We start from the raw sequence: 56520 nt of genomic DNA on the forward strand, positions 1-56520 counted from the left end.
GCGGGTTTGTTTTCGTTACAGACGACAAAGCAAATGCGTTGACTGCAAACTTGGCACACCCTGGCGACATCGTATTCACTCAGCGTGGAACATTAGGGCAAGTGGGCATCATTCCTGCAACTGCGTCCTTTCAACGATACTTGATATCGCAGAGTCAGATGAAGCTGACGGTCAACGAAGAGATTGCCAATGCTCGATTTGTCTACTACTTTTTTCGGCATCCGAACACTGTGCAAGAAATCAAGAATCGTTCTATTACATCTGGTGTGCCACACATCAATCTCGGAATACTGAAAAACTTCAAGATTCCTCTTCCAGCACTCCATGTTCAGGGTGCGATTGTTGAAATCCTGTCCACCTACGACGACCTGATCGAAAACAACCGCCGCCGCATGGCCCTGCTCGAAGAGTCCGCCCGGCAACTTTACAGCGAATGGTTCGTCCGCCTGCGCTTCCCTGGCTATGAGCACACCCCTATCGTCGATGGCGTGCCGCGGGGGTGGGAGCGCGAGACGCTGGGTGAGTCGATCACGCTAAACTATGGCAAGGCGTTGAAGGCCGAAATTCGTGTCGAAGGCGACTATGCTGTTTACGGTTCCAGCGGCATCGTCGGAACTCACGAAAAGCCCTTGGTCCAAGGCCCTGCCATTATCCTGGGCCGCAAGGGAAACGTCGGTAGCGTCTATTGGTCCAGCAAGAGCTTCTACCCCATCGATACCGTTTATTTTGTGAGTACCGAAAGCAGCAGCCTGTACCTTTTCTATGCGCTGAAGAATATGCACTTCATCAGCACAGATGTCGCAGTTCCCGGTCTCAACCGCGATTTTGCGTACAGCCGACCGCTATTGCAGCCGCCACCACCATTGCTGCGTGCCTTCCATGAAACGGTCGGACTAATTCATGCGCAACTGGATAAGTTAAATGAGGTAAATCAGAAACTCCGCGCCGCACGTGACCTGCTGCTACCGCGCCTGATGAGTGGAGAATTGGCGGTATGAGCCCGCGAATCATCATCATCGCTGGCCCCAACGGCGCGGGTAAAACCACGTTTGCCCGCGAGTTTTTGCCCTTTGAGGCGGACTGCCCCATCTTCGTCAATGCCGACCTGATCGCCGCTGGCATTGCGCCGTTTCAACCTGAAACCGTGGTGTTTCGGGCGGGCAGGCTGATGCTGCAAGAGCTGGCGCACCATAGCGCCGAGGGGTGCAGTTTTGCTTTTGAAACCACGCTCTCGGGCCGCTCCTACGCGCCCATGATCGACACCTGGCGTGCCAACGGATATACCGTCAAGTTGATCTTCCTGTCACTGGCCTCAGCCGACGAGGCTGTCGCCCGCGTCGCCAACCGCGTTCGCCAGGGCGGTCATAACATTCCGACTGAGACCATTCGCCGCCGTTTTGAGTCAGGCCTGATTCATTTCCGGGACACCTATCGACACCGAGTCGATTTCTGGCAGTTGTTTGACAATAGTGGCGATAGCCCACTGCTGATAGAAGAAAGAGCCAATCCATGAGTGCTGCTTTGACACCCCCCAACCGTTCCCAACTCCCCGATGCCGACATGCAGGCGGTACCTGTCGCCCTGGCTCGTGCCGCCCAACGCGCCCGTGAGATTGCCATTCACACAGGCACGCCCTTGGTGGTTACCCGCGACGGCAGATTGATCGAAGTGGTTCAACCCGAACTCGCAAAACCCATGGACGGTGTTTCGCCAAAATATTGAGACGGTAGCGCACAGCATGATTGATTCGGCGCAAAAGCCTGCCGCTCCACTGGTTTCGATCCAAATCTGAGCCCATAGCGAACCTATAGAACCCATGGCCTACACCGACATCAACGGCGAAGACCGACTGGTACAGGCGACCTTCGCCGAGCATTTGGCGTCGGTACTGGGCTGGGACAGCATCTATGCCTGGAACCAGGAAATCTTTGGCCCGACTGGCACCCTGGGCCGCATCAACGAACGTGACGCGGTGCTGGTGCGCGACTTGCGCACGGCGCTGGTCAAGCTCAATCCGCAGTTGCCGCCCCCGGCCATTGAAGAAGCGATCAGCAAGCTCACGCGCCACGACTTTTCGCGCTCGCTGCTGCAACACAATCAGGCGTTTCACAAGCTGATCCGTGACGGCGTTCCGGTGAGCTACCGCAACGCCCGAGGGCAACTGAGTCACGCCCAGGCGGCGGTGATCGACTTTCGCACCGCCGCCAACAACCGCTTTCTGGTGGTTCGCGAACTCAAGCTGACCGGTCTGCGCACGCCCAACTACAACCGCCGGGCCGACCTGGTGTGTTTTGTGAACGGTTTGCCACTGGTTTTCATTGAACTCAAAGCCGTCTACAAAAACATCCGCGCTGGCTTTGACGGCAACCTGCGCGACTACATGGACGAAAACGTGGTAGCCCATGCCTTCCACCACAACGCCTTCCTGATCGTCAGCAACGGGCATAACGCCCGCTTTGGCTCGATCACCAGCACCTGGGAACACTTTGCCGAATGGAAACGCCTGCATGAAAACGAGGTGGGCAATTTGGCTGCCGAGGTGTTGCTCAACGGCATGCTGGCCAAAGACCGCTTGTTGGACATTGTGGAAAACTTCATTCTGTTCGATGCCAGCAAGGCGGGTGGCACGCGCAAGATCATGGCGCGTAACCACCAGATGCTGGGCGTGAACCAGGCGGTCGCTTCGGTGGTACGGCAAGAGACCTTGAAGCGCGAATTTCCGACTGGCCAACGACTGACCCATCGCACTATCGAACTGCCGTATTTCGAGGCTGAAAAGGCGGCCAACGAGGCGCAACGGTGCCACCCGATCGCCGCCGAACCCGCGCCACGGCATCTGCAAATCATCGAACGCGCGCACCCGGACCTTGGCCGCCTGGGTGTGGTGTGGCATACGCAGGGCAGCGGCAAGTCGTATTCGATGGCCTTCTTTGCCGAGAAGGTGCGGCGCACGGTACCGGGCAATTTCACCTTTGTTCTGATGACCGACCGCGACGACCTGGACAGCCAGATTTACAGGACCTTCATCGGCTGCGACGTGGCCGACGAGCAAACACCGCGGGTCAGCTCGGGGCGCGAGCTACAGCGGCTGCTTTCGGAAAACCATCGCTATGTGTTCAGCCTGATCCACAAATTCAACCAGGAAGTCACGCCCGATTCTCCGTATAGCGAGCGCGACGACATCATCGTGGTCTCCGACGAGGCGCACCGTACCCAGTCCGGCAGGTTGGCCCGCAACATGCGCATGGCGCTGCCCAACGCGGCCTTCATTGGTTTCACCGGTACGCCACTGTTCAAGCACGACCAACTGACCAAACGCATTTTCGGCGACTATGTGTCGCGTTACGACTTCAAGCGCAGCGAAGAAGACGGTGCTACCGTCAAGCTGGTCTATGAGAACCGGGGCGAGAAACTGGGCCTGGCCAAGCTTGACCTGAACGACCGGATTGCCGACGCCGTAGACACTGCCGATCTCAACCCCGATCAAACCGCCTTGCTGGAGAAGCTGCTGGGCAAGGACTACGAAGTGATCACCGCCGATGAGCGACTGGACCGAATAGCCACTGATTTTGTCGAGCATTGCAGCACCCGATGGGAAGCCGGCAAAGCCATGCTGGTGTGCATCGACAAGATCACCTGCGCCCGCATGCTCAAGCTGATTGGCCCGAAATGGAAGAGCAAAGCTGTCGCCGTGCGGTCTGAAGCCCATTCCAGGCTGGCGGCGATCGCCGTAGCCGCCGATGACGAAGCCCGCCACGTGCTGCATGCGCAACGCGACCGGCTACTCGCCAAGGCGGCGTGGATGGACGAAACAATCATCGAGCTGATCATCAGCGAAGCGCAAAACGAAGTGGCTGATTTCAAGCGCTGGGGCTTTGACATCATCCCCCACCGCTCGGTCATGAAGCTGGGGTTTGAAACCGCTGACGGCCTGCGCGTCGATGTGGAAACCGCGTTCAAGAACCCCAAGCACCCTTTCCGCATTGCCATGGTGTGCGCCATGTGGCTCACCGGGTTTGACGTGGAATGCCTGGCTACGCTCTACATCGACAAGCCGATGCGCGCGCATACGCTGATGCAGGCCATTGCCCGCGCCAACCGGGTGTACCCCGGCAAGGACTTTGGCCTGATTGTGGACTACAACGGCATGCTCAAGAGCCTGCGTGAAGCACTGGCGCAGTACGCGCTGGGTGACGACGGTGGCGAAGCCGAGATTGTCGCGCCGATCGAAGAACGCGTCGCGGCGCTGGCCGATGCCATTGCCGTCACCGAGTCCCACTTGTGCAGCCTGGGTTTTGACGCCAACAGCCTGCTGGGCAGCAAAGGGTTCACCCGAATCCAGTTTCTGGCCGATGCGGTCGAAGCCGTGTACACCAGCGACGAATCCAGACGCCGCTATGAAATCCTGGCGCGGGTGGTGTTCAATCGATTCAAGGCGTTGCTGGTCGAGCCTTCGGCGCTCCTGTATGCCGAGCGCCATGACAACATCGAGGCTATCTACAAAAAGCTGGGTGAACGGCGCGACACGGCGGATGTGACGGAACTACTCAAGCTACTGCACCGCATCGTCAACCTGGCCATCGCGTCGCACGGTGCGGGTATCGACCAGGCCAGCGGTTTGACGGTGGACTTGTCGCAGATCAACATGGAAAAACTGTGCGACGAGTTTGCCAAGAAAGTGAAGCACAAGGCCACGTTGATCGAGGACATCCGCCAGATTGTGGAAGAAAAGCTGGCCCAAATGCTGGCCCGAAACCCGCTGCGCATGAACTACGAGAAGAAATACCAAGAAATAATCGCCGCCTACAACCAGGACAAAGACCGGGCCACGGTGGAAGACACGTTCGCGAAGTTGATCGACCTGGCCAACAGCCTGAATGACGAGCAGCGCCGCGCATTGGACGAGGGCTTGAGCGAAGACCAACTGGCGCTCTTTGACCTCGTGCAGCGAGATGATTTGAGCAAAGTAGACCGTGAACGCATCAAGCAGGCCAGCAAGGAATTACTGGCGGGCGTGCTGGCCATCATCGCGCCGCTAGACCACTGGACCGAGAAAGAACAAACGCAGGCCGAGGTGGAGACGTTCATTCTGGATCATGTCTACCAGGCGCTGCCGGAGCCGCCCTACACTCCAGACGACAAAGCACAGGTGGCGCAGTTGGTGTATCGGCATATCTGGCAACAGAGTGTGCAGAATCAGTTTTTACACGCTGTCCCGGCTTGACTACCGCTGATGCCCTTGATGCGCAATGGATCCACTTTAGTCATTCGGGCGGATGGAATCGCCGAGATCAATGCCAACGGCCTCACCGGCAACCCGGACACGACGCTGGGCCGCGTTTCGCCAAGCACTCCCTACTCCTACCGCATGCGCGGTACCTTCACACAAGTGAGCGGAAAGGCACCACGCATCGAACTCAGGCCCTGCGAGGCTACCTTCTTCAAGAATTGAACACGTGGCAACTGCACGACGAGCTACCCGTGACAGCCGATCAATTCGACTGCGCGTTCATGATCAGAAGCGTGCTGTCCTTGCGGTATTCAATATCGGCTTTGTTCCAAAGGTCGGCGGCCGGCGTTTTCTTGAAGAATCGGCGAACGAGCGTTTTCCCGTCCCACTCGTAATACGAAATGCCCGCCTTGGGGCCGTCATTCTGTGGCCCGAATCCATCAAGCTGGGCGGGCAGGAAGACTTCTCCGGTTTTGGCGTCAATGATTCCTGCCTGGCCGCAAGCGGTGCCGCAGGACCACCTTGCCAGCATGTAGTGACCGGCAAAACTGACCCCGGCGGCGAAACTCTTTTTCAGACTCGAATTGAACTCTCGCCCGTCGGGGTTGCTGCGCAGGAGTTTGAGTTGATCGGCGCTGAGCTTGACGGCGGTGGCAGTCGCCTGCTCAACGTTGGCGGGGTAGGATGCAAACGTAGGCGCTCCCTGCCCGTGGGCGAGCGTCGCGCAGAACGCGATGAGCGAAAGTGCAATCGATTTCTTCATGCCCGTGGGGCTCCTTATGGCGGCGCGGCAAGCAGCGGAATTTGCTACTGGACAGCCGTTCGATGGTGAGTCTGAACCTTGACTTCATAGACCTCGTAGGGTCACCGGCGCATGTTTCAGAGTAAGGCGAAAGTTACCGAATAAACAATCGCTTGTTCATGAACAATGGCGGGCATTGGTGACCATTGTGAGTGTAGCAGCATTCGTTCTCCCGGGTGACCCATAAAGTCTGTGGCGCGAACGAAGAGTCTGATGGTATGCTCCATCGGTTTTCCATTCTGATTTCATCCGCCACCCATGAACAGGCTTGGCTGGCATCGTCTCTTGTGGTGGCTCGGAATCGGCCTGATGAGCACATCAACGCTTGCGGCAAACCTCAGCGCTCATTTCTTCACTACCCGGGACGGCTTGCGCCTGCACTACCTCGAAGCCGGCAGCGGACCGCAGACCATCGTCTTCATCCCCGGCTGGCTGATGCCGGCGACGGTGTTCCGCTTGCAACTCAAAGCGCTGGGCGATGAATTCCGCGTGCTGGCCTTCGATCCTCGCTCGCAGGGGCAATCCGAAATCTCTCGCGGTTCGCACGATCCCGCACGACGGATGGCGGACATGGAAGACTTCCTGCAGGCAGCCGGCGTCGGCGACTACGTGCTGGCGGGCTGGTCACTCGGCGTGCTGGAAGTGCTGGATTTCATCGAACGTAAGCCGCAATCCGGCCTGCGCGGCCTGATCCTGATCGACAACTCGATTGGTGAGGGCACCCCGCCCGTCGCGCGTGCGCGCAAGTCCCGGGGTGATCGCAGCGACCCGAAGTTCCGTGAGCATTACCTGACGAACTTCTGCCGGAGTATCTTTGCCAACCCGCCGCCAGCGGACATTGCCGATGCCGTGCTGCGCTCAGCTCTGCAGGTGCCTGAGAGTGCCGCGCGCGAGCTGCTCAGCCAGCCCTATCCACGGACTTACTGGCGCGACATCGTGGCCAGGCAGGAGGTTCCAGTGCTGTATGCGATCCGCCCGCGCCTGCGGGAGCAGGGCGAAGCATTGCAGATCCGCAAAGGTTCGCTGGCTCAGGTGGAAATATTCGAACAAGCCGGCCACACCTTGTTTGTGGATGAACCGGCGCGCTTCAACGCAATGACGACCGACTTCGCGCGCCGCGCCTTTATGTCTTCGCCTGACGGCGCACGATCTGCATTGAGCGCGCGTCCGCCCCCTTCAGGTAACTGAAGGCGAAAGGCAATTCGCCCTTGGTTTTCTCGGCCTTGTAGGCCGCAGCGAGCGCGCGCTGGGTGGTGGACTTGAACAGGTGATAGGTCTGCGTGAAGTTGCCGTATAAGCGTACCGGGCCGATTTTGGCCAGTTCCTTGTAGTCCAGACCGGTTTCGTCCTGCACTACCATCGGCGCATTGGCCACCAAGTCATCGCGCAACACTGTGAACGATGGATGCTGCAGCAGGTGAGAAGCCGCCTTGAGGAGGGTCGGCTTGGTCGCCATGCGTCCGATCCAGGCCTGCTGTGGCTCGGCCGCTCGCAGGCCGCTGTCCGATAGATCCAGGCGCAGATAATCCAGAGTTACCTTGCGTCCGTCCTTCTGCAACGACAAACGTACCGACTTCCACTTGCCATCAGAGGGCAGCGTTTCCCAGTCCCCCTTGCTGGCGTTGAAGCTCAGGGGCGCCACCGCCGTCACCTCATAACCCAGGCGTGCGGCAAAGGCCATCAAAATAGTGGACGGGCCTATTCCGCTGGCCAGATCGCGCTGATCGTCATCCAGATCCTCGGTGCGGAAGAAGCCCAGCCGGCCGAATTTCTCCCAAGCGATGCCGAGCTTCTTCTCGAAGGCCTGGCGCTGTACCACACCCATACTCTCGGGACGCGCTGGCTGACGGGCATCCTGGATCGCTACCAGCACGTAGCGCTCCGCATTCGGATACACCAGTGCAACGGTCAGAAAATCCGGACCGGAAAAGGGATAGAAGACCTCGCCGCCACCCGAATAGGCAACCTCGCGTCTGGCCCATGCCGCCAGCGGCCGACCAACTTGTTTGTCATATTTCGCCCAGGCAGCGCCGGCCCGGCTCTGGAAGGTCCTGTGCGCGGCATCGGTAGCCGGAGTATCCATTCCGGCAAAACGTAGCGCATCCTGCTGTGGCGACGTCTCCGCAGCAAGTACCGGCACGATGCACACCGCGAGGGACAAGACACAAGCCAATAGACGACGATTCAGGTAATGCACCATGATGTGATTCCGGAGTCAGATCCAGGCGAAACGGCGGATACCGACGCGCGCCAGAAAGAAGATGCCAATCAGCGTCAGGGCAATGGCCACTTCGTGCGGGCTCTGTAGCGCACCGAGCGCCAGCACCACCGTGGACACGGCGACAAACAAGGGGGCAAAGACATAGCGTGCGAGCATCAGCGGCCGGCCTTCGAGACCACAGGTACGGCGATACAGGCCCAGCACGCAGAGAATTGGAAACAAGCCCAGCAGGAAGCCCATCACGGTCAGGATCTGCACGAAAGAACCCGACAGGACCATGAAGATCGATAGCCCGGCCTGCAGCCAGACCAGGCGCACATTGGGCGCGGGTGATGCGCTCTCGCCGCTGCGCCCCTTGGCGAACCAGTCCAGCATCGTTGCCAGGACCCGCGGACCGAGGAAGGCCGACACTCCCAGTGACGACAGCAGCGCAAACGCAACCAGCCCGGAAAACAGCGCGGCAGCCTGGACCCCGAACAGATGCTTGACCAGCAGCGCGATGACCGGGACCACGCCTTCCAGTTCCTGTGCAGGCAACTGCGCCAGCAGCACCGCATTGATCGCCACATAGAGCAGCATGACGATGGTTGTGCCGATCATCATTGCGCGACGTACATTACGCACGGGATCGTGAATTTCCCCGGCCACATAGATCGCCGCGTTCCAGCCGCTGTAGGCGAACATTACCAGCATCATCGCCAAACCCCAGGGCGCCCCGAACTCTGCGACCTGCCTGACCGGTTCGACCCCGGTCGGCTGGATCATGGCCGTGGGCGCAGCGAGGATAATTCCGCACAACGTCAGCCCGGTCAGCAAGGTGAATTTGGCGGCGGCAAGCAAGGTCTGGATACGCAAACCCAGCGGACCAAGAAGGCCGTGCAGGCCGGTGACCAGGAGCAGCGCCGCACAGGCCACGACATGCGGACGCAAGCCCAGCCCCGGCAAGGCCTCAGCGAGATAGTCGGACAAGGCGAGTGAGGTTGCTGCATTGCCTGCCGCAAACGCGACCACGAAAGACGTCCACCCGGCAATCTCCCCCAGGGCGGGTGAAAACAGCTCACGCAGGATGGTCGCTTCACCTCCGTTACGCGGCATGATGCGTGCCAACTCGCCGTAGCACCACGCGCCGATCCAGGCAAGGATACCGCCGGCGATCCAGACGCCGAGCACTGCGCCTGGCGTCTTGACCAGCGAAACGATGATCCCGGTCGTCGTCAGAATGCCCGTGCCGAGCATGCTGGCGACAATCAGGAAGGTCGCCGAGAAGACGCTTAGATGTTTACGCATGGCCGGGAACCCTTGCTACCACAGGTCGCACAAGCGTGCGAAGGGTATAGAACATGAAGACGCAGAGAAATCGTAGCCCGCGAGAATAGCACCCAGCCCAGTCTCGCCTAGCTCCCGGTCAGCCATTTGGGCGGTGTGATGGCATCCACTGTGGTATTTTTACACGGTATGCCCCGATAGCCGCTGATTCTGATGCCAATTGGAGGAACACGTCGCCATGTCTGCATTCCAGCGACGACCCGGCTGGAGCACCGAGGAACTATTGCGCACTGCTCACATTGAATGTGATGACCCGATTCAGGGGCCAGAGCGCACCCGCTGGTGTTTGGCTGATGGCCGACACGTAGAGCGGCGCCAGCGGGCGATGGCAGTGCGGCCGTGCTTGTGCCATCGCCCGCTGGAGTTTCGACTTACTTTGGCTGCGACACTACGCGCAGATAGGGTTTGAGTGTTTTCCAGCCGTCCGGATACTTGGCCTTGGCGGCTTCATCGGAAACGGAGGTCGGGATGATCACATCCTCGCCCGGACGCCAGTTGACCGGCGTGGCCACGGTGTGCTTTGCGTTGAGCTGGACGGCGTCGAGAGCGCGCAGCACCTCGTCGAAGTTGCGCCCGGCGCTCATCGGATAGGTCATCGTGAGCTTGATTTTCTTGTCCGGGCCGATCAGGAACACCGAGCGCACGGTCGCATTATCGACCGCGCTGCGGCTGGCGGCGTTGCCGCTGGCGTTCGGATGAATCATGTCGTAGAGCTTGGCGACGACGAGGTCGGTATCGCCGATCAGCGGGTAATTGAGTGCCGTCCCCTGCGTTTCAGCGATGTCGCCGGCCCAGCGCTGGTGGTCGTCGACGCTATCGATCGACAGGCCGATGACCTTGGTGTTGCGCTTGTCGAATTCCGGTTTCAGGCGGGCGAGGTAGCCCAGCTCCGTCGTGCAAACGGGGGTGAAGTCCTTGGGGTGTGAGAACAGGATGACCCAACTGTCACCGATCCATTCATGGAAGCGGACGGTGCCTTCGGTCGTTGGAGCGCTGAAATCCGGTGCCTCGTCGCCAATGTGAAGTCCCATGGTTGTCTCCTTCTTGCCTATTGTAGGGGGAACGCCAAATGACAGGCGAAGACCGCGCTACGCTTGTCATCGCCACTGTATCGGCGCAGCAGCGGGTGGTCAAGGCCAATGGCAGCGCTCAACAGCACGCGCGTGGGCGTGCAACAGTTCCCCGTTCCTCCGGATGGCGATGTGCACGCTTCTCGGCAGTGAAACGAAGACCTTTGACGACCTCGTGTACAACCATCGTGGGTCGACGGCGCGGCAATCGGATCACGCTTCGCGTCCCTGCGTGAGCGGATAGCCTGCTTCTCGCCAGCCCTTCATTCCTCCGTCAAGTGCCACGGTGTGCAGGAATCCCATCTCGCGCAAGGTGGACGCTGCCAGCGTTGAGATATAGCCCAGTTCGCAGCAGGCGAGAATCAGTCTCGTCGGGTCGGGCAGCTCCTGGTTGACCCGCAATTCGAGTTGGCCGCGCGGCAGCAGGCGGGCGCCGGGAATATGTCCGCTCTCGTAAGCTTCGCGCTCGCGTACGTCGAGGATGGTCAAGTCCTCGTCGGCGGCCTCGACGCGTGCCTTGAGTTCGTCGAGTGACATGAATGGCACGCGCGCAGCGGCCTCGGTGAGCAGTTGCGCGACGGATTTTCCACCGCTCAGGTTGGTGCGCAAGGCCTCCGTGACATGCGTCGGCATCGAGAGATTGAGGTTCTGCATCATCTCTACGAAGGCAGCGCGATCGCGCTTCTGCAGGCGTGGATTGGTGGCCATCTCCTGCCCGATCGTCGAGCTTTGGTGACCCTTGTAGTCGTGCGCCGGAAAGACTTTGAGGTCCGGGTCCAGTCGCAGAAGGCGATCGAACAGGCTATCGTAGAGTGCCTCCGGGTCGCCGCTCGGCAAGTCGGTACGGCCAGTGGCACCGATCAGCAGGGTATCGCCAGTGAACAGACGGTCCTCGACCAGCAGGCACATCGAGTCGCGCGTGTGGCCAGGCGTGTGGATAGCCTGCAAGCGCAGCTTTCCGACGATGACCATTTCGCCATCGCCGATCCGCATGTCCACAAATAGCGCCGAACTCGCTCGGTGCATCACCACGGGCACACCCATTTGCCGCGCGAGTTGCCTGGTCGCCGAGAAATGGTCAGCGTGCGTATGCGTGTCGATCAGGTAGCGGATACGCAAGCCGTCCCGGGCAGCGAGTGCAATGTAGTGATCAATCTGGCTGATTTCTGGATCGATCAGCGCCGCCACGCGGGTGTCACTGCAGCCGACCAGGTAGGACTGGCAGCCGCCGGTTGCTACTTGTTCGAAGATCATCTCATTCTCCTGGGTACCTATTTGGTCTAACGGCATGAGTTGGGAAAGTCACCTCACCACGGATCAGCTCGGCGGCAGTTTTGCAGAGAATCGGACATCGTTCCATGGCCGTGTTTCATCCTTTCCTGGGCATCGCGCCGGGGCCATGTGTCGAGGCTAGCGCCGGCCGGCTTCGATCAGCGCCGACGCGATCTGGTTCAGCGGCAGAACCCGGTCGGCAGCGCCGAGCTTGATCGCTTCCCTGGGCATGCCGAAAACCACGCATGAGGCTTCGTCCTGGGCGATCGTCGCAGCGCCGGCGTCGTTCATCTCCTTGAGTCCGAGCGCGCCGTCGCCGCCCATGCCGGTCATGATCACCCCGGTCGCGTTGGCGCCGGCAAAGCGGGCCACCGAGCGAAAGAGTACATCGACCGAGGGCTTGTGGCGATTGACCAGAGGGCCGTCGAGCACCTCGACGTGGTACTGCGCGCCAGTGCGCTTCAAGAGCAGGTGTTTGCCGCCGGGGGCGATCAGCGCGCGCCCCGGCAACACGCGATCATTGTTCCTGGCTTCGCGGACCTCGATGGCCGACAGCGAATTCAGGCGCTCAGCGAACATTGCGGTGAACTGCTCGGGCATGTGCTGGACGACGACGAGGCCGGCCACGGTGACCGGCAGGCGCGTCAGCACCGCCTCAAGCGCCTGCGTGCCGCCGGTCGAGGTGCCGATGGCGATCACCTGGTCAGTGGTTTTCAGCGTCGCGCTCGTTCCGGCGGGCAGGATCACGTCAGCGGTGTTGAGCGCGCGGCGCTCCGGCAGCAGCGCTTGCGCGGGGTGAAGCGGTCGGCTGGTGGCGTCCGGGCGCCTCGGCAGTCCGACTTTCGCGCGGGCGGCAGCGCGAATCGCCGCGATGATGTCGTTCGCGGCGTCTTCGAGGAAACCGTTGAGGCCGGACTTCGGCTTGCTGACGATGCTGACCGCGCCGGCGGCAAGAGCCTGCGTCAGCGCGCCGCTGCCGGTCATGGCCAGCGAGGAACAGATGATCACCGGCGTCGGGCGCTCGCTCATCAGCTTGCGCAGGAAAGAGAGTCCGTCCATGCGCGGCATTTCGATGTCCAGGATGACCACGTCCGGCCAGCGCTGGCGCATCCTCTCCATGGCAAAGGCCGTGTTGGAAGCGGTGGCCATGACCTCGATGCCGGCCTCGCCGGCAATCGCCCGCGAGACGACCTGGCGGACCAGCGCCGAGTCGTCGATGATCAACACCTGGATCGGACGGTCGCTCATAATGCGATCAACTCGGTCGACGGCCCCATGCAGCGCATGGGAGGGGTTTTCTTCACCCGGCTGCCCGCGTGTCGGGGTGCCGCGCGGCGATCTCGCTGAACTTCTCGGCGCAGATCAGGAAGCAGTCGACGACCAGCGGGTCGAAATGCGCGCCGCACCCCTGGCGGATGATGTCCACCGCTTGGCCGTGCGGCAGGGCGGCTTTGTAGACGCGCTTGCTGATCAGCGCGTCGTAGACGTCGGCGATCGCCATCAGCCGCGCGGGGAGCGGGATGGCCTCGCCGCAGAGGCCTTGCGGATAGCCCGATCCGTCCCAACGCTCATGATGCGAATAGACGATCTCCGCGGCGATGCGCAGGAATGGGTCGTGCGTATCGACACGCAATTCGGCGGCGCGCAGGGCGTCGCGGCCAAGCGTCGTGTGCTGCTTCATGATTGCGAATTCGCTGGCATCGAGCGGTCCCGGCTTGAGCAGGATCTGGTCGGGAATGCCGACCTTGCCGATATCGTGCAAAGGCGCGCACTTCCAGATCAGCGCCCATTCTTCGGGCGCCAGTCGACGCCGCTGGGCGGGCTGCTGCAACAGGTTTTCGACCAGCAACTCGACGTAGGCGCGCGTCCGGTGGATGTGATTGCCGGTTTCGTTGTCGCGCGTTTCAGCGACTGCGCCGAGCGCCACGATCGTCACTTCCTGGTTGCGCTCCAGCGCGCGCGTACGTTCGGAGACCAGTGATTCGAGATGGAGGTTGCGGTCGGCCAGATGAATCTGCGCCTCGCGCAGTCGCAAGTGGGTACGTACGCGGGCCAGCAGGATCGGCGGCGCGACCGGTTTCGGCACATAGTCAACAGCGCCGAGTTCGAGACCGCGGGTGATGTCGGCGATATCGGAGTGGCTGGAGAGGAAGATGACCGGCATGTCGGCGGTCGTCGCGTCGTTCTTCAGTGCCGAGCAAACCTGGTAGCCGTTCATGTCAGGCAGTTCGAGATCGAGCAGCACCAGGTCGGGTGCCGGCGCCATGCGCGCCAGTTCGAGCCCCCTGCCGCCTCGGGTAGCGATACGCGTCCGGAAGTGCGGGCGCAGGCATTCGTTGATCACTTCCAGCGTGGCTGGGTCGTCATCGATCAGGAGGATGGTTTTCATGGCGTCCCCGGAGGGTAGTTTGTCGTCCGATCATAAGCGAACAGGCGGCATGCCGCTTCGAAATCGAAGCGCCGTACGGCGAGCAGCGCCGCTTGCAGCAGCGCTGACCAGGGCGTGTCGTACAGCTCCGCCAGCGCTGCTTCAATCGCTGCGGCGCTGCCCCCATCGGCCGCCGCGAAGAGGATGAGCAGCGCATCGATCGATGGCGGTCTGGGCCCGTCGGGTCGAGTCACCGCGCCGAGTGGTGGTCTCTGCGGCAGCGCAATTGCTGCCCGTACACTGGCTCCCATGGCTTCTATGGAAGCCGCCAGTCGCTGGCGGAGTCTGCCGCTCGGCTTGCCGGCTTTGATCGCCTTTTCGAGCAACGCAGCCTGGCGCTGTAGTTCACTCATTCCGAGCATGCCGACGCGGCCCTTGAAGGCGTGCGTTGCCTGTCGGGCCGCTTCCCGCGCACCGCTGGCCAGCAGGGCGTCGATGGCAGCGGCGAAGCCGGCCGACTCGCCGACGAATTCTCCCAGCCAGTGTCGGTAGCGCGCGCTGTTGCCGGCGAAGCGCTCCAGCGCCGCCTCGCTGTCGAGGCCGGCGATTGCCGACAGCCCGCCCTCTCCGGCGTCGCCGATGGTGCTTTCGGCGGCTGTCGCGAGCCGTTCGGCCGGGGGGTCGATGTGCGGCGCCAGCCATCGGGCGAGCAGCGCAAGGAAGTTCGGCAGCGAAAACGGCTTGCCGATATGGTCGTTCATCCCGTCTGCCAGGTGTCCCTTTCTTTCGTGCACCATCGTGTGTGCGGTCATGGCGACGATCGGCAACTCGGCAAAGCCCGGTAAGTCGCGGATTCGGCGTACGGCCGTCAAGCCGTCCATGACCGGCATCTGGATATCCATCAGCACCAGGTCGAAAGCCTCGGGGCCGGAGGCGGCGAGAATGTCCACCGCCTGCTGGCCATTCTCGGCCAGGCTGGGGACGATGCCGACCGTGCCGAGCAGTTCGAAGACGACCTCTCGGTTGAGCGGCTGGTCGTCGACCACCAGCACGCGCGCGCCGGGGTAACGCATCGGCAGATCCAGGCTGCCGTCCGGGCCGTCGGCGGGCGGAAGATTGTCGGCACCTGCCAGACCGAGCGACAGCCGGACCCGGAAGCATGTGCCCTGGCCGGGGCGACTGCTGACCTCGATCGCTCCGCCCATTCCCTCGGCCAGTTGTTTGCAGATCGCCAGGCCAAGCCCGGTGCCACCATGCTTGCGCGAAATCGACGCGTCGGCCTGAACGAAAGGTTTGAAGATCTGGGCCATCTCGTCTTCACTCATGCCTATTCCGGAATCCTCGATCTCGATCTGCACGCCGACGCGTTGCTCGTCGCGTTCCTCCATCGCGATGCGCAAGACGATGCGCCCGGCCTCGGTGAACTTGATCGCGTTGTTGAGCAGGTTGAACATGATCTGCTCGATGCGCAGCGAATCGCCGACCAGCGCATCAGGAAGCGTTTCGTCGGTCTCCGCGTGCAGCAGCAGCCCCTTGCTGGCAGCGAGGTGGCCGATCACCGAGAGCACGCGCGCGGTCGTCTGGCGCAAGCTGAACGGCGCCGCTTCGAACTGCAGTTCGCCGACAGCGATCTTGGTCAGATCGAGCAGGTCGTTGATGATCGCCAGCAGCGCCTGGCCGGCGTCATTCACCTGGTCCAGATAGGCGCGCTGGCGGGCATCGGTGCAGCTCCGGCGCGCCAGCGCCGAAAGCCCGATGACGGCGGTCAGCGGGGTCCTCAGTTCATGGCTGACGTTGGCCAGAAAAGCGTCCTTGGCGCGTTCGGCCGCGTGTGCTGCGGCGAGTGCCGCCTGCAGTTCACGATTCTGCCGGTAGAGGCGCAGGAAGACCTGTGTCTTGGCGCGCAGGATCTGGTCGTTGACCGGCTTTGAAAGATAATCAGTGGCGCCGGTCAGGTAACCGCGCAGGCGGTCCTCGTCAGCCTTGTTGGCGGCGCTGACAAAGATCACCGGCGTATCGGCGGTCTGTGGATTGGCGCGCAGCCGTTCGCAGACTTCGAAGCCATCCATCTCGGGCATCTGAACGTCGAGCAGGATCAGCGCGAAATCGCTTTCGAGGGTGATGGCCAGTGCGTCGAAACCGTTGCCGGCTTCGACGATCGTCGCCTCGATGCTCCTGAGCGCGGTGCGCATCGCCAGGCGGTTGGCGGCGATGTCATCGACGACGAGGATTTTCGGCAGACTGTTCATCCTAGAAACCTTTGTTGATGACACGAGAGCCCTTCGACACGCCCGCTACGCGGGCTGCTCAGGGCGAACGGAAGCTCACCCGTTGGGTGAGCCAAAAAAATCCCGTTCGTGCTGAGCCTGTCGAAGCATGAACGGAATTTTCCCTCGCCAACAGAGGTTTTTAGGTTCATCAGTCTAGCCAACCGCTCGCAGTAAAGTGATGATCTCGTCGAGGCCAACGCAGTAATCGACCTCGACGTGCCTGGCGACGGCATCGGCCAGCGTCCTGTGATCGCACGCGTCGGCGGTCAGTGCGATGGTCAGCCCACCGCCTTGCCTGACGCTGGCCATTCCCCTGGCGCCGTCGGAACTGGCGCCGGAGAGGGTCAGCGCAATCAGCCGCTTGCCGAAGGCTTGCGCAGCGCTTTCGAAGAGCACGTCGATGCTTGGCCGAACGAAGTTCACCTGCGGGTCGACCGAAAGCGCGAAGCGCTTGCCGTTTTCGATCAGCAGATGGTAGTCGGCCGGACCCACCCAGGCGTGGCCCGGGACGATCGCCTGCTTGTCGCTGGCGAAGGCGGGCGGCAGCCCGCCGGCGGAGGCGAGCAGCGCTGTGAAACCGGCACCCGTGCCCGCCGGCAGGTGCGCGACCATGGCCAGCGGTAGCGGGTAGTCCGGCCCGAGGGCAGCGAGCAGCGTGCGCATCGGCGCGCTGCCGCCAGCGGAGAAACCGACGACCAGCAGTCCGTTCATGTCGTCCGCGCCATGGTCCGGCGAAACACCCGCAGTTCCGGCTGCACGGCCGCCCAGGTTCCTTCGCCGTCGGGGATGGTCTCGCAGTGGCCGAGCAGCAGGAAGCCGCCGCGTTCGAGGCTGCGCTCGAAGACACCGAGCGCCCGCGCCTGCAGGGCATCGCCGAAATAGATGAGCACGTTGCGGCAGATGACGAACTGCGTTTCGAGGAAGGCGTCATCGGTCACCAGGTTGTGTTCGACGAACTCGATCGCTGGCAGGCGGTCGGCGCGAATCGCGATTTCGCCGCCGTTGCCGCTGGCCTCGAAGTAGTCGTTGAAGAGCGCGCTGCCGCCGGCAGCGAGGTAGTTGGCGCGCCAGGCGTCGAACTCCTGTGCTGGCCAGCGGCCACGCCGCGCACTGGCCAGCAGGTCGGCACTGATGTCGGTGGTGACCATCCTCACCCTGTGCGCGAGACCGCACTCGTGCAGCAGAATGGCGACCGACCAGGTCTCCTGGCCGTGGCCGCAGCCGATCTGCCAGACGTTGATGCGCGGGAAGCTTTCCAGTTCCGGCATCACCCGTTGGCGAACGTACTGCCAGACCGACGGGTCGCGGAAGAACTCGGAAACCGGAACCGAGACGTAGTTGATGACTGCCTGCGCCACGCGCTCGTCGCGCAGCAGGGCCGGCACCAGGTCGGCGAGGCTGTCGACGGCGAAGAAATCGACCAGTTGCCGCAGACGGCGGATCAGCGAGGCGCGGGCGTAACCGCTGAAGTCGTAGCCGTAGCCCTCGCGCAGAGCGAGCAACAGCAGTTCGGTCTCAAGCTGTTCGATGGCGCGGCCGGATTTGCGCTTCAGAGGCATTTGTCGAGCAGCTTCAGTAGCTGGTCGATATCGACCGGCTTGGCGAGATAGTCGGTGGCGCCGGCGGCGAGGCACAGATCGATGTCGGCGGGCATCGCTTTGGCGGTGACGGCGATGATCGGCATGGTCTGGGCAGCGCCGCTGCGCAGACGGCGGATCAGCTCGAAGCCGTCCATTTCCGGCATCATGATGTCGGTCAGTAGGGCATCGAATTGCCCGCCGGCGAGCATCTCCAAGGCCTGCGCTCCGCTGGTCGCGACGCTCACCGCAAAGCCGCGGGAGCGCAACACCTTCGACAGTGCCGACTGGCTGCGCACGTCGTCATCGACGACCAGCAGCGCGCCGCGTCTGGCCGCTGCGGGCGGCGCTGCAAACGGCTCGCGCGCCGGCGCAGCAAGGGCCAGCAAGACCTCCTCGCGCAGCCGCTGGCTGGTCTGGCCGTTGAGCCGCCCCTTGGCAATCACCGCCTGGGCATGCGTGCGCAGGCGCAGCAGTCCGGCGTCGTCGAGGTCGCATGCCGAATAGACGATGACCGGCGGATGCATCGGGGTCTCGGTCGCAACGCGCTCCAGCCACTCGAAGCCGCTCATGTCCGGCAGCGTGAGGTCGAGAATCACGGCATCGAAACGCGTCGCCTGGAGCGCCGCCAGACCGGCGCTACCGTCCTTGACGACGCTGAACTCGATGGCCGTATCCTTGAACAGCACGCGCACCGCCAGGCTGCCCGCTTCGTCGTCTTCGACCAGTAGTACCCGTGGCCTGGCGGTGGCGGGTGCCGAGGGCAGCGGCGGCGCAGCGTCGAGCATGCCGCGGATCGCCCTTTGCACGGCATCGCGGGTGATCGGCTTGCGGATATAGCCAGCGGCGCCAAGCGTTTGCGCCTCGCCGGAATCGGCGGCGCCGGACATTATGGTGACCGGAAGGTCGGTGGTCGCCGGAGCGGACCTGATCCGCCGCAGTACTTCCATTCCGGAGACGCCGGGCAGGCCGAGGTCGAGGAGCACGCCGGCCGGGCGCTCGGCAGCGATAGCCGCGAGCGCTTCTTCGCCGCTGCCCACGGCGCGTACGGGGTAGCCCAACGTTTCGATCAGGCGGACGACGATCGGTAGCAGCCGGTCATCGTCCTCGACGACCAGGATCAGCCCCTGCGGGAGAGCAGTGGTGGCCGGCGGTGCCGCTGGCGCCGGACGCGGCCCGCTGGCACCAGTGGCCGGGGTGACGCGCGGCATGCGCACGGAGAAACGGCTGCCGCTGCCCGGCGTACTGTCGACTTCGATCGCACCGCCCAGCAGCTCGACGAGGTGGCGGCTGATCGCCAGGCCGAGTCCGGAGCCGCCGTACTTGCGCGCGGTGCCACCGTCGATCTGCTGGAAGGCGCCGAAGATGTGCCCGATCTGGTCGCCCGCAATGCCGATCCCGCTGTCAACGACTTCGAAGCAGATGTCATCGTCCACGGGGCGCACGGTGAGGCGGACCGCGCCGTGGTCGGTGAACTTGACCGCGTTCGACAGGAGATTGGTCAGCACCTGGGTCAGCAGACGACGGTCGCTGCGCATCGTTCCCAGGTCGGACGCACCGGCGTCGATGGTAAAGCCTATCGACTTCTTTTCGGCGAGTGGCTCGATCAACCTCCGCAGGTAGTGCAGCAGATCGGCGATGGGGAAGTCCTCGGCGCGCACCTCTAGCTTGCCAGCCTCGATTCTCGACAGGTCGAGGATGTCGTTGATCAGCGACAGCAGTTGGTTGCCGCTCTCGTGGATGACGCTCGCCGACTCGACCTCGTCGCCATCGAGGTGGCCGCCGGTGTTCTCGGCGAGATGTCGGGCGAGGATCAGGATGCTGTTCAATGGCGTGCGCAGTTCGTGCGACATGTTGGCCAGAAACTGCGACTTGTAGCGGTTCGACTGGGCCAGCTCGCGCGCCCGCGCCTCTGCGTCCTGGCGGCTGAAGTCAAGCTGCCGGCCCTGAGCTTCAAGCGTCTGGTTCTGGTGCGCCAGTTCCTCCTGCTGGGCGCGCAATTCCTCCTGGTTGGTACGAAAGGCCTCGTTCTGCGCCTTGAGCTCGATGGACTGAGCGCGCATTTCGTCGGTCAGCGCCTGCATCTCGGTATTCTTTTGGCCGAGTTCGGCCTTCTGCTGTTCCAGGATCGCCGCCTGCGCGCGACTTTCCTCCAACAGAGCGACGTTACGTTCGGCGGCATCGATGTTGGCCAGGTGCAGGCCGAGCGGACCGACCAGTGCGGCGAGAAAGGCGTGCTCGTCGGACGATAGCCGGTGGGTCGAGGCCAGTTCGACGACCGCCAGCGTCTCGTCCTGATGCCTGATCGGGTAGAGCACCAGCTCTTCGGGCGGAAACTCGGCCAGCCCGGTACTGATCAGCGTCAGACCGCCGGGCACCGGCGACAAGACCACCGGCTGGCCGTCGCGAGCGCATTGGCCGACCAGCGATTCACCGGGCGCGAAACGGTCCACGCACTGGCTGCGCCGCGCCAGCCCCTGCGCGCCGGCTCGCCGGTAGTCGCCGCCGGCGTCGCGCAGAAAGAACGAAGCGACGGGAATATCGAGCTGTCGGCGCAAGAGCGCCAGGATAATTTCGGCAACCCCGGCGAGGTGCGTCTCCTGGCTGACCGCGGTGGTCAGCGCGGCGACGTGTTCGCGCAGCCAGCGGTCGCGGGCGACGCCTTCCGACAACTCACGGAATTTCTCTGCCGCCTGCGCCATTTCGCCGATCTCATCGCGGCGATCACCGCCGGGGATGCTCGTCCTTTCGCCGTTGGCCAGGCGCGTCAGCGCGTCTCGCATCGCCAGCACCGGGCCGAACAGGCGCTGCGTGAACACGACGCCGAGAACGATCGCCGCCAGGGCGATTAGCAGACCGCTGGCGAGCATCAGCCATTGCAGCGAATGCAGGCTGGCGAGCGCTTCGTCGCGGCCGATCTTGGCGATCACACCCCAGCGCGGCTGGTCGCCGAGCGCGCCGGCAAAGGGTTGCAAGGGCCGCCAGGCGATGAACGATTGCTGACCGCGATAATCGGCGAGCTGATCGCTGCCTTCATCGCCGGCGAGAACGCGGCGTACGGCCTCGGTTTTGAGCTGTCGGCCGAGGACCGAGGATTCCTTGTCGAAGAAGGTGTTGGTCAGTAGCCAGCCAGCGGTTCCGACGAGGAAGGCTTCGCCGCTCTCGCCGAGCCCGGCCTTGAAATGCGTCAGCTTGTCGAGCGGCTCGAAAGCGATGCGCACGGCCAGCGCACCCAGTGGCTGCCCGCTGCCGGGTTCGAGCAGCGGGATCGCGAGGAACATGCCGGCGCGGTTGCCCGCCGGCGGATAGCGTTCGGCGTCGGAAAAAACCGGCACACCGCTCACGGATTCGTGCAGGGCAATGCTGGCGGCGCGCGCCAGGCCGCTTTGCCGCCACGGGCCGCTGAGCAGATTGGTGGCGAAATCGCTGCCCTTGTCCAGCGAATAGACGACGTTGCCCTGGCGGTCGACAAGCAGCATGTCGTGCCAGCCGTAGGTGACGTGGCGCTGGCGGAAGAAAGCGTCATGCTGGCCGTACGCCCGGGCATAGCCGCTCTGGCAGGCACCGCGGTGGTTGCCGGAAAGCTCGCCGGTGCGCGTGTAGAGCTGCTGTAGTTGGCTGTCGGCGGCGCTGCCGCAGGCCGCAAAAGCGGCCGAGAAGGCGCCGAGTGCCTCGATGACCGCCGGCGCACTGCCCATTGAGACGATGTCTTGCTGCATTCGGTGGAGATAGCTGTGCACTTCTTCGCGGCGTGCTTCGGCGACCGCGGCCAGGCTACGTTCGGCCGCATCCTGCAGCGCGTTGCTGGTCACCAGCGTGACGATGCCGAGCAGCACCGAAACAGCGACCACCGCCGGCAATACCGTTTGCAGAATCAGTTTTGAACCCAGCTTCATGGGGTGATCCTCAGCGTTCCGCTTTCAGAGTGGCTTCTGATAGATCGTTGGCTGCACGGTCTTCAGCTTGGTGGTGATGCCGTTCAGCGATTCCGAATGGCCGACGATGAAATAGCCGCCCGGCTTAAGGCTCGGCAGCATGTTCTCGATCACCTTGCGTTTCGTTTCGGTGTCGAAATAGATCATCACGTTGCGCAGGAAAATGACCTCGAAGTTGCCGACGCCGGTGATCGGCAGGGTCAGGTTCACCTGCGCAAAGCTGACGTGCTGTTTGATCTGGCCATCGATCAGCAGCTTGCCTTCTTCCGGGCGCACGCCCTTCAGGCAATGCTTGTGCAGATAGCCGGGTGGAATGCCATCGATCCGCTCGCGCGTATAGATGCCGGCCCGCGCCCTGGCGAGGACAGTCAGGCTGATATCCGAGCCGAAAACCTCCCACGCGGCGACCGAACGATGCTCGGCAAGTACCATCGCCATTGAGTAGGCCTCTTCGCCAGTCGAGCTGGCGGCGCTCCAGATCCGGAAAGTGCCCGGCCCGCGCCATTTGCCAAGGACGACATCGCGCAGAAAATCGAAGTGCCTTGGCTCGCGGAAGAAGTAGGTCTCGTTGGTCGTCAGGAGATCGACCATCTGCTGAACTTCGTCGGCGTGCTGACCGGAGGAGAGCAAGCGGTAATACTGTGTATAGGTGTCGAAGTGGTGGTGTTTCAGACGGCGGCCTAGCCGGCCGACGAGGAGCACGCGTTTGGCGTCCGACAGGTTGATGCCGGCCAGCTTGTAGATCAGTCGCTGGAAGAGCGCGAACTCCTGGTCGGAGATGGGAGAGGCGGGATCGATCATCGTCTGTCAGTCCGTAGGTCGGGTTGGTGCGGCATCACCCAACAGTTTTGCCACGCGCTGTGTACCGCCAATGTCCTTGATGGCTCAATCATCACCGATCTTGATCGCTTTGGCGAATGATCGGGCGGCAAGCCGGAGCCTGTCATCATGGCTGATCTCGCGCAGCGACGCTGCGAGGAGAGTTGGCTGCGCACCATGAACTATAGGCGCAAAGAGAGCGGCTGCCTATGGCCTGTCGGGCTGCGCTGAGTGTAAGATGCGAAAAGGAGGATGACAAAATGGCTGTTTCGGTTCTGGTCGTCGATGATTCGCCGATGGCACGCAAGATGCTGATTAGGGCCCTGCCGTCGGACTGGGAGGTGACCGTCACGCAAGCCTCGAATGGTCTTGAAGCACTGTCCTGTTACCGGCAGGGCGGGGTCGATGTCATGTTCCTGGATCTGACGATGCCGGGAATGGATGGCTACCAGGTACTCGAAACTCTCCGCCACGAGGATCTCAACTGTCTGGTGATCGTCGTTTCAGCCGATATTCAGGACGCGGCTCAGGCGCGCGTCCGTGAGTTGGGGGCGATCGACTTCATCAAGAAGCCGGTGGACGCCATGCGGATCAAGGCGGTATTGAAAGAGTACGGGTTGCTGGTATGACGACATCTTTCATCAGCGACGACCAGCGTGAGGCCTTGCAGGAAGTGACCAACATCGGTATGGGGCAGGCAGGCGCCTTGCTTGCTCGCGTGCTTGGCGAATTCGTCGAACTGTCGGTGCCGCAGATCCGCACGCTGCAGGCGGCGGAAATTCCCGCCGCACTGGGGGAACTGGTGGGCGGCGGAATCGCTTCAGCCGTGCGGCAGGCTTTTCTTGGCGACTTGCGGGGCGAGGCCATCGTGGTCTTTGCCGAACATTCGGCCCACGACCTGGCCGAGTTGCTTGGTTACGAAGATGCCGTAGACGATTCGGCCGGCGCCGAATTGCTGCTCGACATCAGCAATGTTCTGGTCGGTGCGTGCCTCGGCGGCATTGCCGATCTGCTCGGTGCCGAGATCGGCTTCTCGGCACCATCGCTGCTCGCGCACGGCGTCGCTGCCAGCGAACTGCTTCAGGTGGAAGCGATCGCCGCGCGCTGCGCGCTGGTCGTGGAAGTGCGCTTCGGGCTCAAGGACAGAGTGTTTCGCTGTCATCTGGTGACGCTGATGTCGGAAGAAGCGATCGCCGCTCTGCAGCGGGCGCTTGACCGATTCATCGAGGAGCTCTGAGTGCAAGCATCGCCTGACAGCAGCCAGTCGCTGGCGCTGCTCGAGTTCCTGGTTGACCGCATCGACGTCGGCGTATTTGCCGTCGACCGCAGCGGTGCGGTGGCCCTCTGGAACCGCTTCATGGCGGTGCACAGCGGCAAATCGAGCGCCGACATGCTGGGCCAGAACCTGTTTACGATGTTTCCCGAACTGCCCCGGCGCTGGCTGGAGAAGAAGCTGGAAAGCGTTTTTGTTCTCGGCAACAGCGCGTTTACCCTGTGGGAGCAGAGGCCCTATCTGTTCCGCTTTCCGCACAACCGGCCGATTACCGGCGGTATAGACGCGATGCGCCAGAACGTGACTTTTCTGCCGCTGCGGGTGGCGGGCAGCGAGGTGTCGCTGGTTTGCGGTACCGTCTTCGATTACACGGATACGGCATTGGTCGACGGCCGTCGGCAGGAGGCGATTGCCGCGCTGAGGGGGGAGAAGGATGCGCAAGCCGAACTCATCGTAAAGCTTGAGGAAGCTCAGAACCAGTTGCTGCAATCGGAGAAGATGGCGTCGATCGGCCAGTTGGCGGCGGGCGTGGCGCACGAGATCAACAACCCGGTCGGATTTGTGAGTTCTAATCTGGGGACCTTGAAAACCTATTGCGAGCAGATGCTGCAATTGATCGCCGCCTATCAGGCGGCTGAGACGCAGATCAGCGATCTCCCGATGCGCGCGACGATCACTGACTTGAAGCAGGCGCTCGATCTCGACTTCATCCGGGAAGACCTGCCGCTGCTGATCAGCGAAAGCGCCGAGGGTCTGCTGCGGGTGAAGACGATCGTCCAGAATCTGAAGGATTTCTCGCACGTTGATGAAACGGAATGGCAGTACGCCGACCTGAATGCGGGTCTGGACTCGACGCTCAACGTGGTGTGGAACGAGGTCAAATACAAGGCGACTGTCGAGAAGAACTATGGCCGGCTGCCGCTGGTCGAGTGTCTCGCCTCGCAACTCAACCAGGTGTTCATGAACCTGATCATCAATGCTGTGCAGGCGTTGGACGAGAGCAAGGGAATGGGAACGATCAAGCTGTCCACCGGCTGTCAGGACGAGTGGGTCTGGGTTGAGGTCGAGGACAACGGTCGCGGCATGAGCGAGGAGGTTCAGCGGCGGATCTTCGAGCCTTTCTTCACCACCAAGCCGGTCGGCAAGGGGACCGGACTCGGAATGTCTTTGTCTTACAACATTGTGCGCAAGCACAACGGTCGCATTGAAGTTTGCTCGCTGCCCGGGGAGTGGACGCGACTCAGGGTCTGGGTGACGGTCGATCGCCGGCGCGTTGCCGAGACCTGATCAAGGGAGTCTTGATGAGTTCTCAGTTTGGACTGCTCACGTCCCGCCGCTTCGCTCCCTTCTTCGGGACACAGTTTCTCGGCGCATTCAACGACAATCTGTTCAAGAACGCGCTAGTTGTCCTGCTGACCTTTCAGGCGGCGAACTGGACGCTGCTGACGCCGGAGGTGTTGACCAATCTGGCGGCGGGGATCTTCATTCTGCCGTTCTTCCTGTTTTCGGCGACCGCCGGGCAGTTAGCCGACAAGTACGACAAGGCCAGGCTGGCGAGGCTGGTCAAGCTCCTTGAAATCGTCATCATGGGCGTCGCCTTGCTCGGTTTCTCGATGCACAGCCTGGCCGTTCTGCTCACGGCGCTGTTTCTGCTCGGCCTGCACTCGACGCTGTTCGGGCCGGTGAAGTACGCCATCCTGCCGCAGCATCTGCATGAAAACGAACTGGTCGGCGGCAACGCGCTGGTCGAAGCCGGTACCTTCGTCGCCATCCTGATCGGCACGCTGGCCGGTGGCCTGCTCGCCGGGGCGGCCGGCCATCCGACCTGGGTAGCCTATGCCGGGCTGGTGGTCGCGGTACTGGGTTATCTCACCAGCCGCGGCATCCCGGTGGCGCCAGCGCCGGCGCCGGAGTTGGTCGTCAGCCTCAACCCTTTCTCGGAGACCTGGCGCAACATCGGCTTTGCCCGCCAGAACCGGACCGTTTTTCTGTCGATTCTCGGCATCTCGTGGTTCTGGCTCTACGGAGCCTTGTTCCTGACGCAGTTCCCGGCCTACGCAAAGAACGTTCTTGGCGGCGCCGAGACCTCGGTGACTTTGTTGCTGGCCGTGTTCACCATCGGCATCGGCCTCGGATCGCTGCTCTGTGAGCGCCTGTCGGCGGGGCACGTCGAAGTTGGCCTGGTGCCCTTCGGTTCGATCGGACTGACGATCTTCGGCCTCGATCTGGTTTTCGCCTCGCCTGCGCTGCTGCCTGCGGGGGCGCCTCTTTCGCTGGGTAGTCTGCTCGCCGTGCACGAAACCTGGCGGGTCCTCTTCGACCTGTTCGCACTGGGCCTGTTCGGTGGCTTCTTCATCGTTCCGCTGTATGCCCTGATCCAGATACGCAGCGCGCCTGAACAGCGGGCGCGAATCATCGCCGCCAACAACATCCTCAATGCCTTGTTCATGGTCTGTGGTTCTCTTGCCGCGGCTGGATTGCTCAGCGATGGCCTGTCGATTCCGGCGCTGTTCGGTGTCGCCGCAGTCTGCAATGCCGCGGTGGCGATCTACATCTACAGCCTGGTGCCCGAATTCATGCTGCGCTTCATTGCCTGGCTGCTGATTCACTCGGTGTACCGCCTGCAGCAGAAAGGTGTAGAGAACATCCCGCCAGAAGGGGCTGCGGTGCTGATCTGCAACCACGTCAGCTTTGTCGATCCACTGGTCATCGCGGCGGCGAGCCCGCGGCCGATCCGCTTCGTGATGGATTACCGGATCTATCGCATGCCGGTGATCAGCTTCGTTTTTCGCCACATGCACGCGATCCCGATTGCGCCGGCCAGGGAAGACGCGAAGATGATGGAGGCGGCCTTCGAGGAAGTGGCACGGGCACTCGAGGCGGGAGAACTGGTGGCGATTTTCCCGGAGGGCAAGATCACCGATACCGGCGGGCTTTATCCCTTCCGCCCCGGTGTGCAGCGGATCGTCGGGCGGACGCCGGCGCCGGTCATCCCGATGGCGCTGCAGGGCCTGTGGGGCAGCTTCTTCAGCCGCAAGGACGGTCCGGCGATGACCAAGCCGCTGCGCCGGGGGATTTTTTCGCCGATCGCACTGACCGTGGGCTCGGCCGTGGCGCCCGCTGCGGCGACTCCAGAGCATCTGCAGGCGATCGTCGCCGGCTTGCGGGGTGACTGGCGTTAGAATGACGGTCATGGGGATTTCAGGCGACAAGCTGCGCGAACGGCTCGACCTTTACGAACGGCTGATGCGCCTCGACCGACCGATCGGTATCCTGCTGCTGCTCTGGCCGACGCTGTGGGCGTTGTGGCTCTCGGCGCGGGGCGCGCCGCACGGGCTGGTGGTCTGGATCTTTGTCCTCGGCACGGTCCTGATGCGCTCGGCCGGCTGTGTGATCAACGATGTCGCCGATCGCAAGTTCGATGCGCACGTCGAGCGGACCAGGAACCGTCCGCTGGCCGCCGGCCAGGTCTCGGTCAGGGAAGCCTTGCTGCTCGCCAGCCTGCTCGCCGGATGTGCCTTTGCCCTGGTTCTCCTCCTGCAGAGCTGGTTGCTGATCGGTCTGTCGGTCGCGGCGCTTCTGCTGGCCGCCAGTTATCCTTTCACCAAGCGTTTTCTTGCCGTTCCGCAAGCCTATCTTGGCGTCGCCTTCGGTTTCGGCGTCCCGATGGCCTATGCGGCACAACTCGACACAGTGCCGCCGGAAGCGTGGTGGCTGTTGCTGGCCAACGTCTTCTGGGCGATCGCCTACGACACCGAATACGCCATGGTCGACCGTGCCGATGATCTCAGGATCGGCATCCGGACTTCGGCGATCACTTTCGGCAAGGCCGATGTCGCGGCGGTGATGTTCTGTTATACGCTGGCGCTTGGCTTGATCGGCGCCATCGGTTACCGGATCGGTCTGGGCGGGTGGTTCTGCGCCGGACTGCTGAGCGCGGCGGCGATCGCCGCCTACCACTACACGCTGATCCGAGAGCGTAATCCGGAGCGTTGCTTCAAGGCTTTCCTGCACAATAACTGGCTTGGCGCCAGCGTCTTTGCGGGTATTGCCGTCGATTTTCTGTTTGCGAAGGGTTTTTTGGCATGAAGATCGCTCTTGTTTTCCTGCTCGCGCTGCTCGCCGCCGGCGTGCACGCAGCCGACGATGGTCGCCAACTGGCGCCTATGCCAGCCGCCGCGGAAGCCAGTTTGCGCGCCGAGATGCGTGCCCACCTGCTGGCACTGAACGAAATTCTCGGCCTGGTGGCGGCCGGGAAGCTCACAGAGGCCGGCGAAGTCGCCGAGAAGGAGCTTGGCGTTTCGGCAATGGGCAAGCATCGCAGTCAACCCTTCGACGCCCGTCCCGGGCCGCACATGCCGCCCGCGATGCACGGCATAGGCATGGACGGGCACAAGGCGGCCAGCGAGTTTGCCCGCATTGCCGCCACCGGCGACCGCGACACGACGATCGCCGCGCTGCCCTCGCTGACCGCCGCCTGCGTGGCCTGTCATTATTCCTATCGTTTGCGATGAAATACCACGACCTGCGCGACTTCATCGCGCAACTCGAAAATCTTGGCGAACTCAAGCGTATTGGCGTCGAGGTCGATCCGCGGCTCGAGATGACCGAAATCTGCGATCGGGTGTTGCGTGCCGGCGGGCCGGCCTTGCTCTTCGAAAACCCACGCGGGCACACGATGCCGGTGCTGGCCAATCTCTTCGGCACGCCGCGACGGGTGGCACTGGGAATGGGGCAGGAGTCGGTGCTGGCGCTGCGCGAGGTCGGCAAGCTGCTCGCCTACCTCAAGGAACCCGAGCCGCCGAAAGGACTCAGGGACGCCTGGGACAAGCTGCCGGTATTGAAGCAGGTGCTCAACATGGCGCCCCGGCTGCGCTCGTCGGCACCGTGCCAGGAGATCGTCCGGGAGGGGAGAGACGTCGATCTCTCGCGACTGCCGATCCAGCTCTGCTGGCCGGGTGACGCGGCACCGCTGATCACCTGGGGGTTGACGGTGACCCGCGGGCCGCACAAGACGCGGCAGAATCTGGGCATCTATCGCCAGCAGGTGGTCGGCGCGAACAAGGTGATCATGCGCTGGCTGGCGCATCGCGGCGGCGCGCTCGATTTTCGCGAGCACTGCCTGGCCCACCCTGGCCAGCCTTTTCCGCTGGCGGTCGCGCTCGGCGCCGATCCGGCGACGATTCTTGCCGCCGTGACACCGGTGCCGGACACGCTCTCGGAATATCAGTTTGCCGGCCTGTTGCGCGGCGCCAAAACAGAACTGGTGAAGTGCCTGGGTTCCGATCTGCAGGTGCCGGCATCGGCCGAGATCGTTCTCGAAGGCTTCATCGATCCGGCGGAAAGCGCGCTTGAAGGGCCGTATGGCGACCATACCGGCTACTACAACGAACAGTCCCGTTTCCCGGTGTTCACCATCGAGCGCTTGACCATGCGTGCGCAGCCGATCTATCACAGCACCTACACCGGCAAACCGCCCGACGAACCGGCGATGCTTGGCGTGGCGCTCAACGAAGTCTTCGTCCCGCTGTTGCAGAAGCAGTTTCCCGAGATCGTCGATTTCTACCTGCCGCCGGAAGGCTGCTCGTATCGTCTGGCGACGGTCAGCATCAGGAAGCAGTACCCTGGCCACGCGAAACGCGTGATGTTCGGTATCTGGAGTTTTCTGCGTCAGTTCATGTATACCAAGTTCATCATCGTCGTTGACGACGATGTGAATATCCGCGAGTGGAAAGAGGTGATCTGGGCGATGACCACGCGGGTGGACGCGGCGCGCGACACCCTGATCATCGAGAACACGCCGATCGACTATCTCGACTTCGCCAGCCCGGTCGCCGGTCTGGGCAGCAAGATGGGCCTCGACGCGACCAACAAGTGGCCCGGCGAGACCAGTCGCGAGTGGGGAACGCCGATCGTCATGGACAGCGCGGTGAAACAGCGGGTAGACGCGCTATGGAGCGATCTGGGGCTGTAAACTGTTACCTGCCAGTGCGTCGGCTACTTGATGGAGTGCGAGATGAGTGAGCAGTTGATTCCCCACGTGAACCTCGACGGAGCGCGCGCCTGGTGCCATGTCATCTACGGTCTGCATGCGTTGGCGGTGGTCGTCGGGGTAAGCGGCGCGGCGACGGTCGCCGGCGCCTTCGTTTTCGGCGTGCCGTCGCTGATTGCCGTCGTTCTCAACTACCTCAAGCGCAGCGAGGTTGCCGGAACCTGGCTCGACAGCCACTATCGCTGGCAGATCCGCACTTTCTGGTTCACCGCCCTCTGGCTGCTGGTTTATGGTTTGCTGATCATCACCATCATCGGCATTCCGATCGCCTGGGTGCTGATCGTCATCCTTGGTCTGTGGGTCGCCTATCGCGTCATCCGAGGCTGGCTGGCACTCGCCGGAGGAAGACCGGTCGGCGGCGGCTGAACGTTTCGTAGCTTGGGGTGAGGAACGAACCCCAAGGTGTCCGGTCAGGTCGGGGGCGTCGTGTTGGGGTTCCTTCGTCACCCCCATCAGCTACGAGCTACCACCCGTGGCCTTCAAATGCCGAACGGGTTATGGATGATCATCGACCATTGGTCGAGTGGATGACGCGTATTGATGAGCTTTATTCTTAGGGCTTGCCTCCTGTCCCTGGCCGTCGCCTTGCTGGCGATGCCTTGCGTGCTCCTGCCAGCGAGCAGCCACCACCAGCCGTGCTGAGGGTGGCGATCGACGACAATTATCCGCCGTATGTGTTTCGCGACGGCAGCGGCAGGCTGATGGGTTATCTGGTCGATAGCTGGAAGCTGTGGGAAAGGAAAACCGGCGTCCGTGTCGAGCTGCTGGGCAGCGATTGGTCGACGGCGCAGCAACGTATGGCGAATCGGGAGGTGGAAGTGCTCGACACCGCCTTCAGGACCCCTGAGCGTGAGCGCCTACTCGATTTCTCAGCACCTTATGAACCCATTCCGGTTTCGATCTATACCCATTCCAGTATCGGAGGAATCGTCGATCTCGACACCCTGCACGGTTTTCTGGTTGGTGTGAAGGCCGGCGATGCCTGCGTTGAGGAGCTTGCTGCGGCGGGTATTGACACTGTCCAGCTCTTTGCCAGTTACCAGGCGCTGGTCCGCGGAGCAGTCGAGGGAAGAGTCCGGGTGTTCTGCCTCGACGAGCCACCGGCCAACTACCTGCTTTATCTGAACAGTGCCGAACAATGGTTCAACAAGGCCTTTACGCTCTACTCCGGCGAGTTTCACCGCGCCGTCCACAAGGGCGATGCCGCGACGCTGGCGCTGCTGCAGCGCGGCTTTACCGAGATCACTGCGGGCGAAGAGAAGGCTTTGCGCGAGAAATGGATGGGTATTCCATTCGCTCTCTCGCCCCATACGCGCTATCTTGGCTATGCGCTGCTGGTCGGCTCGCTGGTCGGTGCATTGCTGCTGATCTGGGTAGTGACCTTGCGGCGCGTCGTTCGGCAGCGGACCGCCAAGCTTGAAGCGACGCTGGCGGCCATCCCTGATCTGATGTTCGAACTGGGCCTCGATGGCCGCTACCATGACTACCACTCACCGCGTACCGATCTCTTGGCGGCACCGCCCGAGGTCCTTCTCGGTAAACGGGTGTCCGATGTTCTGCCTCCGGATGCCGCCGCCGTTTGCCTGTCCGCTTTGCAGGAGGCGCTGACGACGGGCCACTCGGTCGGTCGGCAGTTTGAATTGCCTTTGGCCCATGGCCGCTTCTGGTTCGAACTGTCGGTGGCCCGCAAGCCGGCGAAGGTCGGTGACGAGACGCGGTTTGTGGTCATCTCGCGCGACATCACCGAGCGCAAGCGGGTGGAGGAGGCTCTGCGGGCGAGCGAGGCGCTGAAAGCGTCGGTGCTCGCCAGTGCCGCCTGCGGTATCGTCGCCACCGACCGGCAAGGCCTGATCACGGTCTTCAACCCCGGTGCGGAAGCGATCTTCGGCTACTGCGCCGACGAAGTCGTCGGTCGGGTCACGCCGACGCTCTTTCACGATCACGACGAACTCGCGGCCATCGCTGAAGCTCAGAGCGAAGCACTGGGCTACCCGGTCGAAGTCGGCTTCGACGCTCTGGTCGTCAGGGCGCGCACCACAGGAGCGACCGATGAACGCGAGATGATCGGGATTCGCAAGGATGGTCGCCGCATCAGTGTCCGGATCTCGGTAACCGTGATGTGCGACGCGCAGGGCGAACTCGCCGGTTACCTTGGTACGCTCATCGACATGACCGAGCACAAGGAGGCCGAAGCAAGCATCCAGCGTCTGGCCCATTTCGACTCACTGACCGGCCTGCCCAACCGTACGCTGCTCAACGAGCGCGTCAGGCATGATCTGGCCCGCGCCCATCGCGGTCACGAGTCGCTGGCGCTGATCTTCCTTGATCTTGATCGCTTCAAGAACGTCAATGATTCGCTCGGTCACCGGATTGGCGACGACTTGCTGGTCCAGCTTGCCGGGCGGCTTAAACGCGCCGTGCGCGACGACGACACGGTTTCCCGCCTCGGTGGCGACGAGTTCGTTCTGCTGTTACCCAATACCGATGCCGACGGCGCGGCGCACGTGGCGACCAAGTTGCTGGAAGTCACCGCACCGCCCTATTGCATCGAGCAGCACGAACTGGTGTGCACGGTGTCGCTGGGAATTGCCCTCTACCCGGCTGACGGCGACACCTTCGAGGCACTGTCGAGGTGTGCCGACACGGCCATGTATCGTGCCAAGCAGCGTGGTCGCAATGCCTACTGTTTTTTCACCGCCGAGATGCAGGAGCGTTCGACGCGCATGCTGCAAATCGAGAACGAGCTGCGGCGCGCCGTCGTGCATGGCGAGTTGCGCCTGCACTACCAGCCGCAGTTCGCGCTCGTCGGTCGCCGCCGCCTGATCGGAGCCGAGGCGCTACTGCGCTGGCAGCATCCCGAACTGGGGATGATCTCGCCGGCTGAGTTCATCCCCATCGCCGAGGAGTGCGGGCTCATTCTGTCGATCGGCGAGTGGGTGTTACGGACGGCGGTCCTCCAGATGCGTCTCTGGCAGCAAGCCGGCCTGCCACCGATAACGGTGGCGGTCAATCTCTCGGCGGTGCAGTTCCGTCAGGCGAATCTAACCGAGTGGGTGTCCCGAATTCTCGACGAGGAGGAGTTGCCGGCAGAGTACCTTGAGCTGGAGCTGACCGAGAGCGTCGCCATGGACAACCCGCTGGCCGCCATCGAGACGATGGACAGGCTGCGCCGGCGTGGCGTCCGCATGTCGATCGACGACTTTGGGACCGGCTATTCATCAATGAGCTACCTCAAGCGTTTTCGGGTGCACAAGCTCAAGATCGATCGCTCGTTCGTCGCCGACCTGGCTGCCGACCCCGATGACGCCGCGATCGTCGCGGCGACGATCGGCCTGGCGCACAACCTCGGCCTGCAGACCATCGCCGAGGGCGTCGAAAGTGAGGCACAACTCGCCTTCCTCTGTGCGAAGGGCTGCGACGAAGGGCAGGGCTACCTGTTCAGTCCGCCGCTGCCGGCGCCGCAGTTCGAGGCCTTCGTCCGCGACGGTTGGCTGGTCTAGGCCGGGTTTTCTGGCGTCTGCATCTTTTTCACCTTGGGCCGCCAGCCGCCAAAGCGGACGATGATTGGTGAGCAAGGAGAAGTGGTTTGATAAGCGTAGGCGTACACAAGCGAAATCGATAAGCACGCCGGGATTGCTCCGGCGTGCTTATCGAGACTGCGCGCTGCGAAAAGACTCAGGCGGCGCTGGCGGGTTTGCGGCGACGCAACGCGGAAGCGAGCATGCCAAGACCCGCGATCATCATCAGCTCCACGCTACCAGGCTCGGGCAGTTGGCCTGGGGTTTTCGAGCCGAAAGTGATGTCGTCATAGGCGACGAAGTTCGCGCCGCCGCCAAAGTCGATTGATTTTGCGGTGCCGGCGAAGCTGACGCCGATCGGGTCCCAGACGCAATAGGAGCAGTTGTTGCTGAAGTTATTTGCCAGCGACAGCGACGCCAGAACGTTGCCCGTGCCCCCTAGACCGTCATAGACGTTGATGAATGCACTGCTGTTCGACGCGTAGTAAAAAGAAAAGCCGGTGTCGAAACCAGCGGCAACATCGATGGTCACCGCACCCCCGGAGAGGAAAAACAGGATGCCGGGCGTCGGGCTGTCGGGCTCGCAGCAGCCATTGTAGGAGTTGATTGCCAGCGCATTGCTCGAAAACGCGACACCGTAATTGGTGCCGGTGTTGCCGTCACCGCTGGTACCACCGTCGTAGAAACCGCCGACGGTCGTACTGTTGCTCGGGTTTGCGACACCGGCAAAAGACCGACGATTTCTTGTTCGGCAAACAGGCTGAGGAGAGGGGAAAACCCATTAAGTCAATGCACTGTTTTGCGGACTGTGTATTTTGGCACAGATTGTGCTTTGCCAAGATCGAGGTGTGGAAATTTGGTTTCTTCCTCCATCTTCCTGGTCGGTAACGAAGTGCCATGGCGACTGCCAGTCCGCTACCACCGTTGATTCATACCATTAGACAAAAAGGATATCCTCATGAAGCTGAATCGTCTCTGCACTGCCCTGCTGACGGCTGGCTTGGTCTACAGCGCCCCTTCGTTGTCGGCAATCGTTTCGCTCGATTTTGAAGGCCTCGCCAACAACACCCCTGTAGGCAATTTCTACAGCGGTATCGGGGTCGTATTTAGCCCCGCCACCTTGGCCCTTATTGATGCTGACGCCGGTGGCTCTGGCAATTTCGCCAACGAACCGTCGCCCAACACCATCATGTTCTTCCTGGACGCGAACAACGCCGTGCTGGACTATGCGGCAGGTTTCCAGACCGGGTTTTCCTTCTACTACACGTCGTCCACGGCTGCCACGGTCAATGTGTATGATGCCGTGGGCGGGGCGGCCGGCGGCGGCAACGTGATCGCCTCGATCAACTTGGCCGCACAGTTTACGGATAACTGTGTGGGTGATCCGACTGGAGCGTTCTGCAACTTTACGCCGATCGGGGTGGCTTTCGGTGGCACGGCGTACTCGATCGACTTCGGCGGCACGGCAAATCAGACGGGTTACGACAACATCACTTTTGGTGCTGACATTCCTTGTAGCGGGACGAGCAACTGCATTCCGGAACCCGCCAGCCTTGCCCTGTTCGGCCTCGGTCTCGCAGGTCTCGGTTTTGGCCGCCGCAAGCGCACCTGACCTGAATCACCAGCTTCCGCAAAAAAGTCGCAGGTCGCGTTTTGACAGGTCGTAACCCGACCCCCTGCCAAACCGACCTGCGCAATCCTGTCGCCCAGCGCGCTGCTCGGGCGTCACTCGCTCTCAGCGCTTCGCCACCCAGAGCAGCAGCGCATCCATCGCTGGTTTGCCGAGTCTGGCTTTCGGGTCGTTGAGCAGGCAGACGACGATCCAGCGCTTGCCACTGTGGTCGAGCACATAACCGGCCAGCGCCCGTACGCCTTCGAGATAGCCCGTTTTCAGATGCGCGCGCCCGGTCGCCGAGCCATCGCCAAAACGTTTGCGCAAAGTGCCATCGACGCCGGCGAGCGGCAGAGAGGCGATCAGTTCGGGCATCACCGGGCTCTGCCAGGCGGCGCGCAATAATAGTGCCAGGCCTTCGGCGGAGATGCGCTCGCTGCGCGACAGGCCGGAGCCGTTCTCAAGCACCAGTTCGGGCAGTTTCAGCCCTTTCGCCTGCAACCAGCCGGCGATCTGCCGACGCGCGCCGTCGGCGGTCGCCGGACGCTCGCTGTCGAGGCTCAGAAAAAGTTGGCGGGCCATGACGTTATTGCTGAACTTGTTGATGTCGCGAACGATCTCGCCGAGCGCGGGGGATTCCTGAATGGCCAGCGTGCGCGCCCCTGCCGGCACCCGTCCGTCGCGCACGCGGCCGCCGAAGCTGCCACCGAGTTCACGCCACAGGGCACGGAATAGGCCCTCGACCTGCTGGTCGGCTGACCACGGCGCCAGGTGCAGTGCTTTCTCGCCGCAGGCGGCTGGAAAGCTGCCGCTGAGCTCAACGGTCTGGCCGCTCACCGCCGGTTTGACCTGCTCGCGCCAGTCGCCGCAGGCCTCACGTCCGAGGCTCAGGTGATTGCTGACGCGCAGGCCCTCGCTAGGCGTCTCGGCAATCACGTTGACCGTCTTGTGCGCCGGGTCGGGTTGTAGCGTCAGGCGCACGCTCCTGAGGTTGACCAGTAGCGCATCGGGACCCGCGTTATAGGGCCGCAGCGGCTCGTTGTCGAACTCGCCAGGGTCGTGTGCGGCGAGCGCAAAGGCGCTGCGATCAAGCACCAGGTCGCCGCTGATTTCGTTCACCCCACGCGCGCGCAGTTGGCGCAGCAACAGCCAGAACTGTTCAAGCGCGAGCTTGGGGTCGCCGCTGCCGCGCAGATACAGTGGGCCATCGAGTTGGCCATCGGCCGGGGCGTTTTCGGCCAGCGCTTCCGTGCGCCAGGTATGCGCCGGCCCCAGCAACTCGAGGCCGGCGTAGGTGGTGACCAGCTTCATCGCCGAGGCGGGGTTCATCGGCTGATGGGCGTTGTGACTGAGCAGCGCTGGCCCACCGTCGACCGCCTGGACGACGATGCCCACCGAGCGCGCCGGGATGCCGGCGTCCTGCAGAGCCTGGCTGACGGCCGGCGGCAGGTCCGCCGCGCGCGCGGTCGGCAGGGTCAGGACTCCGAGGAAAAGCGCGATCAGCGCCCGCGGCGCTCCCCGGTGGCGCATGGTTTAAGGTGAAAGTCGCGTCAGCGACTCACGAAGCTCCCCTCGCCCGCTTGCGGGAGAGGGGTCGGGGGGCGAGATGGGGAATTCGCGGAGCATGCTCCGTGCCCAGCGAGCGATTCCGGCGTGCAAGCCGGAATGCGCCCTGCAAGGGAGGGAACGGTCATGGCTTTCATCCGTTGGGGTGCTTTGACTCACCATGACCGTCAGCCGTGCTCCCAGGGCGCCCGGTGGCTGAGGAACTCGCCCAGCAGCGCGTCGAGCTGACCGAGCATCAGATCGTTACGCCCGGCCAGCCAGGCCCGGACCAGGTCGCTGTCGTGGCCGGGTAGCGCCTGGACGGCCAGCGTTTCGGCTACGACGATGTCGTTCATCCGGCCGAGCAGTTCGAGCAGACCGGCGGCGCTCTGGTGATAGCGCTGCATGCGTCGCGCCGGGAACAGCGGAGCGAAGAACTCGATGGCATAGCGCAGGCGCTTCAGAGCGATGCGCAGCGCATGACGCGCTTCGGGATGCGAATCCTTCGTTTCAGCCGCCAGTTCAGCGACCTTCTTGGCGCGCTTGTTCAGCGAGCGGGGTGCAAAAGCGGCGATCGGTGGCTTCTTCCTTTCCGCCAGCGCGACGGTGGCGGCAGTGAATTCGAGCAGCAGTTGCGAGTAGGTCGGCGAGATCATCGCCGCCTGTGCCAGCTTGCGGCACCCGCCCAGCTCGGTGTCTGCCCGGCTGGCCAGCCGCTGCAGATCGCTGTGCTCGGGAAACGCCTTGCTGATCGGCGGCAGAATCTCGGTGATGAAGACGTCCCAGTTGCGCGTGTCGCCCAGTTGATTGGTCAGCGTCCGCCAGCGTGGGTCGAAGTTGCTGACATAGTCTGCCGGCAGCAGCGGTCGCCAGAGCCGGATCGCCGAACGCAGGCGGCGCATGGCGACACGTGCCTGGTGGATGAATTCGGGCGCATCGCTCTCGCGGACGCCGCGCTCGTTGCCCTGCAGTTGTCCGAGGCACGAGAAGACGGTGCTGCGGAAGACCGCGATGCTCGACATACCCATTTCGAGCGGCACCTTGGCCGCCCTGACCGGCGCCAGCGCGGCATCGGTCGCCAGCCGGTAGCCTCGCTCGGCCTTGCTGGCGCCTTCGGGATGCAGCGGCAGATCGGCTTGCAGGGCGAGCGCCGCGGCAAAGAGATCGGCGACGCTGCCTTCGAGCAGTTCCAGCTCTACCTCGCAGATGGTTTCATGGCGCTCGCCGGCCGTGATTTTGCCACGGTCCAGTGCGACTTCGATACGCGTTCCCTCTTGCGGTGTCAGAACCCACAAGGCGCGCGTGAAGTCGGTGGTGAACGTGGGCACCAGTTCAGGCGTCACCGATTCGAGAAAGCGGCGCAGCTTCTGGTTGTCAACGTGTGAGAAATCGAATTCGCCTGGCTGGCCAGGGGCCTCCCATTCCCGGCGCTGTGCCAGCCCGCCGGGGGAGGGGGCGTCGCTCTTGACGGTCAGCAGCCACTCGGTACCCTTCTGGCGGTAGCGCACGGCGATGCGCTTGTGCTGGAGCCGCCGTTCGGGCGTGTCGTAGTAGGTATTGACCAGCTTCAGTCGGAGCGGCTTGTCGGCTGCCAGCAACGGGTGCGCCGGCAGGCGGCGCGTGGCGCTGGCCGGCAAGCTCAGCTTGATTTCTGTTTCAAATCCCATTCTCGGTGTCTCCTCGTGAGTTTGTTCGGCAGGTGCTCCGGGTGCTGCAGTCTTCATTGATCATGGTGGCGCAGTTTCTCGACATCGGGAATGTGGATTCGTCTCCCTTCAACCGCGATCAGCCCCTTCTGCGAGAGGTCGTGCAGTATGCGCGAGAAGTGCTCCTGCGTCAGATTGAGACGTGAGGCGATGACGCCCTTGTTGGTCGGCAGTGTGACGATGATTGTCTTCTCAGCGTCGTCGAGAGTTTCCCGCAGCAGGTAGCCGATGATTCGCTGGCGACCAGAATGCAGAGAGTATGATTCCACGTCGGTGATCAGGTGGTGCAGGCGCATCGAGAGGCCGGCGATCATCTTGCGACCGAGCCGGGGGTCAGCGTCGAGTTCGTCGAGGATCGCGGTCTTGGCGATGTGCAGCAGCAGCGAGTCGGCCAGCGCCTGCGCATAGACCATGTACGGCTTTTCCATGAACATCACGGCTTCGCCAAAAGTCTGACCTTGCCCCAGAATGTCCACGACCTTTTCTCCGCCTTGCGGCGAAGTGAATGCCAGTTTGATCTGCCCGTAGACCAAAAGATGGAAACCGGTCGGTGTGTCCCCCTTGTGGAACAGGATGTCGCCACGGCCGGCGCTGACTTCACGCGTGCCGCGCGCGAGGCGCCTGATTTCGTCAGCGGTCAGCTCATTGAACAGCGGCACATGCGCCAGCAGCGCTTCGATGTTGATGCCGTGTTGATGTGATTGCATGGGGTTCCCGTAAGACGTCAGCCAGAATCGTTGGGAGAAAACGCCAATATTCGCACTTGTAATCGTCAGGGGCAAGTCCGCCACGAGATCGCTCCGACGGACGCTTTCTTGACGTTGGCAAGCAGGTGCAAGATTGCCGGCTTGCGGCTGGCTCGCTCATGGCGTGCAGGAACAAGGCCGAGCTTGGCAGAGCAAACCGCCTGGCCTTATACTGGCCCGATTTTTCTGGCGTGAGGCGGGTGTGGATTTGCAAATGATGAAGCTCTCTTCAGGAGCGCCTGCGGTGCCGACAATCGCGCCGGGAACACCCGCCGGGTTGGCGCGCGCCTGGTTGTGGCTGGGCGTGACGGCGCTGATTGGCTCGGGACTGCTCGCCGTTCTGCTGGTCTTGTCGAGAACGCCGGGCATCCAGGATGTCTTTCCGCTGAAGGACCTGTTTCGTGCCGCGCTGGTGGTGCACGTCGATCTTTCGGTGGCCGTCTGGTTCATGGCTTTTGCTGCCGTAATCTGGTGTGCCGTCGGCGGCGCCGGGCTGGCGTGGCTCGGCTGGAGCGGGTTCACCCTGGCCGCGCTGGGGACGGCGCTGATGAGCATTTCGCCATTTTTTCCCGCTGCCGAACCGGTGCTCAACAACTACATCCCGGTGCTCAGGCAGCCACTGTTCTTTGCCTCGATCTGGATCTTCGCCATCGGCCTGAGTCTGACCGTTCTGCGGGCGCTGATCACCACCTGGCCGCAAAGCTTTCTTGGTGAGCCGCTGCGCCTGGGCGCCTTCCTCGGCGCTGTCGCAGGCTTCCTGGCGCTGGCCGCTTTCTTCTGCTCCTGGTCGATGGTGCCGTGGATCGAGGAACTGAACTATTACGAGGTGCTGTTCTGGGGCGGCGGACACACGCTGCAGTTTCAGCATGCACTGCTGATGGTCGTCGCCTGGCTGTGGATTGCCGAGCAGCTCGGCCGTCCGTCGATCGCCTCGCCGCGCGCGGTGTCGATCCTCTTCCTGGTTGCCGCCCTGCCGCTGCTCGCCGTGCCGGCCATTTACCTGCTGGTACCGGCGGGTTCGCTGCCGCACATGGAGCTGTTCGCCAGGCTGATGCTCTGGGGTCACCCCTACATGGGCCCGCTGATCCTGCTCGGCGGCCTGTCGCTGTGGGGCTTGCGCGGCGTTCCCGCCGATCCGGCCAGGTCGGCTTTCATCGCGTCCTTCACCCTCTTTGCGCTCGGCGGTGTGCTGGGCTACATGATTCACGGGGTCAACGTCGTCATCCCGGCGCACTACCACGGTTCGACGGTCGGCGTGACGCTGGCCTTCATGGGGCTCACCTACGCCTTGCTGCCGAGCCTCGGTTTCGGCCGCGCTGCAGGCCGGCTGGCGGTCTGGCAGCCCTACGTCTATGGCCTCGGTCAGCTCGTTCATGTGCTCGGCCTGGCGTGGTCGGGGGGCTATGGTGTGCAGCGCAAGGTCGCCGGTGCCGACCAGTTGCTGACTACGCTGCCGCAGAAGATCGGCATGGGAATGATGGGCCTCGGTGGCCTGATTGCGGTCATCGGCGGACTGATGTTCGTCCTCGTTTGCCTGAAGGCGATGTCGCAGCGCGCGCCGGAATGAAGCCGCGGCACGCGCTGAGCCTGGCGGTGGCTGCCGGCGTGCTGACGCTGGCCACTGTCGGCTGGCTCGCTTTTCGACTGCTCGATCCAGGCCGTTCGCCGGCCGATGGTGGTCCCGCCGGTCTGATCTCGTCGCAGCAAGTAACGCCGGAAGAGGGACAGAAAGCAGCAGACGCGGTCATGATGCTGACGCTGCCCGATCTGGAAGGCCGTCCGCAGGCCTTTTCGCAATGGCACGGCAAGGTGCTGGTGGTCAATTTCTGGGCCAGTTGGTGCGCCCCGTGTGTCGAGGAAATGCCTGCTTTCTCACGCCTGCAGGGCCAGTTTGCTGCCCAGGGTGTGCAGTTCGTTGGCATCGGTATCGACGATGTAGACAACATGCGCACCTTCGTCAACTCCAGACCGGTGAGCTATCCGCTGCTGGTGGCGACGCCGGCGATCAGCGAGACGCCGGGCGTGCAGGTCAAGGGCCTGCCCTATACGCTGGTCATCAGCCGCGACGGGCGACTCGAGATGAGCCGCCTGGGCCGGCTCGACGAAGCCAGGCTGGAGCCGATCCTCCGGCGGCTGCTCGCGCGGTGACTTTTGACCGAGTGAGTGTTGACAGCGCGCTTCCCCGAGAGCATGGTGCACATTAAATTCATCGCGACTTGCGCTGGATTTAATGTGGGTTTTTTGACTTGGAGGATGCCGTCATGAGATGCCATTGTTCGATCATTCCCAACGATGTCTTGAAGCGCTTTGCCGAAGACGAGAAACTGTCCGCACCGGAACGGAAGAACTTCGCCGATACCGCGCTGGTCGATACGGAGATGCGCAAGCTGCGCTTGCAGGCGGGCAAGCTGACCAACGTCACGGCCGCCCTGTCGCGCGCACCGGTCGCGACGGTCGCTACGCCGGCGATCACCGTCGCCGACTGCAACCATAGCCAGACGCTGCCCGGTGCGCCGGTGGCCAACCCCGGCAGTTCGGCCGATCTGACCATCAAGCGCGCCTATGACGAAACGAAGGCCGTTGCGGAGTTCTACAAGACCGTTTTCGGCCGCAATTCGATCGACAATGCTGGCATGACGCTGGGGTCTTCGGTGCACTACGGCGTCAATTACAACAACGCCTTCTGGAATGGCATGCGCATGACCTATGGCGATGGCGACGCCAACATTTTCATCGATTTCACCAAGTCGAACGACGTCATCGGCCACGAGCTGACGCACGGAGTGACCCAGCACACGCTGCAGCTTGCCTACAGCAACCAGGCTGGCGGCCTCAACGAAAGCATATCGGATGTGTTCGGCACCATGTTCCGCCAGTGGCGGGCAGGTCAGACCGTCAATCAAGCCGACTGGCTGATCGGCAGTGAAATCATGGGACCTGGCGCGATCGCTCGCCATTTCACCTGCCTGCGTGACATGGCAAGTCCGGGCGCCGCGCACTGCCTCGCGCCGCAGCCCTTCCATTTTTCCAACTATCATGCCGGCATGGACCCGCACTACAGCAGCGGCATCGCCAACTTCGCCTTCTACAAGATTGCCATGGCGGTCGGTGGCCAGAGCTGGGAGAAGGTCGGCCAGATCTGGTACAAAGCGATGACTGGTTTCAAGCCCAGTGTCAACATGAGGATGAAGACCTTTGCCGACCGCACGCGAAAGCTGGCTGTTTCGATGTATCCGGGTAACGTTGCTCTGCAGCGTGCCGTCAATGCTGGCTGGATCGCCGTTGGGCTGTAGTCAGCCGCCAACATCGGGACAAGCGACCATGGGCATCGTCAAGATAGAGCGGATCGGAGGTTTGGGCGGTTTTGGCGGTCCGCACCTCAAGAGCCGTGGAGAATGCTCGCTTGCTGATCTGTCGGCGGCGGACCAGGCTGCCGTCGATGCCTTGTTTGCCAGCCAGGGAAAGGCCCGCGCCGTGCCCGGGAACGCGCCGATGCGTGACGGTTTCAGCTACCGGATCTCGCGCCAGACGCCAACCGGTACCAAGACGGTGGAGGTCCCGGAGAGCATGGTGCCCGCAGCGCTGGTGTCCAGCGTCAAGGACAGCATCGAATAGCGTTCGTTGAAGTCCCATCATGGTCAAGGCCGCATCGCTGCCAACCTTCACGTTCGAACACTACCCGGACCTGCTGGTGACCTGCGCCGAGAGCGACCGCTACGTCAAGCGCTCGCCAGTTCTGGTGGCCGAGGTGCTATCGGCAAGCACCGCCGCTTTCGACATCGGCGAAAAGTTCGCCACCTACCGACAACTGGCGAGCTTGCGGGAATACGTGCTGATCGATCAGGAAAGAATTCGCATCCAGGTTTATCGCCGCCTGGACGAGCACTGGTTCGTACATTCCCGGAGGTGCCGCAGTCCTGGCAAGAGCACCGGAATGTCGCTCTGGATGATGCTCCACAAGGTATCGTTGTCGATCCCCAGGTAGCCGTGAATCAGCCGGTTCCGGGTGGCGATGAGCAGCCGCCACGGCACCTGTGGATTGCCTGCACGCACGGCATCGGGGATGTGAGTTGCGGCCTCACCGATCAGTTCGAGGTTGCGCAAGGTAGCGTCGTACGCCAAGCCGCTTACGACAAACGAAGTCTGGTCGAGTTGGTCGGTGTAGCCGATCACCTTCTCCGCAAAGCCGATCATGTCGTCGAGGTAGAAGCGCCATTCGCGCGTTGGCTGCTCAGACATGCACGGCTTCCTTTTCCACGAACGGTCGTAACTCGGGGCGTAAGGCTTTGTCGGTCACCAGATCGATCGGCACGCCGAACAGGTCTTCGAGGTAGAACTGAACGCCAAAGTAGCGCTCCGACGTAGCCGGACCATCAAAGCTGACCAGCACATCAACGTCGCTGTCATTCCGCGCCGCGTCGCGTGCGGTTGATCCGAACAGGGCAAGTTCCTTGACTCCGTAGCGAACGCTCAGTACCGGCTTGCTCTGTGTGAGCAGTTCGATGGCGCGCGAGCGGTTCATGGTTGCACCTGATCGATCAGCAGGCGCAGATTCTGGCTGCCCGGTTTGATGCCGCTGAGCCGGCCGAAAAGGTCGCCCGTCGAACTCTGCGGCTTGCCGGCCTTGGCGACGCGAGCCTCAATGGTGACCGAAGCGAAATCCGAGATCTTCCTGCCGCCGGCAAGGGCCATCGAGTCGTCGAAGCGGAAGCGCAACGGCAGGTCGCCCACCCTGGCCTTGGTCGCGGCCAGTGGCATGCGCGGCCCTTCGTCCGCGCGCGCGAAAACGAACAGCACGTCGTCCGGCTTCGCCTGTCCGGCAAGCTTGCCGCTCAGCGTCACTTCGCCACTGACCGCGACGGCGCTGGCGACGGGTTTCCTGCCGGGCTTGTCGCCTGAGGTTTGGGTGGCGAGTTCGCGCGCTTTGGTGATCGCCGCTTCGAGGGCGCCGGCTTCTTCGGAGCCGGGTTCGAGTTGCGCCAGCAGGCGTGCCCAGTAATCAGCAGCGGCGGCGAACTGCTGGCGGTCGCTGGACGCAGCGCCGGCCAGCAGCAGCGCCTGCGGTTCGTCCGGGTCGATCCTCAGCGCGCGCTCGACCAGTTCGTTTGGTTTGCCCTGCAGGTTGCCGCCCCTGGCCCGGCTGAGCACATCAGCATAGTCGGCGAGCAGCGTCGCATCCTGGTCAACGAGGGTCCCGGCATGGCTGTAGGCGTCGGCAGCGTCGGGGAAGCGCTTTATCACCTTGTACGAACGCGCCAGCATCACCCAGCCCTTGGCGTCGTCGGGGTTCTTCCTGAGCTTTTCGACCAGGCCGGCGACCATCGCCTCGATCTGTTCCGGCGCAAGACTCGCCTGGCGCTGCAGCGGGTCGAGCGCGCGCGGGTTGCCCAGCAGCGCATAACCGGCAGCGGCGGCCAGCGGGATGATGAGCAGTAGCGTGAGGGCAGTCCTGCGGCCACCGGGGACATCGGTCAGCTCGGCGGTCGGTGGCTCAACTTCGTCGAGCAGGCGACGCTGCAGTTCGCTCCTCGATTGCTCGAAATCGGCATCAGTGAGCAAACCGTCGTGGTGCTCGCGTTCGAGTTCCTTGATCTGGTCGCGGAAAATCGCCAGATTGGCTTCGCTGCGGTCGGCGGCGCCTGATGACCGCGGCGTACGTCTGAGCGTTGGCAAAAGTGGTGGCAGAAGGATGGCGAGCACGGCGACGACGAGCAGCGCCGCGACGATGATGAAACCGGTCATGAGAGTCCTTGGCGAGAATCCTTGTCCTGCAGCAGAGCCTCCGCCTGACGTTGTTCGTCGGCGCTCAGCGGTGTCTCCTCGATCGCCCGGTCACGTCGGCGCAGGTAAAGCACCAGCGCCGCGAGGCCGACGATGAACAGCACGCCAGGGCCGAACCACAGGAGCAGCGTCGTTCCCTTCAACGGTGGTCGATAGCGGACGAAGTCGCCATAGCGGCTGACCATGAACTCCATGATCTCGGCGTCACTCCTGCCGTCCTCGATCAGCGTCCGTATCTCGCGGCGCAGGTCGTTGGCGAGTTCGGCGTGCGACCCGGCGAGTGACTCGTTCTGGCAGACGAGGCAGCGCAATTCGGAGGAAATCGCGACCAGGCGTTTCTCGGTCAGCTCGTTGTCCGCCAGCGGCACGGCTTCGTCGGCGTGCAGCGTCTGCCCGCCAAAGCTTCCCGCGAGGGCGAGCAGAAAAACCATCAGCCAGCGTCTCATTTCGACAACTCGGCAATCAGCGGCAGGATCTTGCCGGAGAAGACGTCGGCGGTGATCGGGCCGGTGTGCTTCATGCGGATGATCCCTGCCTTGTCGATGACGTAGGTTTCCGGGACGCCATAGACGCCGTAGTCGATGCCGACACGACCGTCCAGGTCGAGCACAGACAGCGTGTACGGGTTGCCGTGTTTCGCCAGCCAGCCGGCGGCACGCTCGATGACCATCGTCCTTTCTGCACCGGGCGGCAGCTTGTCCATGTCTATCGCGCCGTCACCCCGCACTTCCTTGTAATTGAGGCCGACCAGCGGCACCGTCTGGCGCTTCGCCAGTTCGACCAGCACCGGGTGTTCCAGCCGGCAGGAAACGCACCACGATGCCCAAACGTTGAGTAGCCAGACTTTGCCGAGCATCTCTTTGGGCGAGAAGGTTTGTTCCGGCGCGGCGAGTCGTGGCAGCGAGAATATCGGCGCCGGCTTGCCGACCAGTGGCGAGGGGACGTCGCGCGGGTTGAGGTTGAGCCCGACGGCCAGTAGAGCGACGAGAGCGACAAAGCCGATCAGCGGCCAGAGAAATCGGTTCATCAGCGCGCCCTTACACGTTCTGGGCCAGCGATACGCTGGGCGAGGCGGCGGCCGAGGGCAGCGATGAGCGGGCGGCTGCCTTGAGCCGATAGCGGCGGTCGGTAATGGCCAAGAGTCCGCCAAGGGCCATCAGCACGCAGCCGCCCCAGATCCAGTCGACGAAGGGCTTGTAGTAGACGCGAACCGCCCAGGCGGCGTCCGGTCTGGACTTGTCGATCGGCTCACCGAGCGAGATATAGACGTCGCGCAGCCAGCCGGTATCGATGGCGGCTTCGGTCATCGGCATCGACGAGGCGACGTAGAAGCGCTTTTCGGGGAACATCTTGCGCACCGTCTGGCCATCCCTGGTCAGATCGAGGTCGCCGACCAGAGCGCGGTAATTGGGCCCCTGTTCGGCACGTACGCCGTTGAACCTGAACGTGTAGCCGCCGACGCTGACGGTGTCGCCGATTTCCATCTTGACGTCTTTCTCGGCCTGATAGGCGCTGACTACCGTCACTCCGACGATGAATACCGCAATGCCCAAGTGCGCCAGATGCATGCCGAAGAAGCTGCGTGGCTGCCGGCGCGCGGCGGCGATGAATGGCTGGCCGGCGCGTGTCGATTGCACACGCTGGACGAAATTGAGCAGCCCGCTGAGCATGATCCACGCTGCAAGCAACAGGCTCAGTGCCACCAGAGGCTTCCACTGACCGAAGAAGAAGGGCGCACCGACACCGACCACCGCCGCCGCCAGGAACGCCCAGCGCAGGGTTCGCGCCAGTTCGCCGACGCTGGCGTGCTTCCAGCGGGCAAAGGGCGCGACGCCGATCAGGAAAGCGGCCGGCAACATCAGCGGCACAAAGACCGCGTCGAAGTAGGGCGGCCCGACCGACAGCTTGCCGGCGCCGAGCGCGTCGATCAGGAGCGGATAGAGCGTGCCGAGCAGTACCGAGGCGCAGGCGACGACGAGCAGCACGTTGTTGGTGAGCAGCAGCGATTCGCGCGAGAGCAGGCCGAAGCGGCCACCGAGTCCCACCTTGGGTGCGCGCCAGGCAAAAAGCGCCAGCGATCCGCCGATCACGGTGACCAGGAAGGCGAGGATGAAGATGCCGCGGCGCGGGTCGGTGGCGAAGGCATGCACCGAGGTCAGGACGCCCGAGCGGACCAGGAAGGTGCCGAGCAAGGAGAGCGAAAATGCTGCGATCGCCAGCAGCACCGTCCAGTTCTTGAAACTGCCGCGTTTTTCGGTCACGGCCAGCGAGTGCACCAGCGCCGTACCGACCAGCCAGGGCATGAAAGAGGCGTTCTCGACCGGGTCCCAGAACCACCAGCCGCCCCAGCCGAGTTCGTAGTACGCCCACCACGAGCCGAGCGCGATACCCACGGTCAGGAAAACCCACGCTGCCAGAGTCCACGGTCGCGACCAGCGCGCCCAGGCGGCGTCGAGTTGACCCGAGAGCAGCGCGGCGATGGCAAAAGCGAAGGCCACCGAGAAGCCGACGTAGCCCATGTACAGCATCGGCGGGTGAATGATCAGCCCGGGGTCCTGCAGCAAGGGGTTGAGGTCGCGCCCCTGCTCGGCGGCCGGCAGCAGGCGCTCGAAGGGATTGGAGGTGAGCAGGATGAAGAGCAGGAAGCCGGCAGCAACCAGTCCGAGAACGCCCAGCACGCGGGCCACCATGTGCTCGGGAAGTTGTTTCGACAAGACGGCGACGGCCAGCGTCCACAGCGCCAACATCATCGCCCAGAGCAGCAGCGATCCTTCGTGTCCGCCCCATACGGCGGCGACCCGGTACTGCAGCGGTAAAAGGGTGTTCGAATGCTGCGCGACATAGAGTACCGAGAAATCGTTGTGCACGAAGGAGGTGGTCAGGCAGCCGAAAGCGACCGCCAGCAGCAGCGCTTGTGCGATCGCTGCCGGCCGGGCCAGCGCAAGCCAAGACTGCCGGTGGGTGTGGGCGCCGATCAGCGGCAGTGTCCCCTGAGCGAGGGCGACGCAGAGCGCGAGGATGAGCGCGAAGTTGCCGAGTTCCGGAATCATGAGTTTGTCGTCCGCATGGTTTGCTTTACGGCTTGAGGGTTTTGGCGGCTGCTTCGGCAGTTGCCTTGTTGATCGCTGCCCGCTCGTGTGCATCGCCGACTGCCTTGGCGGCCTCGGGCGGCATGTAGTTTTCGTCATGTTTGGCGAGCACCTCGCTGGCCGCGAAGACACCATTCTCGCCCAGCTTGCCCTGTGCGACGACGCCTTTTCCTTCGCGGAAGAGATCCGGCAGGATCCCCTTGTAGGCGACCGCCATTTCCTGGTCAGTGTCGGTGACGATGAAACGCATCGTGACGCCGTCCGCCTCGCGCTGCAGCGAGCCGTCCTTGACCATGCCGCCGATGCGGAAGTTCTTGCCCTTCGGCGCTTCGCCCGCAGCGACCTGCGTCGGCGAAAAAAAGAACACCAGATTGCTCTGGAAGGCGTTGAGCACCAGCGTGGCGGCGATGGCGAGTATGGCCAGGCCGCCGACGATCAGCGCGAGGCGCTTGTGACGAGGTTTCAATCGCTGCTCCTGCACGTGGCTGTAGGCGAAGTCGAAGTCATACCCGTCGTGCGTTGACTGCCGCTCCTGGTGACCGGTTGCTCCGCACGGTACTGGCGTTTGAGGCGCGCGACCAGTCTCTTCCGACCCTGCAGGACCAGCATCGGTTCCGCCACCATCAGCAAGGCCATCACCACCACTGATCCCCAGACGTAGAGGCCGTGGTTGCCCATGGCCAGAAACTCGGACAAACTGTTCCAATGCATTCGCCTACTCCTTTTCGGCCAGCAATGCGCGTACCCAGTCGGTGTGCCGCTCACGCTCGAGCATGATCGTGCGGACACGCATCAAAGCGACCGCGATGCTGTACATCCAGCAGGCCAGCGCGCAGAGCACCATTCCCCAGAGCATCATCGCGGCCATGCTGGGCGCCCTGGTCAAACTGACCGAAGCGCCCTGATGCAGCGTATTCCACCACTTGACCGAGAAATAGATGATCGGAACGTTCACCACGCCGACCAGAGCGAGGATTGCACCGGCCTTGTCGGCCCGGCGCGGGTCGTCGATCGCTGCCTGCAGGGCGATGAAGCCGATATAGAGGAAGAGCAGGATCAGTTCGGACGTCAGGCGCGCGTCCCAGACCCACCAGGCACCCCACATCGGCTTGCCCCACAACGCTCCGGTCCACAGCGACAGGAAAGCGAAGAGCGCGCCGGTCGGCGCCAGCGCCGAGGCCATCATCCCCGACAGGCGGGTGTTGAAGGCCAGTCCAGTCGCGGCCCAGAAGGCCATCACCAGATAAATGAACATCGACAGCCACGATGCCGGCACGTGCAGGAAGATGATTCGATAGCCTTCACCTTGCTGCGCGTCGGTCGGCGCCAGCAGAAAGCCGATGGTCAGCCCGGCGACAGCGAAGATCGCCGCAAACGCCCAGAACCACGGAATCAGCTTGCCGGTGAGCGGGTAAAAAGTCTGCGGGCTGGCGTATCTGAACCAGTTGATCAGTCGGTCACTCATTCATTCATGTCAAGCTTGCGGGCTTCATTCCAGGGCAATTCTCAGCGCCGCAGCGGTCGGCCACGGCGCAAAAAAAACACCGCCCAGCGCCAGAGCGCCAAGCAGCGACAAATGGGCTTGTGCACCAAGCCCGCTCACCGTCGCGTCAACCGCGCCGGCGCCGAAAATCAGGACCGGAATATACAGTGGCAGGACGAGCAGCGACAGCAGCACGCCGCCGCCGCGCACACCCAGTGTCAGCGCGGCACCAATGGCACCGATGCCGGACAGCGCCGGCGTGCCGATCAACAGCGACAGGGTCAGTACGGCCAGTGCGTCGTTCGCCAGATCGAACTGGATTCCCAGCACCGGCGCCAGCAGGCAGAGCGGCAAGCCGGCGACCAGCCAGTGCGCGATGACCTTGCCGAGGACGATCAGCCCGAGCGGTTGTGGCGCCAGCGCCAGTTGTTCGAGTGTGCCGTCGCGGTGGTCATCGGCAAACATCCGTGGCAGCGACAGCATCGTTGCCAGCAGCGCTGCGACCCACAACACGCCTGGCGCGAGCTTGCGCAACTGATCGGCTTCCGGTCCAACGCCGAGTGGGAACAGGCTGACGACGATGATGAAAAAAAACATCGCCGCCACGATGTCGGCCTGCCGTCGCATCGCCAGTCGCAGGTCGCGGCCAATGACGGCGCCGATCAATTCTAGCATCTTGTCGCGCGCTAGTCGCGCCCGTCGGCGGTATCGACTGCGCCAAGCCAGACTTGGCGTAGCGCGCCTGCCGACACCGCCACCGGCTGGTGGGTGGTGACGACCGCCAGCCCACCGCGCTGCAGATGGGCGCCGATCAGTCCGGCGACGAGGTCGACGGCCGCCCGGTCGAGCGCGACATAAGGCTCATCGAGCACCCACAGCGCGCGCTTCTCGTGCACCAGGCGGGCCAGCGCCGCGCGGCGCTTCTGTCCCTGCGAAAGGTAGCGACAGGCGAGATCCTCGCGGCCGCGCAGGCCGACCCGTTCGAGAGCATCGAGTGCAGCCTCCTCGTCGAGCGTCTCGTCAGCCAGTTTCGCCGCCGACAACACGTTCTCCAACGGCGTGAGATCGTCCTTGATCGCGTTGTGGTGGCCGAGGTAGCATAGTTCGCCGCGAAACGCCTCGCCAAGTCCGCCGATCGGCTGGCCGCGCCAGCGAATTTCGCCACTTGCCGCTGGCGTCAGGCCGCACACCATGCGCAGCAGGCTGGTCTTGCCCGCGCCGTTCGTTCCCTGCAGCCAGAGCATCTCGCCGCCATCCAGCCGGAAACTGACGCCGGCGAACAGGCGGCGTTCGCCGCGCACACACTCCAGATTCAAGGCGTCAAGCATGCAAGAAAGGGCTGTCAGGGAGCTCGCTGAGGTCACGAAAGCGGCCGCAGCCGAAGAGAGTGTATTGTGAAGGCGCGAGTTTAGCCCCGGATTGATCGAAATCAAAATCGATTCAACGGCTCTGAGTACCCTTTCCAGGCAATTTCCGGAAACGAGGCAGTGAACACAGGGTCTCTTGAGCTGACATTGGCGTGGGATGGGACGCAGATCGTTGCGGCCGAGATCAATTCGACCCGTCCGCCGGTGGCGCGTGCGCTGCGTGGATTGCCCCTTGCCCGTGTCGTCGAAGTCGTTCCCCGCCTGTTCAGCCTCTGCCGCCACGCACAGGGAGCGGCGGCGCGGCTCGCTCTGCTGGCGGTGCGCGGCGAGCAAGCGGGAATCGACGCCAGGATCGATCTGGGACTGAACATCGCGAGTGAGGCGATTGCCGAACACCTGTACCATCTCCTGATCTCCTGGCCGCAGATATGCGGTGAGCGCTTCCGTTCCAACCCCTGGAAAGATCTCTCATCCTGGCGCAAGCGCCTGCAGGGGATCGGCGACCAAGCGACCGCCGCGGCGCTGGGAGCTGAGTTCTCGAACTGGCTGGAAGAAATACCTCCGCCGCAGTTCGATGACGCTGCCGCAGTCAATGCGGTGAGCCTGCTGTCACAGATCGGGGTCGCTGAATGGGCGTCGCACATTGATAGAGCGGACTTTTCCGAGTTACCTACCTTTGCCGGCCAGCCGGCCGAGACCGGTGTGCTGGCCCGGCATGCCGGCGATCCCGAGGTGGCTGCGCTGCTTGCCAGCGGCCGGCGCGTGCGCGCACGGCTACTGGCTCGCCAAGCCGAGCTGCGCTGGCTGGCGCAGGGACTGGTCGATCTGCCTCGCCTGGCAACCCTGCTCGACGCGGCAGCGGTCGCTGAAGGCTGTGGTCTGGCGCGCGTCGAGACGGCGCGCGGCACCTTGCTGCACCGGATCGAAGTTGACGGCGACCGGGTTCATCGCTATCTCATCGTCGCGCCGACCGAATGGAACTTTCATCCGCAAGGCGCTTTTGTCCGCGAAATCGTCGGCTGCCCGGCGCCGACGCGTGGCGACGCCCTGCTCACGGCTGGTCGCCTGGCGCTGTCACTCGATCCGTGCGTGCCATGCGTGTGGAAGGTCGACGACGATGCATGAGATGTCGCTGGCCATGGGCATTTTGCAGATCGTCGAGGACGCTGCGCGGGCGCAGAAATTTCAGCGCGTCCGCTCGGTCGTGCTCGAAATCGGGCAACTCTCGGTCGTCGAAACGGAGGCGATTTCCTTCTGTTTTGACGCCGTTACCCGCGGCACACTGGCCGACGGCGCGACACTGAATGTAATCGCCGTGGCCGGCCAGGGTTTATGCTTTAATTGCCACAAGACGGTGCCGCTCGCGGCACTGTACGACCCCTGCCCAGCCTGCGGCGGTTACCCGGTGGAGGCCACCGGAGGCACCGAGATGCGGGTCAAGGAGCTCGAGGTCGAATAACAACAGGAGACAGGCGAGATGTGTACGAGTTGTGGTTGTGGCGCCGGGGAAGCCCGCGTTGCTGATGAGGCTTGGTCGGAACGGGAAAGTGTTCAGCCGGACGGGGCGGCACAGGCGCCTCCCGAGCGACCGGCAGAACGAGCAATGCTCGGTCATCAGACAACAGGCTATCGCGCGATCATCGGTGGCGGCCATTCACACCAGCACGCGGGCGGCAAGCCGCACTCACCTGCGCACCACCACCACGACGACGATGCGCACGTGCACCCGCACGACCACGTGCACCGGCACGACGACGAGCATGCGCCGGCGCACCCCGCCGCGCTGGATTACGGTCAGGGAGATGCCGGTACGCAGGCGCCAGAGATGACGCAATCGCGGATGGTCCAGATCGAGCGCGATATTCTGGCCAAGAACGACGGCTACGCGGCCGAAAACCGTCACCGTTTCGAGGCGCAGGGGATCCTGGCCCTTAATCTCGTTTCGAGTCCGGGGTCGGGCAAGACCACCTTGCTCTGTCGGACCATCGAGGCGCTCAAGGCAAGCGTATCGATCGCCGTGATCGAGGGTGATCAGCAGACCAGTCGCGACGCCCAACGGATCCGCGCGACCGGCGCTCCTGCCGTGCAGATCAACACCGGCAAGGGCTGTCATCTGGACGCACAGGTCGTTGGTCACGCACTGCAGCGGCTTTCTCCGGCTGACGACTCGCTGCTGCTGATCGAAAACGTCGGTAACCTCGTTTGTCCGGCGGCCTTCGATCTGGGTGAAGCGCACAAGGTGGTCATCCTGTCGGTGACTGAAGGAGAAGACAAACCTCTCAAGTACCCAGACATATTCCATGCCGCCTCGCTGATGCTGGTGAACAAGATCGATCTGCTGCCCTACGTGACGTTCGACGGCGATCTGGCGATCAGCTATGCCCGCAAGGTCAATCCCGCCTTGCAGGTGATCGAGCTTTCGGCGACCACCGGCGAGGGTTTTGCCGAGTGGCTGGCCTGGCTGATGGCCGGTTGCGCCACTCGACAGGAGAGGAAGAAAGCGACGATGGCTGCGCTACGGCGGCGGATCGTCGAGCTTGAGGCGCTGCTTTCTGCCGCTACGCGAGGCTGACATGTCGAACGCCATCGTTTGCCAGAACATCCGCGTCAGCGGAGTGGTTCAGGGAGTCGGTTTTCGCCCCTTCGTCTGGCGTCTGGCCCGCGAGCTGGGCCTTGCTGGCTGGGTTCGCAACGACTCGCGCGGTGTCGAAATCGAGGTCCGCGGAGCGGCAGCACAGGTGAAGAGTCTCACCGAACGTCTGGAACAGGAAGCGCCGCCGCTGGCCCGGATCAATTCGGTGATCGCTCGCGACACGGCGCCGGCGTACCCTGGCGACGATTTCGTGATCATCGACAGCCGCAGTGGCCGCGCAGCGACGATGATTGGACATGACACGGGCGTCTGCCGCGACTGTCTGGCGGAGATGTTCGATCCGGGCAGCCGGCGCTGGCGCTATGCGTTCACCAACTGCACCAACTGCGGCCCACGCTACACGATCAGCCGTGGGCTGCCCTACGACCGGGCACGTACCAGCCTCAGGCCCTTCACCCTGTGTCCAAAGTGCCAGTGCGAGTACCGGTTACCCGAGGACCGACGTTTTCACGCCGAGGCGAATTGCTGTCCGAAGTGCGGACCGCAGCTCTTTTTGCTCGATGGCGAAGGACACCGGCTGGCGGACGACCCCATCGCCGGCGCGCTGGCCATGTTGATGCAGGGAAAGATAGTCGCCATCAAGGGACTGGGAGGTTTCCACCTCGCCTGCGACGCGCGCAACGCGGTAGCCGTTGCCGTCCTGCGGGAGCGCAAGCAGCGCGACGAGAAGCCCTTTGTCGTCATGCTGGCCAATGCCCCTTCAGCGGCGCATCTGGTGCAGATGGGTATCGGCGAGCCCGGACTGATGACCCTGCCAACGCGGCCGGCGATCCTGCTCAGGAAGCGTGGCAGTTGCGATGCCGCACTCCCCGGCGTCGCCCCCGGACTGGCTTTGCTCGGCGTCATGCTGCCTTACACGCCACTGCAGTTCCTGCTCTTCCATGAAGCGGCAAAGCGTCCAGCGGGTGTCGGCTGGCTGGAAAGAGCGCAGGACCTCGCGCTGGTGATGACCAGCGCCAACCCAGGGGGCGAACCGCTGGTGATCGGCAACAGTGAAGCCTTGCTACGTCTTTATGGCATTGCCGATGCTTTCCTGATGCACGATCGTGACATCGCCACCCGCTGCGATGACAGTGTCGCGCGGATCACGACTGGCGGCTTGCAGTTCATTCGTCGCGCTCGAGGCTACACGCCGCGAGCGATCAAGTTGCCGATCTCCGGTCCGTCGGTACTGGCCGTCGGCGCCTGGTTCAAGAACACGATCTGCGTGACGCGTGGCGACGAGGCCTTCGTCTCGCAGCACATTGGCGATCTTGATAATGCTTCGGTCTGCGACTTCCTCGAGGAGAGTGTCACGCAACTGGTGAAACTGCTCGGGGTCGAGCCGGCGATCGTGGCGCACGATCTGCACCCGGATTTTCACTCGACACGTTTCGCCGCCGATTTCGCCCAGCAGCGTCGCTTGCCCCTGCTCGGTGTCCAGCACCACCACGCGCACGCGGCTGCGGTCCTTGCCGAACACGGCATCCTGGGCAGCACGCTGGCGCTGTCGCTCGACGGTGTCGGTCTGGGGACCGACGGCGCTGCCTGGGGTGGCGAGTTACTGCGCGTCGATGGCGCTGGTTTCGCACGCATCGGCCATCTCGTGCCGCTGGCGCTGCCGGGGGGTGACCGTGCGGCCAATGAACCCTGGCGGATGGCGGCGGCGGTGCTGCATCGGCTGGGCCGGAACGGCGAGATAAGCCAGCGTTTTGCCGCTCAGCCGGCGGCACCGGCGGTAGCCCAGATGCTTGCCGGCGATATCCATTGTCCGCCGACGACGAGTATGGGCCGCATGTTCGACGCCGCCGCCGGGCTGCTCGGCATCAAGTCGGTGATGGCTTATGAAGGGCAGGCGGCGATGCTGCTGGAAGGTCTGGCGCAGAGCTACGGCGACATTCTGCCGCTCGATCTGGGCTGGCGGATCGAACAGGGTCGCCTCGATCTGCTGCCGCTGCTTGCCGCTCTCGCCGATGAAAAGAACCCGGAGCGGGGTGCCGCGTTGTTTCACGCGACGCTGGCTGCAGCGCTGGTCGACTGGGTGCGCGTCCTGGCTCCCGCTGAGAGAACGGTGGTTGGCAGTGGCGGCTGTTTCCTCAACGAGGTTCTGCTGCGTGCGCTGCGCGCTCGCCTGGGTGCGCAGGGAATTCAGCTCATCGAGGCCCGTCAGGTACCGCCCAACGACGGCGGACTGTCTGTCGGGCAGGCGTGGATCGCCCTGCAGCATCTGGTGGGCAGTCAGGGGAGCGCCGGCGGATGTGCTTAGCGATCCCCTGCCGTATCGTCGACCTGCGGCCTGATGATATGGCGATGATCGACGTCGCCGGCGTAGGCAAGGAAATTTCGCTGGCCCTGGTCGACGGCGTCGTGGTCGGCGACTATGTCATCGTGCACGTCGGCTACGCACTGACCCGGCTCGACCCCGAAGAGGCCGAAAAGACCCTGGCGCTCTTTGCCGAACTCGGTGACGCCGCACAGTGAAGTTCATCGACGAGTTTCGTGACGGAGACCTGGCGAAGGGTCTGGCGGCTGCGATTCGGCAGGCGGCGCGGATTGACCGCGACTATCACTTCATGGAGTTCTGCGGCGGCCACACGCACGCCATCTCGCGCTACGGGGTGAGCGATCTGCTGCCGCGCCAGGTGCGCATGATTCATGGCCCCGGTTGTCCAGTCTGCGTGCTGCCGGTCGGCCGCATCGACATGGCCATTCGCCTGGCCCGTGAAGCGGGCGTCATCGTGTGCAGCTATGGCGATCCGCTGCGCGTGCCGGCGTCCGGCGGACTGTCGCTGCTCAAGGCGAAAGCGGCGCTGGGCCGCAGCGTTT

Annotated in this window: 53 protein-coding genes and 1 pseudogene (2 of these 54 running past the window's edge); 27 read left to right on the forward strand and 27 right to left on the reverse strand. The window is 63.1% G+C overall.

The genetic code is table 11. From position 1 onward, the window contains the following. The 5 genes from ACCAA_RS06755 to ACCAA_RS06775 form a co-directional block, all read left to right on the forward strand. A protein-coding gene (locus ACCAA_RS06755) for a restriction endonuclease subunit S (protein ID WP_186406462.1) crosses the window boundary here: on the forward strand, positions 1–998 show its 3' portion. It extends 169 nt beyond the left edge of the window; 998 of the gene's 1167 nt are visible here — the last part of the coding sequence; its start codon lies off the left edge, out of view; the stop codon is at positions 996–998. Beyond that, positions 995–1513 (forward strand): ATPase, encoded by a 519-nt coding sequence (locus tag ACCAA_RS06760; RefSeq protein WP_186406463.1) that lies wholly within the window; start codon positions 995–997, stop codon positions 1511–1513. Before ACCAA_RS06755 ends, ACCAA_RS06760 begins: the two co-directional genes overlap by 4 nt. After that, positions 1510–1722: a hypothetical protein gene (locus ACCAA_RS06765; RefSeq protein ID WP_186406545.1), complete on the forward strand. Its 213-nt coding sequence runs from the start codon at positions 1510–1512 to the stop codon at positions 1720–1722. Before ACCAA_RS06760 ends, ACCAA_RS06765 begins: the two co-directional genes overlap by 4 nt. A gap of 94 nt (positions 1723–1816) precedes the next feature. Continuing rightward, on the forward strand, positions 1817–5224 hold the full coding sequence (locus tag ACCAA_RS06770) for a type I restriction endonuclease subunit R (RefSeq protein ID WP_186406464.1): 3408 nt from the start codon (positions 1817–1819) through the stop codon (positions 5222–5224). 18 nt (positions 5225–5242) lie between these two features. Beyond that, positions 5243–5452: a hypothetical protein gene (locus ACCAA_RS06775; protein ID WP_186406465.1), complete on the forward strand. Its 210-nt coding sequence runs from the start codon at positions 5243–5245 to the stop codon at positions 5450–5452. A gap of 40 nt (positions 5453–5492) precedes the next feature. Here ACCAA_RS06775 and ACCAA_RS06780 read toward each other — a convergent pair whose 3' ends face one another. Beyond that, complete coding sequence (locus tag ACCAA_RS06780) at positions 5493–5993, reverse strand: hypothetical protein (RefSeq protein ID WP_186406466.1); 501 nt, start codon at positions 5991–5993, stop codon at positions 5493–5495. Positions 5994–6341: 348 nt separating this feature from the next. Here ACCAA_RS06780 and ACCAA_RS06785 point away from each other — a divergent pair, with 348 nt between their 5' ends. Next, positions 6342–7220: an alpha/beta fold hydrolase gene (locus ACCAA_RS06785; RefSeq protein ID WP_186406467.1), complete on the forward strand. Its 879-nt coding sequence runs from the start codon at positions 6342–6344 to the stop codon at positions 7218–7220. Here ACCAA_RS06785 and ACCAA_RS06790 read toward each other — a convergent pair. The 11 genes from ACCAA_RS06790 to ACCAA_RS06840 form a co-directional block, all read right to left on the reverse strand. Then, positions 7156–8232 (reverse strand): hypothetical protein, encoded by a 1077-nt coding sequence (locus ACCAA_RS06790; RefSeq protein ID WP_186406468.1) that lies wholly within the window; start codon positions 8230–8232, stop codon positions 7156–7158. The genes ACCAA_RS06785 and ACCAA_RS06790 overlap by 65 nt on opposite strands. Before the next feature lie 15 nt (positions 8233–8247). Then, the gene (locus ACCAA_RS06795; RefSeq protein WP_186406469.1) at positions 8248–9540 is read right to left on the reverse strand and encodes an APC family permease; all 1293 of its coding nucleotides are present in this window, start codon (positions 9538–9540) and stop codon (positions 8248–8250) included. A 410-nt stretch (positions 9541–9950) separates the two neighbouring features. Then, positions 9951–10610, reverse strand: a complete 660-nt coding sequence (locus ACCAA_RS06800) for a peroxiredoxin (RefSeq protein WP_186406470.1) — start codon at positions 10608–10610, stop codon at positions 9951–9953. Between the two features lie 252 nt (positions 10611–10862). After that, a complete protein-coding gene (locus ACCAA_RS06805; RefSeq protein WP_186406471.1) occupies positions 10863–11903 on the reverse strand; it encodes an MBL fold metallo-hydrolase in 1041 nt (346 codons plus the stop codon). Positions 11904–12059: 156 nt separating this feature from the next. Then, a complete protein-coding gene (locus ACCAA_RS06810; RefSeq protein WP_186406472.1) occupies positions 12060–13169 on the reverse strand; it encodes a protein-glutamate methylesterase/protein-glutamine glutaminase in 1110 nt (369 codons plus the stop codon). A gap of 52 nt (positions 13170–13221) precedes the next feature. Continuing rightward, entirely contained in the window at positions 13222–14310 is a 1089-nt protein-coding gene (locus ACCAA_RS06815; protein WP_186406473.1) for an HD-GYP domain-containing protein, read from the reverse strand. Next, a complete protein-coding gene (locus tag ACCAA_RS06820; RefSeq protein ID WP_186406474.1) occupies positions 14307–16538 on the reverse strand; it encodes a response regulator in 2232 nt (743 codons plus the stop codon). The genes ACCAA_RS06815 and ACCAA_RS06820 overlap by 4 nt, the downstream gene beginning before the upstream one ends. Before the next feature lie 174 nt (positions 16539–16712). Then, entirely contained in the window at positions 16713–17270 is a 558-nt protein-coding gene (locus ACCAA_RS06825; protein ID WP_186406475.1) for a chemotaxis protein CheB, read from the reverse strand. After that, positions 17267–18118, reverse strand: coding sequence for a CheR family methyltransferase (locus ACCAA_RS06830; RefSeq protein WP_186406476.1), 852 nt, complete (start codon positions 18116–18118; stop codon positions 17267–17269). The genes ACCAA_RS06825 and ACCAA_RS06830 overlap by 4 nt, the downstream gene beginning before the upstream one ends. Further along, positions 18109–22032: a response regulator gene (locus ACCAA_RS06835; protein ID WP_186406477.1), complete on the reverse strand. Its 3924-nt coding sequence runs from the start codon at positions 22030–22032 to the stop codon at positions 18109–18111. The genes ACCAA_RS06830 and ACCAA_RS06835 overlap by 10 nt, the downstream gene beginning before the upstream one ends. A 24-nt stretch (positions 22033–22056) precedes the next feature. Then, complete coding sequence (locus ACCAA_RS06840) at positions 22057–22872, reverse strand: CheR family methyltransferase (RefSeq protein WP_186406478.1); 816 nt, start codon at positions 22870–22872, stop codon at positions 22057–22059. Positions 22873–23150: 278 nt separating this feature from the next. Between ACCAA_RS06840 and ACCAA_RS06845 the strand changes: the two genes are divergently transcribed. The 9 genes from ACCAA_RS06845 (at position 23151) to ACCAA_RS06885 (ending at position 33715) form a co-directional block, all read left to right on the forward strand. Beyond that, positions 23151–23519, forward strand: coding sequence for a response regulator (locus tag ACCAA_RS06845; RefSeq protein WP_186406479.1), 369 nt, complete (start codon positions 23151–23153; stop codon positions 23517–23519). Next, on the forward strand, positions 23516–24127 hold the full coding sequence (locus ACCAA_RS06850; protein ID WP_186406480.1) for a hypothetical protein: 612 nt from the start codon (positions 23516–23518) through the stop codon (positions 24125–24127). Before ACCAA_RS06845 ends, ACCAA_RS06850 begins: the two co-directional genes overlap by 4 nt. Further along, positions 24128–25450 carry an ATP-binding protein gene (locus tag ACCAA_RS06855; protein WP_245754476.1) on the forward strand — a complete coding sequence of 441 codons (1323 nt, stop codon included), beginning with the start codon at positions 24128–24130 and terminating at the stop codon, positions 25448–25450. 14 nt (positions 25451–25464) lie between these two features. Beyond that, positions 25465–27345, forward strand: a complete 1881-nt coding sequence (locus ACCAA_RS06860; RefSeq protein WP_186406481.1) for an MFS transporter — start codon at positions 25465–25467, stop codon at positions 27343–27345. Between the two features lie 10 nt (positions 27346–27355). Continuing rightward, entirely contained in the window at positions 27356–28252 is an 897-nt protein-coding gene (ubiA, locus tag ACCAA_RS06865; protein WP_186406482.1) for a 4-hydroxybenzoate octaprenyltransferase, read from the forward strand. Beyond that, positions 28249–28677 carry a cytochrome c gene (locus ACCAA_RS06870; RefSeq protein ID WP_186406483.1) on the forward strand — a complete coding sequence of 143 codons (429 nt, stop codon included), beginning with the start codon at positions 28249–28251 and terminating at the stop codon, positions 28675–28677. Before ubiA ends, ACCAA_RS06870 begins: the two co-directional genes overlap by 4 nt. Beyond that, complete coding sequence (gene ubiD, locus ACCAA_RS06875) at positions 28674–30137, forward strand: 4-hydroxy-3-polyprenylbenzoate decarboxylase (RefSeq protein ID WP_186406484.1); 1464 nt, start codon at positions 28674–28676, stop codon at positions 30135–30137. Before ACCAA_RS06870 ends, ubiD begins: the two co-directional genes overlap by 4 nt. A gap of 42 nt (positions 30138–30179) precedes the next feature. Continuing rightward, the gene (locus ACCAA_RS06880) at positions 30180–30581 is read left to right on the forward strand and encodes a DUF4870 family protein (protein WP_186406485.1); all 402 of its coding nucleotides are present in this window, start codon (positions 30180–30182) and stop codon (positions 30579–30581) included. A gap of 233 nt (positions 30582–30814) precedes the next feature. After that, complete coding sequence (locus tag ACCAA_RS06885) at positions 30815–33715, forward strand: EAL domain-containing protein (RefSeq protein ID WP_186406486.1); 2901 nt, start codon at positions 30815–30817, stop codon at positions 33713–33715. A 175-nt stretch (positions 33716–33890) separates the two neighbouring features. Here ACCAA_RS06885 and ACCAA_RS06890 read toward each other — a convergent pair whose 3' ends face one another. Then, positions 33891–34265 (reverse strand): PEP-CTERM sorting domain-containing protein, encoded by a 375-nt coding sequence (locus ACCAA_RS06890; RefSeq protein ID WP_186406487.1) that lies wholly within the window; start codon positions 34263–34265, stop codon positions 33891–33893. 426 nt (positions 34266–34691) lie between these two features. Between ACCAA_RS06890 and ACCAA_RS06895 the strand changes: the two genes are divergently transcribed. Beyond that, positions 34692–35345, forward strand: coding sequence for a PEP-CTERM sorting domain-containing protein (locus ACCAA_RS06895; RefSeq protein WP_186406488.1), 654 nt, complete (start codon positions 34692–34694; stop codon positions 35343–35345). Between the two features lie 123 nt (positions 35346–35468). Here ACCAA_RS06895 and dacB read toward each other — a convergent pair whose 3' ends face one another. The 3 genes from dacB to ACCAA_RS06910 all read right to left on the reverse strand — a co-directional run bounded on the left by dacB (position 35469) and on the right by ACCAA_RS06910 (position 39303). Further along, complete coding sequence (gene dacB, locus ACCAA_RS06900) at positions 35469–36875, reverse strand: D-alanyl-D-alanine carboxypeptidase/D-alanyl-D-alanine endopeptidase (protein ID WP_245754477.1); 1407 nt, start codon at positions 36873–36875, stop codon at positions 35469–35471. 203 nt (positions 36876–37078) lie between these two features. Then, entirely contained in the window at positions 37079–38557 is a 1479-nt protein-coding gene (locus ACCAA_RS06905; protein ID WP_186406489.1) for a CYTH and CHAD domain-containing protein, read from the reverse strand. A 53-nt stretch (positions 38558–38610) separates the two neighbouring features. Then, complete coding sequence (locus ACCAA_RS06910; RefSeq protein ID WP_186406490.1) at positions 38611–39303, reverse strand: Crp/Fnr family transcriptional regulator; 693 nt, start codon at positions 39301–39303, stop codon at positions 38611–38613. Between the two features lie 253 nt (positions 39304–39556). On the opposite strand from ACCAA_RS06910, the gene ACCAA_RS06915 reads away from it, so the two are divergent. The 5 genes and pseudogenes from ACCAA_RS06915 to ACCAA_RS21975 form a co-directional block, all read left to right on the forward strand. Then, entirely contained in the window at positions 39557–40909 is a 1353-nt protein-coding gene (locus tag ACCAA_RS06915; protein WP_186406491.1) for a heme-copper oxidase family protein, read from the forward strand. Further along, complete coding sequence (locus tag ACCAA_RS06920; protein WP_186406492.1) at positions 40906–41490, forward strand: TlpA family protein disulfide reductase; 585 nt, start codon at positions 40906–40908, stop codon at positions 41488–41490. The genes ACCAA_RS06915 and ACCAA_RS06920 overlap by 4 nt, the downstream gene beginning before the upstream one ends. 113 nt (positions 41491–41603) lie before the next feature. Continuing rightward, a complete protein-coding gene (locus ACCAA_RS06925; protein ID WP_186406493.1) occupies positions 41604–42635 on the forward strand; it encodes a M4 family metallopeptidase in 1032 nt (343 codons plus the stop codon). A gap of 28 nt (positions 42636–42663) precedes the next feature. Continuing rightward, positions 42664–42957, forward strand: a complete 294-nt coding sequence (locus ACCAA_RS06930) for a protealysin inhibitor emfourin (RefSeq protein ID WP_186406494.1) — start codon at positions 42664–42666, stop codon at positions 42955–42957. A 19-nt stretch (positions 42958–42976) separates the two neighbouring features. Continuing rightward, positions 42977–43171, forward strand: a pseudogene (locus ACCAA_RS21975) (Uma2 family endonuclease); the annotation flags it as partial. A gap of 35 nt (positions 43172–43206) precedes the next feature. On the opposite strand, the gene ACCAA_RS06935 reads toward ACCAA_RS21975, so the two are convergent. Genes ACCAA_RS06935 through ccmA form a run of 11 tightly spaced genes read right to left on the reverse strand, consistent with a single transcriptional unit; the run spans position 43207 to position 51023 of the window. Further along, a complete protein-coding gene (locus ACCAA_RS06935; RefSeq protein ID WP_186406495.1) occupies positions 43207–43581 on the reverse strand; it encodes a HepT-like ribonuclease domain-containing protein in 375 nt (124 codons plus the stop codon). Beyond that, complete coding sequence (locus ACCAA_RS06940) at positions 43574–43864, reverse strand: nucleotidyltransferase family protein (protein ID WP_186406496.1); 291 nt, start codon at positions 43862–43864, stop codon at positions 43574–43576. Before ACCAA_RS06940 ends, ACCAA_RS06935 begins: the two co-directional genes overlap by 8 nt. Next, on the reverse strand, positions 43861–45084 hold the full coding sequence (ccmI, locus tag ACCAA_RS06945) for a c-type cytochrome biogenesis protein CcmI (RefSeq protein ID WP_186406497.1): 1224 nt from the start codon (positions 45082–45084) through the stop codon (positions 43861–43863). The genes ACCAA_RS06940 and ccmI overlap by 4 nt, the downstream gene beginning before the upstream one ends. Continuing rightward, positions 45081–45569 carry a cytochrome c-type biogenesis protein gene (locus ACCAA_RS06950; RefSeq protein WP_186406498.1) on the reverse strand — a complete coding sequence of 163 codons (489 nt, stop codon included), beginning with the start codon at positions 45567–45569 and terminating at the stop codon, positions 45081–45083. Before ACCAA_RS06950 ends, ccmI begins: the two co-directional genes overlap by 4 nt. Continuing rightward, a complete protein-coding gene (locus tag ACCAA_RS06955) occupies positions 45566–46150 on the reverse strand; it encodes a DsbE family thiol:disulfide interchange protein (RefSeq protein ID WP_186406499.1) in 585 nt (194 codons plus the stop codon). The genes ACCAA_RS06950 and ACCAA_RS06955 overlap by 4 nt, the downstream gene beginning before the upstream one ends. A gap of 10 nt (positions 46151–46160) precedes the next feature. Continuing rightward, positions 46161–48173 (reverse strand): heme lyase CcmF/NrfE family subunit, encoded by a 2013-nt coding sequence (locus tag ACCAA_RS06960; protein WP_186406500.1) that lies wholly within the window; start codon positions 48171–48173, stop codon positions 46161–46163. A 25-nt stretch (positions 48174–48198) separates the two neighbouring features. Beyond that, positions 48199–48678 carry a cytochrome c maturation protein CcmE gene (ccmE, locus tag ACCAA_RS06965; protein ID WP_186406501.1) on the reverse strand — a complete coding sequence of 160 codons (480 nt, stop codon included), beginning with the start codon at positions 48676–48678 and terminating at the stop codon, positions 48199–48201. After that, positions 48675–48923, reverse strand: coding sequence for a heme exporter protein CcmD (gene ccmD / locus ACCAA_RS06970; protein WP_186406502.1), 249 nt, complete (start codon positions 48921–48923; stop codon positions 48675–48677). Before ccmD ends, ccmE begins: the two co-directional genes overlap by 4 nt. Positions 48924–48927: 4 nt before the next feature. Beyond that, entirely contained in the window at positions 48928–49677 is a 750-nt protein-coding gene (gene ccmC, locus ACCAA_RS06975) for a heme ABC transporter permease CcmC (RefSeq protein ID WP_186406503.1), read from the reverse strand. 24 nt (positions 49678–49701) lie between these two features. Continuing rightward, positions 49702–50370: a heme exporter protein CcmB gene (ccmB, locus tag ACCAA_RS06980; RefSeq protein WP_186406504.1), complete on the reverse strand. Its 669-nt coding sequence runs from the start codon at positions 50368–50370 to the stop codon at positions 49702–49704. Between the two features lie 11 nt (positions 50371–50381). Next, positions 50382–51023, reverse strand: a complete 642-nt coding sequence (gene ccmA / locus ACCAA_RS06985) for a cytochrome c biogenesis heme-transporting ATPase CcmA (protein ID WP_186406505.1) — start codon at positions 51021–51023, stop codon at positions 50382–50384. A gap of 159 nt (positions 51024–51182) precedes the next feature. Here ccmA and ACCAA_RS06990 point away from each other — a divergent pair, with 159 nt between their 5' ends. The 6 genes in view from ACCAA_RS06990 to hypD are tightly spaced (at most 18 nt apart) and all read left to right on the forward strand, a layout consistent with a single transcriptional unit that may run on beyond the window. After that, positions 51183–52187 carry a nickel-dependent hydrogenase large subunit gene (locus ACCAA_RS06990; RefSeq protein WP_186406506.1) on the forward strand — a complete coding sequence of 335 codons (1005 nt, stop codon included), beginning with the start codon at positions 51183–51185 and terminating at the stop codon, positions 52185–52187. After that, positions 52180–52521 carry a hydrogenase maturation nickel metallochaperone HypA gene (gene hypA / locus ACCAA_RS06995; RefSeq protein WP_186406507.1) on the forward strand — a complete coding sequence of 114 codons (342 nt, stop codon included), beginning with the start codon at positions 52180–52182 and terminating at the stop codon, positions 52519–52521. Before ACCAA_RS06990 ends, hypA begins: the two co-directional genes overlap by 8 nt. A gap of 18 nt (positions 52522–52539) precedes the next feature. Then, positions 52540–53634, forward strand: a complete 1095-nt coding sequence (gene hypB / locus ACCAA_RS07000; protein ID WP_186406508.1) for a hydrogenase nickel incorporation protein HypB — start codon at positions 52540–52542, stop codon at positions 53632–53634. A 1-nt stretch (position 53635) separates the two neighbouring features. Continuing rightward, on the forward strand, positions 53636–55960 hold the full coding sequence (gene hypF / locus ACCAA_RS07005) for a carbamoyltransferase HypF (protein WP_186406509.1): 2325 nt from the start codon (positions 53636–53638) through the stop codon (positions 55958–55960). Next, positions 55951–56175 carry a HypC/HybG/HupF family hydrogenase formation chaperone gene (locus ACCAA_RS07010; RefSeq protein ID WP_186406510.1) on the forward strand — a complete coding sequence of 75 codons (225 nt, stop codon included), beginning with the start codon at positions 55951–55953 and terminating at the stop codon, positions 56173–56175. Before hypF ends, ACCAA_RS07010 begins: the two co-directional genes overlap by 10 nt. Beyond that, on the forward strand, positions 56172–56520 hold the 5' end (the start) of the coding sequence (gene hypD / locus ACCAA_RS07015) for a hydrogenase formation protein HypD (protein WP_186406511.1). It continues 827 nt past the right edge of the window; only the first 349 of its 1176 coding nucleotides appear in the window; the start codon lies at positions 56172–56174; its stop codon lies off the right edge, out of view. The genes ACCAA_RS07010 and hypD overlap by 4 nt, the downstream gene beginning before the upstream one ends.

The organism is Candidatus Accumulibacter aalborgensis (assembly GCF_900089955.1).
In the GTDB taxonomy this organism is placed as follows: Bacteria; Pseudomonadota; Gammaproteobacteria; order Burkholderiales; family Rhodocyclaceae; genus Accumulibacter; species Accumulibacter aalborgensis.

Coding starts and splice junctions, on each gene's coding strand:
- ACCAA_RS06960 (WP_186406500.1), bottom strand. CDS start 48,173: ATGATTCCGGAACTCGGCAACTTCGCGCTCATCCTCGCGCTCTGCGTC.
- ACCAA_RS06845 (WP_186406479.1), top strand. CDS start 23,151: ATGGCTGTTTCGGTTCTGGTCGTCGATGATTCGCCGATGGCACGCAAG.
- ACCAA_RS06795 (WP_186406469.1), bottom strand. CDS start 9,540: ATGCGTAAACATCTAAGCGTCTTCTCGGCGACCTTCCTGATTGTCGCC.
- dacB (WP_245754477.1), bottom strand. CDS start 36,875: ATGCGCCACCGGGGAGCGCCGCGGGCGCTGATCGCGCTTTTCCTCGGA.
- ACCAA_RS06785 (WP_186406467.1), top strand. CDS start 6,342: ATGAGCACATCAACGCTTGCGGCAAACCTCAGCGCTCATTTCTTCACT.
- ACCAA_RS06915 (WP_186406491.1), top strand. CDS start 39,557: ATGATGAAGCTCTCTTCAGGAGCGCCTGCGGTGCCGACAATCGCGCCG.
- ACCAA_RS06820 (WP_186406474.1), bottom strand. CDS start 16,538: ATGAACAGTCTGCCGAAAATCCTCGTCGTCGATGACATCGCCGCCAAC.
- ubiD (WP_186406484.1), top strand. CDS start 28,674: ATGAAATACCACGACCTGCGCGACTTCATCGCGCAACTCGAAAATCTT.
- ccmB (WP_186406504.1), bottom strand. CDS start 50,370: ATGCTAGAATTGATCGGCGCCGTCATTGGCCGCGACCTGCGACTGGCG.
- hypB (WP_186406508.1), top strand. CDS start 52,540: ATGTGTACGAGTTGTGGTTGTGGCGCCGGGGAAGCCCGCGTTGCTGAT.
- ACCAA_RS06790 (WP_186406468.1), bottom strand. CDS start 8,232: ATGGTGCATTACCTGAATCGTCGTCTATTGGCTTGTGTCTTGTCCCTC.
- ACCAA_RS06850 (WP_186406480.1), top strand. CDS start 23,516: ATGACGACATCTTTCATCAGCGACGACCAGCGTGAGGCCTTGCAGGAA.
- ACCAA_RS06765 (WP_186406545.1), top strand. CDS start 1,510: ATGAGTGCTGCTTTGACACCCCCCAACCGTTCCCAACTCCCCGATGCC.
- ACCAA_RS06800 (WP_186406470.1), bottom strand. CDS start 10,610: ATGGGACTTCACATTGGCGACGAGGCACCGGATTTCAGCGCTCCAACG.
- ACCAA_RS06775 (WP_186406465.1), top strand. CDS start 5,243: ATGCGCAATGGATCCACTTTAGTCATTCGGGCGGATGGAATCGCCGAG.
- hypF (WP_186406509.1), top strand. CDS start 53,636: ATGTCGAACGCCATCGTTTGCCAGAACATCCGCGTCAGCGGAGTGGTT.
- ACCAA_RS06805 (WP_186406471.1), bottom strand. CDS start 11,903: ATGATCTTCGAACAAGTAGCAACCGGCGGCTGCCAGTCCTACCTGGTC.
- ccmD (WP_186406502.1), bottom strand. CDS start 48,923: ATGCATTGGAACAGTTTGTCCGAGTTTCTGGCCATGGGCAACCACGGC.
- ACCAA_RS06870 (WP_186406483.1), top strand. CDS start 28,249: ATGAAGATCGCTCTTGTTTTCCTGCTCGCGCTGCTCGCCGCCGGCGTG.
- ACCAA_RS06910 (WP_186406490.1), bottom strand. CDS start 39,303: ATGCAATCACATCAACACGGCATCAACATCGAAGCGCTGCTGGCGCAT.
- ACCAA_RS06810 (WP_186406472.1), bottom strand. CDS start 13,169: ATGAGCGACCGTCCGATCCAGGTGTTGATCATCGACGACTCGGCGCTG.
- ACCAA_RS06925 (WP_186406493.1), top strand. CDS start 41,604: ATGAGATGCCATTGTTCGATCATTCCCAACGATGTCTTGAAGCGCTTT.
- ACCAA_RS06780 (WP_186406466.1), bottom strand. CDS start 5,993: ATGAAGAAATCGATTGCACTTTCGCTCATCGCGTTCTGCGCGACGCTC.
- ACCAA_RS06955 (WP_186406499.1), bottom strand. CDS start 46,150: ATGAACCGATTTCTCTGGCCGCTGATCGGCTTTGTCGCTCTCGTCGCT.
- ACCAA_RS06940 (WP_186406496.1), bottom strand. CDS start 43,864: ATGAACCGCTCGCGCGCCATCGAACTGCTCACACAGAGCAAGCCGGTA.
- ACCAA_RS06760 (WP_186406463.1), top strand. CDS start 995: ATGAGCCCGCGAATCATCATCATCGCTGGCCCCAACGGCGCGGGTAAA.
- ACCAA_RS06905 (WP_186406489.1), bottom strand. CDS start 38,557: ATGGGATTTGAAACAGAAATCAAGCTGAGCTTGCCGGCCAGCGCCACG.
- ACCAA_RS07010 (WP_186406510.1), top strand. CDS start 55,951: ATGTGCTTAGCGATCCCCTGCCGTATCGTCGACCTGCGGCCTGATGAT.
- ACCAA_RS06825 (WP_186406475.1), bottom strand. CDS start 17,270: ATGAACGGACTGCTGGTCGTCGGTTTCTCCGCTGGCGGCAGCGCGCCG.
- ACCAA_RS06895 (WP_186406488.1), top strand. CDS start 34,692: ATGAAGCTGAATCGTCTCTGCACTGCCCTGCTGACGGCTGGCTTGGTC.
- ccmA (WP_186406505.1), bottom strand. CDS start 51,023: ATGCTTGACGCCTTGAATCTGGAGTGTGTGCGCGGCGAACGCCGCCTG.
- ACCAA_RS06920 (WP_186406492.1), top strand. CDS start 40,906: ATGAAGCCGCGGCACGCGCTGAGCCTGGCGGTGGCTGCCGGCGTGCTG.
- ACCAA_RS06950 (WP_186406498.1), bottom strand. CDS start 45,569: ATGAGACGCTGGCTGATGGTTTTTCTGCTCGCCCTCGCGGGAAGCTTT.
- ACCAA_RS06860 (WP_186406481.1), top strand. CDS start 25,465: ATGAGTTCTCAGTTTGGACTGCTCACGTCCCGCCGCTTCGCTCCCTTC.
- ccmC (WP_186406503.1), bottom strand. CDS start 49,677: ATGAGTGACCGACTGATCAACTGGTTCAGATACGCCAGCCCGCAGACT.
- ubiA (WP_186406482.1), top strand. CDS start 27,356: ATGGGGATTTCAGGCGACAAGCTGCGCGAACGGCTCGACCTTTACGAA.
- ACCAA_RS06815 (WP_186406473.1), bottom strand. CDS start 14,310: ATGAAAACCATCCTCCTGATCGATGACGACCCAGCCACGCTGGAAGTG.
- ACCAA_RS06930 (WP_186406494.1), top strand. CDS start 42,664: ATGGGCATCGTCAAGATAGAGCGGATCGGAGGTTTGGGCGGTTTTGGC.
- ACCAA_RS06935 (WP_186406495.1), bottom strand. CDS start 43,581: ATGTCTGAGCAGCCAACGCGCGAATGGCGCTTCTACCTCGACGACATG.
- ccmI (WP_186406497.1), bottom strand. CDS start 45,084: ATGACCGGTTTCATCATCGTCGCGGCGCTGCTCGTCGTCGCCGTGCTC.
- ACCAA_RS06835 (WP_186406477.1), bottom strand. CDS start 22,032: ATGAAGCTGGGTTCAAAACTGATTCTGCAAACGGTATTGCCGGCGGTG.
- ACCAA_RS06770 (WP_186406464.1), top strand. CDS start 1,817: ATGGCCTACACCGACATCAACGGCGAAGACCGACTGGTACAGGCGACC.
- hypA (WP_186406507.1), top strand. CDS start 52,180: ATGCATGAGATGTCGCTGGCCATGGGCATTTTGCAGATCGTCGAGGAC.
- ACCAA_RS06880 (WP_186406485.1), top strand. CDS start 30,180: ATGAGTGAGCAGTTGATTCCCCACGTGAACCTCGACGGAGCGCGCGCC.
- ACCAA_RS06830 (WP_186406476.1), bottom strand. CDS start 18,118: ATGCCTCTGAAGCGCAAATCCGGCCGCGCCATCGAACAGCTTGAGACC.
- ACCAA_RS06840 (WP_186406478.1), bottom strand. CDS start 22,872: ATGATCGATCCCGCCTCTCCCATCTCCGACCAGGAGTTCGCGCTCTTC.